At 62.1% G+C, this 56,394-nt stretch carries 53 protein-coding genes and 2 tRNA genes (1 of these 55 only partly in view); 32 read left to right on the top strand and 23 right to left on the bottom strand.

The genetic code is table 11. The features are described from left to right. Positions 1–149 carry the 3' portion of a DUF1499 domain-containing protein gene (locus ACP15O_RS16900; RefSeq protein ID WP_425097302.1) on the top strand. Its footprint begins 259 nt before the window's first position, so the window shows 149 of its 408 coding nt (coding positions 260–408); the start codon falls outside the window, past its left edge; it ends in the stop codon at positions 147–149. Here ACP15O_RS16900 and ACP15O_RS16895 read toward each other — a convergent pair. Beyond that, positions 87–371 carry a hypothetical protein gene (locus ACP15O_RS16895; RefSeq protein WP_425097301.1) on the bottom strand — a complete coding sequence of 95 codons (285 nt, stop codon included), beginning with the start codon at positions 369–371 and terminating at the stop codon, positions 87–89. The genes ACP15O_RS16900 and ACP15O_RS16895 overlap by 63 nt on opposite strands. A gap of 63 nt (positions 372–434) precedes the next feature. Here ACP15O_RS16895 and prfA point away from each other — a divergent pair, with 63 nt between their 5' ends. From prfA to ACP15O_RS16880, 3 genes are all read left to right on the top strand, one after another. Next, positions 435–1,484, top strand: coding sequence for a peptide chain release factor 1 (gene prfA / locus ACP15O_RS16890; protein ID WP_425097300.1), 1,050 nt, complete (start codon positions 435–437; stop codon positions 1,482–1,484). Then, a complete protein-coding gene (gene prmC, locus ACP15O_RS16885) occupies positions 1,485–2,315 on the top strand; it encodes a peptide chain release factor N(5)-glutamine methyltransferase (RefSeq protein WP_425097299.1) in 831 nt (276 codons plus the stop codon). 243 nt (positions 2,316–2,558) lie between these two features. Further along, complete coding sequence (locus tag ACP15O_RS16880) at positions 2,559–3,164, top strand: DUF4167 domain-containing protein (RefSeq protein WP_425097298.1); 606 nt, start codon at positions 2,559–2,561, stop codon at positions 3,162–3,164. A gap of 54 nt (positions 3,165–3,218) precedes the next feature. Here the strand turns inward: ACP15O_RS16880 and rsmA are convergent, their stop codons facing one another. The 6 genes from rsmA to lptF are packed head-to-tail and all read right to left on the bottom strand — an operon-like array spanning position 3,219 to position 10,666. Next, positions 3,219–4,058 (bottom strand): 16S rRNA (adenine(1518)-N(6)/adenine(1519)-N(6))-dimethyltransferase RsmA, encoded by an 840-nt coding sequence (rsmA, locus tag ACP15O_RS16875; protein WP_425097297.1) that lies wholly within the window; start codon positions 4,056–4,058, stop codon positions 3,219–3,221. Beyond that, positions 4,055–5,032 (bottom strand): 4-hydroxythreonine-4-phosphate dehydrogenase PdxA, encoded by a 978-nt coding sequence (gene pdxA, locus ACP15O_RS16870; RefSeq protein WP_425097296.1) that lies wholly within the window; start codon positions 5,030–5,032, stop codon positions 4,055–4,057. Before pdxA ends, rsmA begins: the two co-directional genes overlap by 4 nt. Then, positions 5,029–6,258 (bottom strand): peptidylprolyl isomerase, encoded by a 1,230-nt coding sequence (locus ACP15O_RS16865; protein ID WP_425097295.1) that lies wholly within the window; start codon positions 6,256–6,258, stop codon positions 5,029–5,031. The genes pdxA and ACP15O_RS16865 overlap by 4 nt, the downstream gene beginning before the upstream one ends. Before the next feature lie 3 nt (positions 6,259–6,261). Next, the gene (locus tag ACP15O_RS16860; protein WP_425097294.1) at positions 6,262–8,442 is read right to left on the bottom strand and encodes an LPS-assembly protein LptD; all 2,181 of its coding nucleotides are present in this window, start codon (positions 8,440–8,442) and stop codon (positions 6,262–6,264) included. Next, positions 8,439–9,536: an LPS export ABC transporter permease LptG gene (gene lptG / locus ACP15O_RS16855; protein WP_425097293.1), complete on the bottom strand. Its 1,098-nt coding sequence runs from the start codon at positions 9,534–9,536 to the stop codon at positions 8,439–8,441. The genes ACP15O_RS16860 and lptG overlap by 4 nt, the downstream gene beginning before the upstream one ends. After that, positions 9,533–10,666 carry an LPS export ABC transporter permease LptF gene (gene lptF / locus ACP15O_RS16850; RefSeq protein WP_425097292.1) on the bottom strand — a complete coding sequence of 378 codons (1,134 nt, stop codon included), beginning with the start codon at positions 10,664–10,666 and terminating at the stop codon, positions 9,533–9,535. Before lptF ends, lptG begins: the two co-directional genes overlap by 4 nt. A 127-nt stretch (positions 10,667–10,793) precedes the next feature. Between lptF and ACP15O_RS16845 the strand changes: the two genes are divergently transcribed. Then, on the top strand, positions 10,794–12,257 hold the full coding sequence (locus ACP15O_RS16845; protein WP_425097291.1) for a leucyl aminopeptidase: 1,464 nt from the start codon (positions 10,794–10,796) through the stop codon (positions 12,255–12,257). A gap of 3 nt (positions 12,258–12,260) precedes the next feature. After that, complete coding sequence (locus ACP15O_RS16840) at positions 12,261–12,716, top strand: DNA polymerase III subunit chi (protein WP_425097290.1); 456 nt, start codon at positions 12,261–12,263, stop codon at positions 12,714–12,716. A gap of 18 nt (positions 12,717–12,734) precedes the next feature. On the opposite strand, the gene ACP15O_RS16835 is transcribed toward ACP15O_RS16840, so the two are convergent. From ACP15O_RS16835 to ACP15O_RS16825, 3 genes are all read right to left on the bottom strand, one after another. Then, positions 12,735–13,313 (bottom strand): retropepsin-like aspartic protease family protein, encoded by a 579-nt coding sequence (locus ACP15O_RS16835; RefSeq protein ID WP_425097289.1) that lies wholly within the window; start codon positions 13,311–13,313, stop codon positions 12,735–12,737. A 63-nt stretch (positions 13,314–13,376) separates the two neighbouring features. Then, positions 13,377–13,997 (bottom strand): MarC family protein, encoded by a 621-nt coding sequence (locus ACP15O_RS16830; protein WP_425097288.1) that lies wholly within the window; start codon positions 13,995–13,997, stop codon positions 13,377–13,379. 113 nt (positions 13,998–14,110) lie between these two features. Then, positions 14,111–15,958 carry an ABC-F family ATP-binding cassette domain-containing protein gene (locus tag ACP15O_RS16825; protein ID WP_425097286.1) on the bottom strand — a complete coding sequence of 616 codons (1,848 nt, stop codon included), beginning with the start codon at positions 15,956–15,958 and terminating at the stop codon, positions 14,111–14,113. Between the two features lie 134 nt (positions 15,959–16,092). On the opposite strand from ACP15O_RS16825, the gene ndk reads away from it, so the two are divergent. Continuing rightward, positions 16,093–16,515 carry a nucleoside-diphosphate kinase gene (ndk, locus tag ACP15O_RS16820; protein ID WP_425097285.1) on the top strand — a complete coding sequence of 141 codons (423 nt, stop codon included), beginning with the start codon at positions 16,093–16,095 and terminating at the stop codon, positions 16,513–16,515. Here ndk and ACP15O_RS16815 read toward each other — a convergent pair. The 3 genes from ACP15O_RS16815 to ACP15O_RS16805 all read right to left on the bottom strand — a co-directional run bounded on the left by ACP15O_RS16815 (position 16,512) and on the right by ACP15O_RS16805 (position 19,937). After that, on the bottom strand, positions 16,512–16,853 hold the full coding sequence (locus tag ACP15O_RS16815) for a TfoX/Sxy family DNA transformation protein (protein WP_425097343.1): 342 nt from the start codon (positions 16,851–16,853) through the stop codon (positions 16,512–16,514). The genes ndk and ACP15O_RS16815 overlap by 4 nt on opposite strands. 515 nt (positions 16,854–17,368) lie before the next feature. Then, positions 17,369–18,991: a long-chain-fatty-acid--CoA ligase gene (locus ACP15O_RS16810; RefSeq protein WP_425097284.1), complete on the bottom strand. Its 1,623-nt coding sequence runs from the start codon at positions 18,989–18,991 to the stop codon at positions 17,369–17,371. A gap of 157 nt (positions 18,992–19,148) precedes the next feature. Further along, a complete protein-coding gene (locus ACP15O_RS16805; protein WP_425097283.1) occupies positions 19,149–19,937 on the bottom strand; it encodes a helix-turn-helix transcriptional regulator in 789 nt (262 codons plus the stop codon). 86 nt (positions 19,938–20,023) lie between these two features. On the opposite strand from ACP15O_RS16805, the gene ACP15O_RS16800 reads away from it, so the two are divergent. Genes ACP15O_RS16800 through ACP15O_RS16755 form a run of 10 tightly spaced genes read left to right on the top strand, consistent with a single transcriptional unit; the run spans position 20,024 to position 29,893 of the window. Beyond that, positions 20,024–21,097: an ABC transporter ATP-binding protein gene (locus tag ACP15O_RS16800; RefSeq protein ID WP_425097282.1), complete on the top strand. Its 1,074-nt coding sequence runs from the start codon at positions 20,024–20,026 to the stop codon at positions 21,095–21,097. Continuing rightward, on the top strand, positions 21,097–22,014 hold the full coding sequence (locus ACP15O_RS16795) for an ABC transporter permease (protein ID WP_425097281.1): 918 nt from the start codon (positions 21,097–21,099) through the stop codon (positions 22,012–22,014). Before ACP15O_RS16800 ends, ACP15O_RS16795 begins: the two co-directional genes overlap by 1 nt. Further along, positions 22,011–22,823: an ABC transporter permease gene (locus ACP15O_RS16790; protein WP_425097280.1), complete on the top strand. Its 813-nt coding sequence runs from the start codon at positions 22,011–22,013 to the stop codon at positions 22,821–22,823. The genes ACP15O_RS16795 and ACP15O_RS16790 overlap by 4 nt, the downstream gene beginning before the upstream one ends. A gap of 21 nt (positions 22,824–22,844) precedes the next feature. Next, complete coding sequence (locus tag ACP15O_RS16785; protein WP_425097279.1) at positions 22,845–23,870, top strand: extracellular solute-binding protein; 1,026 nt, start codon at positions 22,845–22,847, stop codon at positions 23,868–23,870. Next, positions 23,867–24,634 (top strand): carbon-nitrogen hydrolase family protein, encoded by a 768-nt coding sequence (locus ACP15O_RS16780; RefSeq protein WP_425097278.1) that lies wholly within the window; start codon positions 23,867–23,869, stop codon positions 24,632–24,634. Before ACP15O_RS16785 ends, ACP15O_RS16780 begins: the two co-directional genes overlap by 4 nt. A gap of 3 nt (positions 24,635–24,637) precedes the next feature. Then, entirely contained in the window at positions 24,638–26,002 is a 1,365-nt protein-coding gene (locus tag ACP15O_RS16775; protein ID WP_425097277.1) for an aminotransferase class III-fold pyridoxal phosphate-dependent enzyme, read from the top strand. A 21-nt stretch (positions 26,003–26,023) separates the two neighbouring features. Beyond that, positions 26,024–27,301, top strand: coding sequence for a flavin-containing monooxygenase (locus ACP15O_RS16770; RefSeq protein WP_425097276.1), 1,278 nt, complete (start codon positions 26,024–26,026; stop codon positions 27,299–27,301). Between the two features lie 2 nt (positions 27,302–27,303). Next, positions 27,304–27,717 (top strand): RidA family protein, encoded by a 414-nt coding sequence (locus ACP15O_RS16765; protein ID WP_425097275.1) that lies wholly within the window; start codon positions 27,304–27,306, stop codon positions 27,715–27,717. A gap of 10 nt (positions 27,718–27,727) precedes the next feature. Continuing rightward, a complete protein-coding gene (locus ACP15O_RS16760) occupies positions 27,728–28,402 on the top strand; it encodes a DUF1028 domain-containing protein (protein ID WP_425097274.1) in 675 nt (224 codons plus the stop codon). A gap of 9 nt (positions 28,403–28,411) precedes the next feature. After that, positions 28,412–29,893, top strand: coding sequence for an aldehyde dehydrogenase (locus ACP15O_RS16755; RefSeq protein WP_425097273.1), 1,482 nt, complete (start codon positions 28,412–28,414; stop codon positions 29,891–29,893). Positions 29,894–29,912: 19 nt separating this feature from the next. Here ACP15O_RS16755 and ACP15O_RS16750 read toward each other — a convergent pair. The 6 genes from ACP15O_RS16750 to ACP15O_RS16725 all read right to left on the bottom strand — a co-directional run bounded on the left by ACP15O_RS16750 (position 29,913) and on the right by ACP15O_RS16725 (position 34,378). Beyond that, positions 29,913–29,988, bottom strand: a tRNA-Ile gene (locus tag ACP15O_RS16750). A gap of 73 nt (positions 29,989–30,061) precedes the next feature. Then, positions 30,062–30,892, bottom strand: a complete 831-nt coding sequence (locus ACP15O_RS16745) for an energy transducer TonB (protein ID WP_425097272.1) — start codon at positions 30,890–30,892, stop codon at positions 30,062–30,064. Then, positions 30,889–31,281 (bottom strand): ExbD/TolR family protein, encoded by a 393-nt coding sequence (locus ACP15O_RS16740; RefSeq protein WP_425097271.1) that lies wholly within the window; start codon positions 31,279–31,281, stop codon positions 30,889–30,891. Before ACP15O_RS16740 ends, ACP15O_RS16745 begins: the two co-directional genes overlap by 4 nt. 3 nt (positions 31,282–31,284) lie before the next feature. After that, entirely contained in the window at positions 31,285–31,662 is a 378-nt protein-coding gene (locus tag ACP15O_RS16735) for an ExbD/TolR family protein (protein WP_425097270.1), read from the bottom strand. 3 nt (positions 31,663–31,665) lie between these two features. After that, positions 31,666–32,484 (bottom strand): MotA/TolQ/ExbB proton channel family protein, encoded by an 819-nt coding sequence (locus ACP15O_RS16730; protein WP_425097269.1) that lies wholly within the window; start codon positions 32,482–32,484, stop codon positions 31,666–31,668. 550 nt (positions 32,485–33,034) lie between these two features. Next, entirely contained in the window at positions 33,035–34,378 is a 1,344-nt protein-coding gene (locus ACP15O_RS16725) for an ATP-binding protein (RefSeq protein ID WP_425097268.1), read from the bottom strand. A gap of 42 nt (positions 34,379–34,420) precedes the next feature. Here ACP15O_RS16725 and ACP15O_RS16720 point away from each other — a divergent pair, with 42 nt between their 5' ends. The 4 genes from ACP15O_RS16720 to ACP15O_RS16705 all read left to right on the top strand — a co-directional run bounded on the left by ACP15O_RS16720 (position 34,421) and on the right by ACP15O_RS16705 (position 37,548). Continuing rightward, the gene (locus ACP15O_RS16720) at positions 34,421–35,332 is read left to right on the top strand and encodes an MBL fold metallo-hydrolase (protein ID WP_425097267.1); all 912 of its coding nucleotides are present in this window, start codon (positions 34,421–34,423) and stop codon (positions 35,330–35,332) included. Between the two features lie 80 nt (positions 35,333–35,412). Further along, positions 35,413–35,487 (top strand) — tRNA-Asn (locus ACP15O_RS16715). Positions 35,488–35,848: 361 nt separating this feature from the next. Then, complete coding sequence (locus ACP15O_RS16710; protein WP_425097266.1) at positions 35,849–36,721, top strand: TRM11 family SAM-dependent methyltransferase; 873 nt, start codon at positions 35,849–35,851, stop codon at positions 36,719–36,721. Next, positions 36,718–37,548 (top strand): DNA-methyltransferase, encoded by an 831-nt coding sequence (locus ACP15O_RS16705; protein ID WP_425097265.1) that lies wholly within the window; start codon positions 36,718–36,720, stop codon positions 37,546–37,548. Before ACP15O_RS16710 ends, ACP15O_RS16705 begins: the two co-directional genes overlap by 4 nt. Here ACP15O_RS16705 and ACP15O_RS16700 read toward each other — a convergent pair. The 3 genes from ACP15O_RS16700 to ACP15O_RS16690 all read right to left on the bottom strand — a co-directional run bounded on the left by ACP15O_RS16700 (position 37,495) and on the right by ACP15O_RS16690 (position 42,706). Continuing rightward, entirely contained in the window at positions 37,495–38,766 is a 1,272-nt protein-coding gene (locus tag ACP15O_RS16700) for a hypothetical protein (protein ID WP_425097264.1), read from the bottom strand. The two genes, ACP15O_RS16705 and ACP15O_RS16700, sit on opposite strands and share 54 nt — an antisense overlap. A gap of 156 nt (positions 38,767–38,922) precedes the next feature. Next, positions 38,923–41,292 (bottom strand): trimethylamine N-oxide demethylase, encoded by a 2,370-nt coding sequence (locus ACP15O_RS16695; RefSeq protein WP_425097342.1) that lies wholly within the window; start codon positions 41,290–41,292, stop codon positions 38,923–38,925. Between the two features lie 70 nt (positions 41,293–41,362). Continuing rightward, entirely contained in the window at positions 41,363–42,706 is a 1,344-nt protein-coding gene (locus ACP15O_RS16690) for an NAD(P)-binding domain-containing protein (protein ID WP_425097262.1), read from the bottom strand. A gap of 192 nt (positions 42,707–42,898) precedes the next feature. Here ACP15O_RS16690 and ACP15O_RS16685 point away from each other — a divergent pair, with 192 nt between their 5' ends. From ACP15O_RS16685 to glnT, 6 genes are all read left to right on the top strand, one after another. Beyond that, positions 42,899–44,200: an ABC transporter substrate-binding protein gene (locus ACP15O_RS16685; RefSeq protein WP_425097261.1), complete on the top strand. Its 1,302-nt coding sequence runs from the start codon at positions 42,899–42,901 to the stop codon at positions 44,198–44,200. Positions 44,201–44,234: 34 nt separating this feature from the next. Further along, the gene (locus tag ACP15O_RS16680; RefSeq protein ID WP_425097260.1) at positions 44,235–44,870 is read left to right on the top strand and encodes a helix-turn-helix domain-containing protein; all 636 of its coding nucleotides are present in this window, start codon (positions 44,235–44,237) and stop codon (positions 44,868–44,870) included. A gap of 198 nt (positions 44,871–45,068) precedes the next feature. Further along, positions 45,069–45,959, top strand: a complete 891-nt coding sequence (locus ACP15O_RS16675) for a class II glutamine amidotransferase (protein ID WP_425097259.1) — start codon at positions 45,069–45,071, stop codon at positions 45,957–45,959. Positions 45,960–45,962: 3 nt separating this feature from the next. Further along, complete coding sequence (locus ACP15O_RS16670) at positions 45,963–46,646, top strand: GltB/FmdC/FwdC-like GXGXG domain-containing protein (RefSeq protein ID WP_425097258.1); 684 nt, start codon at positions 45,963–45,965, stop codon at positions 46,644–46,646. 10 nt (positions 46,647–46,656) lie between these two features. After that, positions 46,657–47,982, top strand: coding sequence for an FMN-binding glutamate synthase family protein (locus ACP15O_RS16665; RefSeq protein ID WP_425097257.1), 1,326 nt, complete (start codon positions 46,657–46,659; stop codon positions 47,980–47,982). Between the two features lie 56 nt (positions 47,983–48,038). Continuing rightward, a complete protein-coding gene (gene glnT, locus ACP15O_RS16660) occupies positions 48,039–49,355 on the top strand; it encodes a type III glutamate--ammonia ligase (protein ID WP_425097256.1) in 1,317 nt (438 codons plus the stop codon). A gap of 31 nt (positions 49,356–49,386) precedes the next feature. Here glnT and ACP15O_RS16655 read toward each other — a convergent pair whose 3' ends face one another. Further along, a complete protein-coding gene (locus ACP15O_RS16655) occupies positions 49,387–50,355 on the bottom strand; it encodes a GlxA family transcriptional regulator (RefSeq protein WP_425097255.1) in 969 nt (322 codons plus the stop codon). 121 nt (positions 50,356–50,476) lie between these two features. On the opposite strand from ACP15O_RS16655, the gene ACP15O_RS16650 reads away from it, so the two are divergent. From ACP15O_RS16650 to folD, 5 genes are all read left to right on the top strand, one after another. Next, a complete protein-coding gene (locus tag ACP15O_RS16650) occupies positions 50,477–51,727 on the top strand; it encodes a sarcosine oxidase subunit beta family protein (protein WP_425097254.1) in 1,251 nt (416 codons plus the stop codon). A gap of 8 nt (positions 51,728–51,735) precedes the next feature. Then, complete coding sequence (locus ACP15O_RS16645; RefSeq protein WP_425097253.1) at positions 51,736–52,017, top strand: sarcosine oxidase subunit delta; 282 nt, start codon at positions 51,736–51,738, stop codon at positions 52,015–52,017. Next, positions 52,014–54,959: a sarcosine oxidase subunit alpha family protein gene (locus ACP15O_RS16640; RefSeq protein WP_425097252.1), complete on the top strand. Its 2,946-nt coding sequence runs from the start codon at positions 52,014–52,016 to the stop codon at positions 54,957–54,959. The genes ACP15O_RS16645 and ACP15O_RS16640 overlap by 4 nt, the downstream gene beginning before the upstream one ends. Further along, positions 54,952–55,494: a sarcosine oxidase subunit gamma gene (locus ACP15O_RS16635; RefSeq protein ID WP_425097251.1), complete on the top strand. Its 543-nt coding sequence runs from the start codon at positions 54,952–54,954 to the stop codon at positions 55,492–55,494. Before ACP15O_RS16640 ends, ACP15O_RS16635 begins: the two co-directional genes overlap by 8 nt. A gap of 2 nt (positions 55,495–55,496) precedes the next feature. Continuing rightward, positions 55,497–56,394, top strand: an 898-nt coding sequence (gene folD, locus ACP15O_RS16630; protein ID WP_425096959.1) for a bifunctional methylenetetrahydrofolate dehydrogenase/methenyltetrahydrofolate cyclohydrolase FolD, incomplete at its 3' end; no start/stop codon positions are given.

The raw sequence follows: 56,394 nt of genomic DNA, 5'->3' as shown, positions 1-56,394 counted from the left end.
CGGCGCTGTGGGGGTTTCCCGATTACACCACGCTGGAGCTGCGCAAAAACGGTGTCGCTATTCTGGGACGGCTGCGGTTTGGGCGCTCAGATCTGGGGGTCAACAAGGCCCGGATTCAGGGATGGCTGGACGCTCTGGCCCAAAAATGAGCTCAGACACCCTGAGGCCACCTCGCGCCACATCGGCACGTTCAGCGACATCTGACATTGCGCCATGAACATGCGCCCGTCCACTTGCAGGCAGATCGTCTGACCCAGTTCCACCCGCGCGCCGCCGGTATCGGTGCAATAGCACTCTACCGTTTTGCCACCGATCGTGGCATCGGCCAGTGCCGGGCTGGCCAGCATCAAAAGGGCAGGGATCAGGCGCATACAGATAGGATAGCACAGACCGGGGACTTGACCAAATCCCGGCGATCCGCCAAGGAACACAGCATGATTTCTATCGAGCGGCTTCACCAGATCACCCAACGGTTCCAATTCCTTGAGGCTAAAATGGCCGAGGGGAGCGGGGATATTGCCGCATTGGGCCGTGAATATGCCGAGCTACGGCCCGTGGTCGAACAGATCGAGCAATACCAACAGCTGACCTCGGACATTGCCGAGGCACAGGACATGCTGTCAGACCCCGAAATGAAGGCTCTGGCCGAAGAGGAACTGCCATCGCTGAAGGCCCGCCTGCCCGAGGCCGAGCAAGCCCTGCAACTGGCGCTGCTGCCCAAGGATGCCGCCGACGCCCGTCCCGCGATGATCGAGATCCGCCCCGGCACAGGCGGGGACGAGGCCGCGCTGTTCGCCGGCGATCTGCTGCGGATGTATCAGCGCTATGCGGAAACGCACGGCTGGAGCTTTGACATTCTGGACATGCAGGAAACCGAACTGGGCGGCATCAAGGAAGTCACCGCGCATATCAAAGGCGAGGGCGTCTTTGCCCGGCTGAAATTCGAAAGCGGCGTGCACCGGGTGCAGCGCGTCCCCGAAACCGAAAGCGGCGGGCGCATTCATACCTCGGCCGCCACCGTCGCCGTCCTGCCCGAGGCCGAGGACGTGGACATCCAGATCAACCCCGCCGATTTGCGGATCGACACGATGCGCAGCTCGGGCGCGGGGGGGCAGCACGTGAACACCACGGATTCGGCGGTGCGGATCACCCATATTCCCACCGGCGTTGTGGTCACCAGTTCCGAAAAATCCCAGCACCGCAACCGCGAGATCGCGATGAATGTGCTGAAGGCGCGGCTGTATGACATGGAGCGGCAGAAGGTGCATGACGAACGCTCGGCGGATCGGAAGGCGCAGGTGGGCTCGGGCGATCGCAGCGAACGGATTCGGACCTATAATTTCCCGCAAGGCCGCATGACGGATCACCGGATCAACCTGACGCTTTATAAGCTGGATCAGGTGATGCAGGGCGATCTGGACGAAATCATCGACGCTCTGACAGCGGAACATCAGGTCGCTCTGCTGGCCGAGATGGACGGATAAATGCGCATCCAAGAGGCGCTGCGCGCTTTGGCCGAAATCTTGGCAAACGCTCAGATCGACGCCCCCGCGCGTGAGGCCCGTCTGCTGCTGGCCCACGCGATGGACGTGCCGCATGAACGGCTGGTGCTGATGGCCCATGATGATCTGGATCTGGCCATTTTCGAACGCGCGGTCAGCTATTGCTTGCGCCGCGCCGCAGGCGAGCCGACCTCAATGATCCGTGGCTATCGCGATTTCTTTGGCCGCAGGTTCAGCGTGACCGCAGAGGTTCTGGACCCGCGCCCCGAAACCGAAATTCTGGTGGCCGAGGCCCTGACGCAGAAGTTTCAAACTGTGTTGGATTTGGGCACCGGCTCGGGGTGTATCCTGATCAGCCTGCTGGCCGAACGGCCCCAGGCCACCGGGATCGGCGGCGATCTGAGCGAGGCGGCTTTGAAAGTGGCCGAGGGAAACGCGCGCGATCTGGGTGTGGCGAACCGCGCCGAATTTTTGCACAGCGATTGGTTCAGCGGCATCGCGGGCACCTTTGATTTGATCGTGTCGAATCCGCCCTACATTTCTGCCGAAGAAATGACCGAGCTGTCCGCCGAAGTACTGAACCACGACCCGCACATGGCGCTGACTCCGGGGGGGGATGGGTTGCGCCCGTACCGCATTCTGGCCCAGCAGGCGCCGGGCTACCTAGCACCGGCGGGGCGCATCCTCTTGGAAATCGGCTGGCGACAAGGCTCTCAGGTTGCACAGATTTTCTTGGATCACGACTGGCGCGACGTTCGGGTTCTGCCCGACTTGGATGGCAAAGACCGGGTGGTCACGGCAACCCGTGGCTGAAATGCACCTTTGGGAAGGTTTTTTTTACCTGATTGGGCTGAAAATGCGGTGATTCTACTTGTCACCCGGTCGGTTTAGGCTTTACTCAGGGGGTGTTGATCCGGTGGATGCGCGGTGGAACCTGCGGCGCGGTCCCGGTCAACACCAAGCCAAAATCGTTGTGATCCGGTCTGATGTTGAGAGCGCAAGAGGCGCGAAACGGGCACAACAGTTCGAATATTTTGAAGGCTGGAAATCAGGAATATGAGATCTTCGAAAAGCCGCTCGCGGTCCAAATCGAACCGCAACAATAACCGATCCGTGGGCAATATCGTCAACCGCGTGTTTGACAGCAACGGCCCCGAGGGAAAGGTGCGCGGCACGCCGCAGCAGATCATCGACAAATACAATCAGCTGGCCCGCGATGCGCAGCTGGCCAATGACCGCGTGGCCACGGAAAACTTCCAGCAGCACGCCGAACATTACCTGCGTATGCTGGCCGAGGCGCAGCGCGAGCAGGACGCCCGCCGCGAGGAACAGGAACGCCAGAACCGCGAGCGTCAGGCCGAACGTGACCGCGAGCGCGCCGCCCGTCAGGAACGCGAGGCCGCCGAGGCCGGTAAGAAAGCCGCCGCCGATAAGGGCGCGGGCGAGCAGCCGGACGTGATGGATATGGGCGATACTGGCGAAAGCGGGCTGGTGGAAACCCCCGAAAGCCAACCGGCCGAGGACGCGCCCAAACCCAAACGCACCCGCGCGTCTTCGCCGCGCAAACCGCGCGCCAAAAAGGCGGACAAAGATGCGCCCAAGGCCGAGAATGGGGATGTCACGCCGCCTCAGCAGCCACCGGCGCCCGAAGCGGCCGAGTAAGACACCGGTATTTCATCGGATCAGCGCGGGGGCTTTGCCCTCGCGTTTTTCATTTCAGGTTTTCAGAATGCGGGCCAGCGCGCAGAATTGCTCAAGCGAGACAGTCTCGGCCCGGTCCGTCGGTTTGATGCCCGCAGCGATCAGGCGATCCTCCAGATCCGGGGCAATCCCCTTGAGGGCCGCGCGCAGCATCTTGCGCCGCTGATTGAACGCTTTGGCGACCACGCGTTCCAGCGTTTTGGCATCGGCGGGGAAACGCGGCTGGGGCAGGGCAGTCAGATGCACCACGGCGGAATGCACCTTGGGCGGCGGGCTGAAAGCCTCGGGGGGCAGGTGCAGCACGATCTGCGTATCCGTGCGCCATTGCGCCAGAATCGCCAGCCGGCCATAAGCCTTGGAGCCCGGCTGCGCGACGATCCGCTGCGCCACCTCTTTTTGGAACATCAGCGTCAGGGATGACCAGAAGGGCGGCCAGTCCTTGGGCGTCAGCCAGCGCACCAGCAGCTCGGTGCCGACATTATAGGGCAGGTTCGCCGCGATGCGGATGGGCGGCGTCAGATGCGCCAGCGGGTCCACCTCCAGCGCGTCGCCGTTGATCACCTGCAAGCGGCCGGGATAGGCCTGGGCGATTTCAGCCAGAGCGGGCATACAGCGGGGGTCTTTTTCGATGGCCAGCACACGGCGCGCGCCCTCGGCCAGCAGCCCGCGGGTCAGCCCGCCGGGGCCGGGGCCGATCTCCAGCACGTCGCTTTGGGCCAGATCCCCGGCCAGCCGCGCGATTTTCGCGGTCAGGTTCAGATCCAGAAGAAAGTTCTGCCCCAGCGATTTTTTGGCCGCGATCCCATGGGTTTCAATCACTTGTCGCAGCGGAGGAAGCGTGTCGATGCCGCTCATGCGGATGCCTTTCTGGCGCGGCCCATCTGGCGAGCCAGTTTCAGCGCCTCGATCAGGGAATTGGCATCCGCAATCCCGCGCCCGGCAATGTCGAAGGCCGTGCCGTGATCGGGCGAGGTGCGGATAAACGGCAGGCCCAGCGTCACATTCACCCCGCCCGCGAAATCCAGCGTCTTGATCGGGATCAGCGCCTGATCGTGATACATGCAGATCGCCGCGTCATAGCGGGCACGGGCCGCCGGGTGGAACATCGTGTCGGCGGACAGGGGCCCCGCGATGTCCATCCCTTCGGCGCGCAGCTGATCCAGAACGGGGGTGATCAGGGTGATTTCCTCGGTGCCCATCGCGCCGCCTTCGCCAGCATGGGGGTTCAGGCCGGCAACCGCCAGACGCGGGTTCGGCAGTGCGAAATCGCGCTTCAGGGCGGCATGGGTGATACGCAGGGTTTCGCTTAGCAGCGCGGGGGTCAGCAGCTTGGGCACATCGGCGATGGCTTCGTGGATGGTGGTGGGCACGACGCGCAATTGCGAGCAGGCCAGCATCATCACCACGCGCTGAACCCGGCCCAGAGCGGCCAGATATTCGGTGTGGCCCGGATAGGCAAACCCGGCGCCGTCTTTCAGCGCCTTTTTGTGGATCGGCGCCGTGGTCAGCGCGCTTGCCTGACCCGATTGCACCAGATCCACCCCGCGCGCGATCACGTCAATCACGCCTTGCGCGTTGGCCGGATCGGGCTGTCCGGGCGTGGCGGGGGCGGCGAAACGATGCGGCAGAACGGGCAGAGCATGGGGCGCGGCCTGCGCGGCCTCGGCGGGGGTGCGGATTTCCGTAACGGGGGTGCCAGCGGGCAGATGACGCGGATCGCCGATGTAGAAAAACGGCAGATCGGCGCGCAGGCTGGCCCAGGCCTTGGCCGCGATTTCAGGGCCGACGCCTGCCGGTTCCCCGCAGCTGAGCGCGATGGGAAGGCTCATTCCTCGATGATCCGGGCGTCGGCGCGCAGCTGTTCCAGATAGCCATTGGCCAGGGCCTCGGCGCGGCGGTTGCGCAGCTGGGCGGTCAGTTCCTCGCGCGAGGCATCCTCGGTCAGGGCCGGGGTGCGCCCGCACATCATCAGCAGCATCAGCGTCTGACCGTCGTTGCGCGTCAGGGCGGTTGAAAATTCGCCCTTGTCCATTTTCGCCAGTTCTAGGGCAATGTCGCGGGGGATCTCACCGGGTTTCAGGGTGACGCGGGTCAGGTTTTCCTCGGGCTGCCCCTGGACCAGACCATAAAGATCATCGCAGGTATCGGCCTGATCCATGATCTTTTGCGCGCTGGTCAGAGCCTCGGGGGTATGCCCGCCGGCAATCCGCAGCGCCGCATATTCAATCGCCGCAATCGCCGGGGCGCGATAGGCGCTTTCCCCGACCGAGCGCATCTGGAACAGCGCCAGCGCCCCCTGAACGGGCAGAGGCTGGGTGATCTCTGCGGGTTTGAGCGCCATGATGACGGGGCGCAGCTGCGGCGGCAAGTTCGTCAACGGCATCCAGTTGATCTTGCCGCCCTGTTCGCGGGTGCGCCCGCGCGAATAGCGTTTGGCATTGGCGGCAAACCCGGCAAAAGTCTGGTCTTTCTGGATCAGCAGCGCCAGTTCCATCGCTTCATCCTCGCGGCCCTGGGGGACGGGGATGAAAATCTCGGACAGCAGCACCTGGGTAGAGCTGTTATTGGCCAGCGCGCGCTGCGCCTTGTCGATGTCCTCGTCCGTGACGGCCAGCCGCGAGGCAAACTTGGCCCGCACCACCTCGCGCCAGGCCAGGCCCGAGAACAGGAAATCCTCGAAGGTTTGCCGCGCGACGCCCTTGCTGGCCAGATAGTCCATGAATTTTTCCGGCGTCATCTTGGCCCGGCCGGCGAAATCCTTGATGCCGGCGGTGATCATTTCCTCGGTGATATTCACCCCGATGGCAAAGGCCGCATCCAGTTTCAGGCGGTCCTCGATCAGCTGTTTGCGCGCTTCCTTGGGCAGATCGCCGGGCGCGCTGAGCGCCTCCATCAGCATGATGCGCTGGTCGATCTCATAATAGGTGATCGCGCGGTCATTGACCCGGATCGCGGGGGAAAACGGGCTTTGCGCCTGGGCGGCCCCAAAGCTGGTCACAGCCAGGGCACAGGCGAAAAGAGCAAGGAAAATCCGGCGCATGGTCAATTTTGTCATCCTTTAGTTCCTACAGGTGCGGGTATAGCTGCGATCATTGCTGCCAGCGCTAAACCCCCTTAGACCCACGGTAAAGCCGAAATTCGTTGACGGATCAACAATCGTCGAACTGGTAAAGCGCCGCGACAGGGACATGTTTACCTCGATACATTCGTTCATATAGCGCAAACCCAGGGCGGCCTCGGTGGCGCGGCGGTCGGCCACATCATAGCGCCAGTTGGCCGTCCCCGACCAGTGCCGGGAAAAACGGTGATACCCGTCCAGGGACCATTCGGACACCGTGTTGGCGCGGTCCTCGTCCGCATCGGCGCCCAGCCAGACATAGGACAGCCCGAACCCCGATTTCGAGGTCTGCCAGCTGGCGCGGGCCTCGGCCTTGTGCAGATCGGCGCCGCTGCCCATCAGAGCGCGGGCGGTCAGGTTCAGCCCCTTGTCATTGCGCAGCTGCGCCGCCACCAGCAGATCCGAGCGCGTGCCCGACAGCCCCGAGGTTTGCGAGAACGCGGCGTCCTCGTCCTCGCGCAGAACCTGGCCCAGGGTCAGGGTCGAGCCCCAGCCGCTGGCCGCCGTGCGCGTCCAGTTCAGCCCGATCGCGGCCGCCGCACCGCGCGCGCGCCGGTCAGGGGCGGGGAAATGCGACAGGGACAGCAGATTGCCCTCGTCAAATTCGACGCGGGTGCTTTCGTCATTGGGAATGTCCAGCCCGTCGCCGCCAACCCAGCCCATCATCAGCACGGGCTCCACCACATGAACCGTGCCCCCCCGTCCGGTTTTCAGCCAGGGCCAGCGCAGGGTCAGCGCGGTCTGCGGGGTCAGCAGCACCTCGTTATTGATTGCGGCCACCGCGTCTTGCCGCACCGTATAGGCATCCACCGAGGCCCCGGCCATGAATTCCGCCTGAATGCCGGGCCCAAAGCTCCAGCTGCGCAGCCATTGGGCGGACATCTCGGCCCGGCTGACATCGCGCCCGTCGCCCCAGATGTCGCTGTCCGGCCCGTCCGTGGCCAGATCCGAGTAACGGTAATGCGCGTGGCTGGCCAGGTTCAGGCGCAGCTCGCCGCCCAGACGGGCCGGGAACAGCCGGCGCTCGTATTCCAGATCTCCGATGATCGTCGGGATGGTCGAGTTATCCTCGCCCTCGCGCAGCGTCTGAAAGGACACCAGAGCCGCCCGCCGGTATTCATCGCGTTTGACGCGGGTGACGGCGATCTCGCTCTTCAGGCGGTCCTTTTCGGAATACAGGTAATCCAGCAGATAGGCGCGGTCGGTCACGGCTTCGATGCCGAAGGACAGTTTGTAATCCTGTGGCAGATCGAACAGCCCGTCGGCAAAAACATAGCCGCGCTGCTCGCCCGGCAGAAGGGTGTCATCCGTCAGCGCACCTTCGAATTCGATACGCCCGGTGCGAAAGGCCTGCCGATAGCGCCATTCCAGCGTGGTGGTTTCAGCCGACAGATAAGGGGTTAGCGTCAGGTCTTTGTGATCGCCGATCTTGATGAAATAGGGGATTCGAATCCCCAGCCCCAGTTCCGAGCTTTGTTTCAACGAGGGAATCAGAAACCCGCTGGCGCGTTCCAGCGTAGGGTCGGGCAGGCGCATCCGGGGCAGCCACATCACCGGCACATCCAGCAGCCGCAACTGCGCGTTTTCGAAATAGAGCTGGCGTTCCTGCTGATCGTGGATCGTCCGCTGGGCGCGGATTTGCCAGACGGGGGGCGTGTTGGAATTGCACACCTGACACGAGGTCGCCGCCACCTTGTAAAGCTGCGTATAGCGCCCGCCGATGCGGTTGATCTGATTGGCGGCCAGCTGCACCTGCTGTTCGAACACCATGCGCGCGCCGCGCAGGATGCCGTTTTCCAGCTTGCTGTCCAACTCGCCCGAGCCCGCAAGGATCACGGTATCCTCGCCCTCGGTCAGGGTGATCGGGCCGGTGATGATCAGTTGATCCTTGGTGCGGTCATATTCGATCCGCGCGGCTTTCAGGCGGGCGTTGCCGTGCATGACCTCCACATGGCCCTGCGCGATCAGCCGGGTGCGGCCGGACAGGGACAGGCTGTCGGCCACCAGCACCGCAGGGGGGCTGGTTTCAGTCTCAGCGCCTTGCGCAGCGGCAGAAACAGGCAAGAGGGCCAGCGCGCCGATCAGGGCCAGCGCGGCCGGGGGGGCGAATTTACGGCTCATCCGTCCTCCATATGCAGAAGCAGCCCAAGCGCCAAGAGCACCGAGGCCGCAGGCGGGGCCCAGGCGGCCAACATCACGGGAATCTGTCCGTTTTCCCCCAGGATCTGCGCAAAATTGCGGATGTAATACAGGCTGAAACCCAGCATGATCGCCGTCAGCACCGCAATCCCCGTGTGCCCAAACCGCGTGTGTCGCATGGTAAAGGCCGAGGCGATCAGCACCATGGCCATCAGGAACAGCGGCCGGGCCAGCTCCATTTGCAGCCAGACGGCGTGGCGGCGGGCCGAGAACCCGGCCTCTTGCAGCTGCTGGATATAGCGCGGCAGATCCCAGACGGAAATCACGCCCGGCGTGCCGAAACTATCGCGAATCCGGTCCTGAGTCAGGGTCGAGGGCAGGCTGAGCGTGTCATGCGTCTTGGCCCCGGCCTCGGGGTTCAGACCGGCGGTCAGCGGCCAGACCTTGGCGTTCGTCAACGCCCAGGCACCGTCCAGCAGGGTGGCGCTTTCGGCCTGAATGCGGCGGAACGGCCCGCCTTCGGGCGCATAGGCCAGAAAAGTCACGTCAAACAGCGTGGTCCCGTCGGGATTGGCGCTGGCGGCGCGGATCACCGTCTGCCCCTCGCGCCCGCCTTGGCGCAGCCACAGCCCCTCAGAGCTGATCGACAGAATATCCGCGCCCTCGTTGCGATAGGATTCATACAGTTCGGAATAGCGTTTCGAGGTCGCCGCGACGATCGGATTGAACATCGCCACAGCCAGAACGCCGATCAGCGCGGCCACGGAAATCGGGGCCAGAAGGCTGCGCAGCGCCGAGCGCCCGGCCGCCCGCGTCACCACCAATTCAGACGAGCGCGCCAGCCCCAGAAACAGCGCAATCGTCGCCAGAATCATCACCAGCGGCAGGATATTGTAGATCGCCTGCGGCGTGTTCAGCAGCGTCAGCTCGACAATCTGCGGCAAGGCCACGCCCAGGGCCGAAAACCGGCTGATCTGCTCGACCAGATCAATCATGGTCATCAGCAGGAAAAACACGCCCAGAATGCCCAGAAAGATCAGTGCGAATTTGCGCGCGAAATAGAAATAGAGCGTCATGCCGGGGCCTCCGGCAGGGGGTGGGGCTTGCGGGGGCGGCGGCTGCGTCCGGCCCAGGCCAGCAGCCCGGCGGCCATCGCGATACCCGCCACCGAGGGCGCATAGGCCAGCGGCCACATGGCCGGGGTGGCCTGCACCGCATCGGCCGAGACGCCCTCGACCAGTTTCACCAGCACCAGCAGCACCAGCGCCGCCACGATCTGCCGCCAGACGCCGAAGCGCGAGAAACTGCCCACCAAGAGCGTGGCGAACCCGATCAGGGCCGCCGCCAGGCACAAGAAGGCCTGGTTGATCCTTCCGTGCGCCTCTTCGATGACGCGGCCAACGGTTTCGCCGGTTTCGGCCGCGATCCGGCCGGGAAAGCGCAGCATCTCCAGCGTGCCGGTATGGCGCACGCCGCGGGTCTGGGCCTCGGTTTTGCGGATCAGGCCGGTGATGTCATAGGAAAAATCGGTGAAATGCGTGGTAAACAGCCGGTTGCCGTCGCGGGTAAAGCTTTGCGCCATCCCGTCCAGCATCACCAGTTTGACCGCGCCATCCTGATTGGCCAGATAGGCACGGGTGGCCGTGTATGTCTGGGCGCGGTCCTCGCGGCGGCGATCCGACAGGAACACATCCTCCAGCGCGCCATCGGGGGTGATTTCACGGATGAAGAACGTCACCCCGTCAGTAGGATGCAGGAACGTGCCCTCGGTCAGCAGTTTGGCGGTGACGTTTTCGGCGATCTCGGCCTCGCGCTGCTGCATTTGGTACAGGCTGGCAGGCACCAGAAGATGCGTCAGCGCCGACATCATCAGCCCCACGATCAGCCCATAGGTGACCACCGGACGCGCCAGACGCCAGGGGCTGTAGCCCGTGGCCTGCATCACCACCAGCTCGGATTCGCTGCTCAGCCGGTTGGTCACGTAAACCGAGGCCGCAAACGCCGCCATCGGCAGCACCAGCCGGATCACATTAGGCAGGGTCAGCGCGGTGAATTCCAGGAAAACAAAGGCCGACTGCCCATCGCCAATCAGCTTATCGAACAGGCGCACGGCCCGGTTAATCCAATAAACGGACACCAGCACCAGCGAAAAGAATCCAAACAGGACCATAAGCTGAGACAGCATATATCTGTCGAATCTGGCCAAGATACCCCCCCGGGAACCACATATTGCGGTCAGTGTTACCCCAAGCGCCGCCGGGGGAAAACTGCTATCTGGTCAAGGTGGCAAGGTCACGCTAGGACTCGTGTCAGAGCAGCCAAGGAGGCCCCAAATGACGACACCCGTTTCCATCCAGTTCACCGAGACCCAGATCGACCAGATCGCCAGCTTTGCCGGACGCGTTGCCGTTGTGGTGGGCGAGGACGGAAAACTGGGGCAGGGGGGCTCGCGCGCGAACCGGCTGTCCAAGGGCGCTGTGAAACGGTTCATCGAATCCGACGCCTTCGAAAAACTGAAAGACGGCGATGTCACCACCCTGGCCTGGCCCGTCGGCATGGAGGCCGAGGCGCTGGACCTGATCAAGCTGCCCCGCCGTGCCGATGTGGAAACCGTGCGCCGGGCCGGGGCGGCGCTGGCGCGCTGCAAAGGTAAGGCCGCGCTGTTGGTTCTGGCCGGAAATCTGCAACGATCCGAGGAGCTTGCCCTGGGGATCGCCTTGCGCGCCTACAGCTTTACCGACCGCAAAAGCGCCCCCGCAGAGGATGCCGCCGGCGTGACCGTCATGTGCTCGAAACCCGAAGAGATGACAGAAAAGGCCGCCCCGAAACTGGCCGTGGCCGAGGGCGTCTTTTTCACCCGCGATCTGGTCTCTGAGCCGGCCAACTATCTGACAACCACCGAATTTGCCAACCGTCTGGAGGCCCTGACCGAACTGGGCGTCGAGGTTGAAGTGCTGGACGAGGACAAGCTGGAGGAATTGGGCATGGGCAGCCTGCTGTCCGTGGGCCAGGGCTCGGCCAGCCCGTCCAAGGTGGTGGTCATGCAATGGAAGGGCGCCGAGGGCGCGCCGCTGGCTCTGGTCGGCAAGGGCGTGGTGTTCGATACAGGCGGGATTTCGCTGAAACCGGCTGCTGGCATGGAAGACATGACCATGGATATGGGCGGCGCGGGCGTCGTGGCGGGCGTGATGAAGACGCTGGCCCTGCGCAAGGCCCCCGCTCATGTCGTGGGCCTGGTGGGGCTGGTGGAAAACATGCCCTCGGGCACGGCGACGCGTCCGGGCGACGTGGTGACCTCGATGAAGGGCGACACGATCGAGGTGATCAACACCGATGCTGAGGGGCGCCTGGTGCTGGCCGACGTGCTGTGGTACGCGCAGGAACGGTTCAATCCGACGGGGATGATCAACCTGGCCACGCTGACCGGCGCGGTGATTATCGGGCTGGGGCATGAAAATGCCGGGGTCTTCTCGAATAACGATGACATCTGCGCCGATTTCCTGAAGGCCGCCGGCCAAGAGGGCGAGGGCGCCTGGCGTCTGCCCATGGGCCAGGCCTATGACGACATGATCAAATCGGCCATCGCGGATATTAAAAACTCTGGCGGGCGGCCTGCGGGCTCGATCACCGCGGCGCAATTCCTGCGCCGTTTCGTGAAAGAGGAAACCCCCTGGATCCACCTGGATATTGCCGGGGTCGCCAGTGTGAAAGCGGACACGAAATATGCCCCCAAAGGCGCGACGGGCTGGGGCGTTCTGGCGCTGAACCGGCTGATCGCCAACCGCTTTGAGGCCTGATCCTTGGGCGCGGCCTTCTTCTATCATCTGACGCGCCGCCCGTTAGAGGCGACCCTGCCCATGCTGTTGGACAAATCGCTTCAGGCTGGTTGGAAGGTGGCCGTGCGCGGCACGGATCAGGGGCGGCTGGACTGGCTGGATCAGAAGCTCTGGCTGGGCCCCGAAGAGCAGTTCTTGCCGCATGGGCTGGCGGGGGGGGCGCATGATGCGCTTCAGCCGGTGTTGCTGACAACCGGCCCCGCCGCCAATGATCCGCAATGTGTGATGTGCGTGGACGGGGCCCGGATTTCCGCCGAAGAGGTGAACAGCTTTGAGCGCATCTGCATCCTGTTCGATGGCACGGATGAGCAGGCCGTTCAGGAGGCGCGCGTGCAGTGGAAGCTGCTGACAGACGCCGGCTGCGCGGCGCAATACTGGTCAGAAGAATCCGGAAAATGGGAAAAAAAGGCCGAATCCTAAGGGGTTGCAGGCCAAAGCTTATCTGGTCAGCGTCAGCGATTTCGGCGTGATCTCGATCCCTGAATAGCGCCGCAAATAGGACATGCCCAACAAAGAGCTGTCCATTTCGCCCCCATTCACCCAGGCGCGCACATTCTGATCAAGGATCGGCCCAACAGACACCGATTGCAGCCGCACCGGAGCCGTCCTGACCACCCCATTCGCGGTCATGGCCTCGCCCAGGAAGGTTAGCTCTTCGGGGTCCAGCCCGGATTTCAGCGCATCCTGACGGCTAAGCACAATATCCGTCGCGCCGGTGTCCACAACGAAGCGCACAGGCGTGCCGTTGATTTGCGCCGTCAGGTAAAAATGCCCGTCCGGAGAGGCGGGGATCTCAATTTGTCCATTGGAATGAATGGCTTGCCTGGGAGAGCTAATGTTGCGCACGTCCTCCCACAGGCCGATGGCCGCGATCACGCCGATGAACAGAAACACCCAGATCAGGGCCTGTTGCAGCAGCTTTGACAGGCCATTGCGGTTCTGTATGAAAAACCAGCCGCCAACGACCACCAGCAGCAAAACCAAGTAGATGATGCGCCCAAATTCCCAGCTGGTCATGCAGATGGTCCTTCGCTGTTAACCCCTGCTTCATCATATAAGAGCTTTATCGCGGTTTTCATCCTATGCGGCGAAACCAAAGGCGCGCAGCCCGTCCAGAACGAACTGCACCGCCAGCGCCGAGAGCAACATGCCCAGCAATCGGGTGACCACGCTGATGCCGGTTTTCCCCAGGGCTTTCTCTAGCCAACCTGCTGTCATGAATAGCAAAAACACGATCACCAGGACCGAGACCATAATCCCCAGAACCAGCGCAATCCCTGCATATCCCGGCTGCTGCCCGGCCAGAAGGATCATGGTGGCGATTGCTCCGGGCCCGGCGATCAGCGGAATCCCAAGGGGAAAAACAGACGGGTCATCCTGATGATCCTCGTCGTCGGCCTGATCCTCGCGCCGTTTTTCACGCCGCTGAAACAGCATGTCCAGAGCCGTAAGAAACAGCAACAATCCCCCGGCGATCCGGAAGGCGGGCATTGATATTCCGACGAAACCCAGCACCGCCTCGCCGAACACGGTGAACAGGCTGAGCACGAAAAACGCCACAATAACAGCGCGGAACGCAATGGATCTGCGCCGCTTGGAGGCCATGCCCTGGGTCAGGGCCACGAACATCGGGGTCAGGCCGATTGGGTCGATGATCACGAACAACGTGACAAAGCCGGTGATAAGGAATGCGGTGTCCATGGGGCTATGCTATCCGGGGCGCGGGTTTGGTGCCAGTCTCTGTTCTGGAATGGCTGGTTTTGGGATTAATCTTTTAAAAGCAGTGTTTTGCTGTCCATTTTTGATGCAGGATTTTAGCTGGCTTCGGCCTGCTCCAGCTTCTCCAGAGCCTCCATCCACAGCGATTCCGCGCGGGCCATGGCCTCTTGCAACTCGGCGTATTTCTTTTGCAGGGGGACGGCCTGATCCTTCTTTGTGGTGAAAAGTTCAGGATCGTTCAGCAGGGTTTGCAGCTTGTCTTCCATCTGCGAGAGTTTTTCGACCCGGTCCTCGCATTTGCGCACTTCGGCGCGCAGGGTCAGAAGCTGATCGCGCCCGGCGCGTTTGGGCGCGGCCGGCTTGCTGGCCGGTTTGGGGGGCGCGTCCGATTGCAGCAGCATCCGGCGATATTCGGACAGGTCTTCGTCATAGGGTTTGACGGTGCCGCCGCTGACCAGCCACAGCCGGTCGGCGACCATCGACAAAAGGTGCATGTCGTGGCTGACCAGCACGACGGCGCCGGAATAGGCGTTCAGCGCCTCCATCAGGGCCTCGCGGGATTCGATGTCCAGGTGGTTGGTCGGCTCATCCAGGATCAGCAGATGCGGCGCGGGCAGGGTGGCCAGCAGCAGCGACAGGCGCGCCTTTTGACCGCCCGACAGGCGGCCGACCTCGGTTTCGGCTTGCTCGGCCATCAGGCCAAACCCGGCCAGACGGGCGCGCAGCTTGGCCGGGGTCTGGTCGGGCAACTCGCGCTGGATATGTTGCAGGGGCGTTTCATCGACGTGCAGCTCGTCCACCTGATGCTGGGCGAAAAACCCGATGCGCAGTTTGGAGGAACGCGAGATCCGCCCCTCCATCACCGGCAGGCGGTCGGACAGCAGCTTGGCCAGCGTGGATTTGCCCTGACCGTTCTTACCCAGCAGGGCGATGCGGTCGTCCTGATCAATGCGCAGGTTCAGACGCTTCAGAATGGGCGTGTCGCCATAGCCCACCACCGCGCCCTCGGCCGAGATGATGGGGGGCGACAGCTCTTCGGGTTCGGGAAAGGAAAAAACGGTGCGGGCGGCATCCTCGGGGGCGCGGATCACGTCCATTTTCTCCAGCATCTTCACGCGCGATTGCGCCTGTTTGGCCTTGGTCGCCTTGGCCTTGAACCGATCCACAAAGGATTGCAGATGGGCGCGGCGGGCCTCTTGTTTCTTGGCCTGGGCGGCCTGCACGGCGCGCTGCTCGGCGCGTTGGCGTACGAACTGGTCATAGGGGCCGGTGTAATAGGTGAGCTTGTGGTTCTCCAGATGCAGGATCGCGCCGACCGCGCGGTTCAGGAGTTCCCGGTCATGGCTGACGATGATCACGGTATGCGGATATTTGGCCAGATAGTTTTCCAGCCACAGCGCACCTTCGAGATCCAGATAGTTGGTGGGTTCGTCCAAGAGCAGGTAATCGGGCTGCGAAAACAGCACGGCGGCCAGGGCCACGCGCATCCGCCAGCCCCCGGAAAAGGCGCTGCACGGCATTTTCTGTTCGTCCGCGTCAAACCCCAGCCCCCGCAGGATCGAGGAGGCCCGCGCCTCGGCTGACCAGGCGTCGATGTCGGCCAGACGGGTCTGGATGTCCGCAATGCGGGTGGGGTCGGTGGCGGTCTCGGATTCGGCCATCAGGGCGGCGCGTTCGGTATCGGCGGCCAGAACCGTGTCCAGCAAGGAAACCTCGTTGCCCGGCACTTCCTGCGCGACGCCGCCGATACGGGCGCGGGCCGGGATTTGGATGGACCCGCTGTCCAGATGCAGATCGCCCCGGATCAGCTTGAACAAGGTGGTTTTGCCCGCGCCATTACGGCCGATCAGGCCCACCTTATGGCCGGTGGGAATGGTGGCGCTGGCCCCTTCGAAAATGGGGCGGCCCTCGATGGAATAGTGCAGGTCGTCGATCCGTAGCATGGCCCCGCAGTGGACCAGCGCCGGGGGGCTTGTCAATGTCGGAATGCAGGGGGGCAGGAAAGCTCTTTATCCCTTGGCAACTGCGTGCTAGAGGCGGGCCAGGATTAAACTCATTGAAAACAGGAGCGCGCCCGATGGCCATCCAACGCACCTTCTCGATCATCAAGCCCGATGCAACCGCCCGCAACCTGACCGGCGCAATCAACGCCAAGCTGGAAGCCGCTGGCCTGCGCATCGTCGCCCAGAAACGCATCCACCTGACCAAAGCGCAGGCCGGCGTGTTCTACGAAGTGCACAAAGAGCGCCCGTTCTACGACGAGCTGTGCGAATTCATGGCCTCGGCCCCGATCGTCGTTCAGGTTCTGGAAGGCGAAGACGCCATTTTGAAAAACCGCGAAGTCATGGGCGCCACCAACCCGGCCGAAGCCGCCGAAGGCACCATCCGCAAGGAATTCGCCCTGTCGCTGGGCGAAAATTCGATCCACGGGTCGGACGCACCGGAAACCGCCGCGGTTGAAATCGCGTATTTCTTCTCGGGTCTGGAGCTGGTGGGCTAAGCCTTCCGTTCGATCACACCGATCTCATCAAGGGCCGCTTCGAGTTTCGAGCGGCCCTTTTTGCTGTCTGGCTTATGGGCGGCTTTCAGCGCGTCGAATTTGGCGCGCAGGGCATCCTTTTCCGCGCCCTGGCAATCGTTCCACGGACGGCCCTGAAGCCCCATGACCAGCGCGTAATAGCCGATGAAATGCGGTTTGGTGCCGTGCGCCATCAGCCGGGCATAGGCCGCATCGGCCCCCATTTCACGCAGCTGTTCGGCGCAGTGAATCCCCGCCCGTGCAAAGGACGCATCCGAGGCGGGGCCCAGATTACGGATCGAAGAGACAGGGGTGCTCATGCCTCGCAGGCTATCGCGCGGGGGCGCGTCTGTCATCCCGAATAGCGCCTAGATGCTGGCGAAATCGGTAAAGATCGGTTTGGCCTGCTGCGTATCCTGCGCCGGCTGGGGGGCAGGTTTGGGGGCGGGCGGCCGAGAGGTTTGCTGCTGTGCCATTTGGAGGGCTCCTTTCGTCTGTTTTCACACACCGGGCTGCCGGAGAGGCTCCGGCAGCGGCACTGGTTACGGGATCAACCCTACCGCAGGATTTGGACATGCGCAGGGTCCGCCAGTGACGGGAAATGGGCTGAATTAAGGCTGTTTCATTGGGGCAGCCGGGATTCAGGCGGGCCAGACGGGGGCGGAAATAAAGTCATGGGAAAGTCCTTGGTCAAAGAATACCCAAGGACGATAGGGCGATCACAGCGGCGCGGTAAAGGGAAGGAATTCCAGACCCGCGCCGGATTGCCGACAGATGGGCAAAAAAGCGCCGGCAAAGGTGGGCTTTGCCGGCGCTGAAGCGCTGATCGCAGCGCTTAGGCCGAAATCAGCACGTCTCCGAATTCTTCGCGCAGTTTGTTTTTCAAAACCTTACCAGTGCCCCCAATGGGCAGCGCATCCACGAAGATCACCTTGTCCGGGGTCTGCCATTTGGCGATTTTGCCGTCGTAGAAAGCAATCAGCGCGTCCTCGGTGATGGTGGCGCCTTCGTGCCGCAGGGCAATCAGGACGGGGCGTTCATCCCATTTCTCGTGCCGGGCTGCAATAGCAGCGGCATTGGCAATGTCGGGATGGGCGATGGCGATGTTTTCCAGCTCGACCGTGGAAATCCATTCGCCGCCCGATTTGATGATGTCCTTCGAGCGGTCACGGATGATCATATACCCGTTGGGGTCGATCGTGGCCACATCGCCGGTGTCAAACCAGCCATCCATGGTCAGCGCCGATTTTTCCTGCATGAAATAGGTATCCACGATCCAGTGGCCGCGGATTTGCAGCTCGCCCTGGGTGGCACCGTCGTGCGGCAGCACATGGCCTTCGTCGTCGATGATGCGCAGCTCTACGCCAAAGGGAGGACGGCCCTGGCCTTCGCGGATTTTGTACTGTTCGTCCTCGGGCAGGGCATCGTGCTTTTTCAGCAGGGTGTTCACCGTGCCCAGCGGGCTGGTTTCGGTCATGCCCCAGGCGTGCATTACCTCGACCCCGTATTTTTCGCGGAAAGCGCGGATCATCGAGGGCGGGCAGGCCGAGCCGCCGATGACCGTGCGCTCCAGGCTTTCGGCTTGCGATCCCAGTTTCTCCAGTGCCTGCAACAGGCCCATCCAGATTGTCGGCACGCCCAGGGCCAGGGTCACGCCCTCGGCGTCGATCAGCTTGGCCAGGCTTTCGCCGTCCAGGTTCGGCCCCGGCAGCACCAGTTTGCACCCGGCCGCAGGCGCCATATAGGGCACGCCCCAGGCGTTGACGTGGAACATCGGCACCACGGGCATGACGCTATCGCGAGACGAGATATTCAGCGTGTCGGGCTGGTTGCCGCCCAAGGAATGCAGCACGGTCGAACGGTGCGAATACAGAACGCCTTTGGGATGGCCCGTCGTTCCCGAGGTATAGCACAGCGAAGAGGGGCTGTTTTCATCCACATGCGGCCATTCATAGGCATCGTTGCCCTCGGCGATCAGTTCTTCATAGAACATCAGACCGGGCAGCATCGCGGCGGCCTCGTCATCGCGCGGGCCCATCAGAACGATATGTTTGACGGTTTTCAGATGCGCGCCCAGCTTGGCCACGATCGGCAGGAAGGTGCGGTCCAGAAACAGCACCCGATCCGAGGCATCGTTGATGATATAGACCAGCTGTTCGGGGAAAAGACGCGGGTTGATCGTGTGGCAGACCATGCCGCCGCCTGCCGCGCCAAAGTAGATTTCCAAATGGCGTTGATTGTTCCAGGCGATGGTGGCGACGCGGTCGCCTTTCTCGATCCCGCGGTTTTCCAGGGCCGAGGCCAGCTTGCGCGCGCGCAGCTCGGTATCGGCCCAACTGGTGCGCTGAATGGTGCCGTCGGTTTCAACGGACACGACCTCGCCATCGGCGTGATAGCGGGCGGCATGAGAAATCAAAGAGCTGATCGTCAGCTCCTGGCGCATCATTTGACCAAGCATAAGGGTCCTCCTCTGAACGCGCGGGGCAGGGGCGCCCGCGCCGGTCTGCATTCCGCTGTGTACTGAAGCGGGCGGTGTGGATTGTCTAGTTGACGTTAGGGCTCTGACGGTGGAACGGTGCGTCATTCCCAATGGGACGCAGCGTAAAATTGCGGGCTCAGGTCAGGATCGGAGTGATCAGCGAAAACAGTTCGGCCTGGGATGAGATCTTGCACCGCCGGTACAGTTGTTTGCGGAACACTTTGACCGTCTGCGCGCTGATATTCAGGCGCAGGCTGATCGACATGGTGCTGTGTCCGCGCAGGATCAGCAGAGCGGTTTCGCATTGCCGGGGGCTGAGATGAATATCGTGCTGGCTGGCCAGGCGTGCGCGGACCCGCGTCACCAGCGAGTCGTCGGTATAATCCCCGCTGGCGCTCAGGTTCTGCCACTGTTTTCGGATCAGGCTACAGACGATTGCGCTTAAATTTTGGGCAGTGCGCATGTCTGCGGCAGAAAACATCCGGCGCGAACTGGCATCCCGCCCCAGGCACACATGCACCGAGACCCCCCGCGCGGGATAGGCGACATAGGCGATCTCATCTATCAGGGTCGTGCGGGCATAATACTTGGCGAAATACTCGTTTCGTTTGAACTGATCGGGGGCGAAATCACGCAGCCTGTACAGGCCCTCGGGCTCTTGCATCACGTGCAGTTCGTGGAAAGGGTCCAGAAGGTAAGCAAATGATAAATAATCACTTTCCAGTTTTTCATGGACATGGCTGACCTTCGCGTGGTGAAAAAATATCTCGGGCTGGCGGGTTTGGAAAAAGGCCAGGATGGTCACGTTATCGACCTCGAAACACTGGCCCAGCCATTGGTACAGATGCGCGGTGAAACCATCCTCGCCAAGCGCTGAGATTGCAGCGCCCAGATGAGCCTCGGCAGAGATTTGCGGATCGGTCATCATACCCCCTTGGGGGTATATACCCCCCGATTTGGATGAATTTAATCGATTCATAAAGCTCCAGGGGTATATCTCAAGAGGCAAATATGACCGCACCAACAATCGCCATCGACGTGGACCGCGTGGTGAAAAATTACGGCACCTTCACCGCGCTGCACGGGGTGTCGCTGGACATCAGGGATGGCGAGTTCTTTACCCTGCTGGGGCCGTCGGGATGCGGCAAGACCACGCTTTTGCGCTGCATCGCCGGGTTCGAGGACGTCACCGATGGCGCTATTCGTCTGCACGGCGAAGACATCGCCCCGCTGCCGCCGAACAAACGGCCGGTCAACACGGTTTTCCAGCATTACGCTCTGTTCCCGCATATGAGCGTGCTGGAAAATGTCAGCTTTGGCCTGTTGCGGCGGGGCTGGTCCAGAATGGATGCCGAAGGGCGCGCCAAAGAGGTGCTGGAACTGGTCCATCTGAAAGAGTTCATGCAGCGCAAGCCGGCGCAGATGTCCGGTGGGCAGCAGCAGCGCGTCGCGCTGGCGCGGGCGATCGCGCCCAATCCAAAGGTGCTGCTGCTGGACGAGCCTCTGTCGGCGCTGGATCTGAAATTGCGCCAGGCCGTGCGGATCGAGCTGAAGCAGATCCAGCGCGAAACCGGCATCGCCTTTGTCTTTGTCACCCATGATCAGGAAGAGGCGCTGACGATGTCCGACCGGATCGCCGTCATGTCTGCGGGCCATGTGCAACAGGTCGGCTCTCCGCGCGAGATATACGAGGCCCCCAAGAACCGCTTTGTCGCCGATTTCATTGGGGAAACGAACCTGATCGAGGTCGAGGTGCGGGCGCTCTCGGAGGGGCGGGCACAAGTGATTTTGCCGGGGGGCGCGCTGGCGGATTGTCCGGCGGTGGACGGGGCCGCGCTGGGGGTGGGGCATGTCTCGGTCCGGCCCGAGCGGCTGACCGTCGCGCCCGCAGACCAGGGCGCGCTGCGTGCCAGGGTAAGCAATCACATCTATCTGGGCACCGATGTGCAGCTGCATGTCGAATTGCCCGGCGGGCAGGCCTTGATGGTGCGGGTGCAGAACTCGGGCAGTGCCGGAATGCCCGGCATCGGCGACACGATCGGCCTGAATCTGGAGGCAGATGCCGCGCGTCTGTTGGCGGACTGATGGCCGGGGCCGCGCCCGCAGGCGCCTCGAAATCCGCGATTTACAAGGGGCAGGGGCCCCGCCTTTTGCTGCCGGCCTGGGTCTTCATCGGGATTTTCCTGGTGCTGCCGGTGCTGATGATGGCGGTCTATTCCTTCCTGACCAAGGAATTCCGCGGCGGTGTCATCTGGGAATTCAGCCTGGCCGCCTATGACCAGTTTTTCCTGGACCGGGGCCTTTTCGGAGACGAGCCGCCGGTCATCGAGTGGACCTATATCGGGATCTTCTGGCGCTCGATCTGGCAGGCGGGGCTGGCGACGGTTCTGTGCCTGATCATCGGCTTTCCCACCGCCTGGTTCATCGCCACGCGTCCCGAAAAATCCCGCGCGATCTGGCTGTTTTTGATCACCATTCCCTATTGGGTGAACCTGCTGATCCGAACCGTTTCCATGAAGTTCCTGATCCGCGACACCGGGCCGTTCAATGAATTCCTGCTGTGGACGGGCGCGATCTCCGAGCCCCTGTCGCTGATCAACACCAATTTCGCGGTGCAGCTGGGGCTGTTTTATTCCTACCTGCCGTTCATGGTGTTGCCGGTCTATGCGGCGGTCGAGCGGTATAACTTTGCCCTGTCCGAGGCTGCGGCCGATCTTTATGCCGACAACTGGACGACGCTGCGGCTGATCATTCTGCCGGTGGTGAAACCGGGGATCGTGGCGGGCTGCATTCTGGTTTTTGTGCCCTCGCTGGGGGCGTTTTTGGCACCGGATCTGCTGGGCGGGGCAAAGACCTTCATGATCGGCTCGCTGATCGAAGAGCAGTTCAAAGGCGCGGCGGGCAACTGGCCCTTTGGGGCAGCGGCGGCGATGATCTTGCTGTCTATCGTCATGGTGGTGCTGCTGATCCATGCGCGCGCCCAATCCAAGGGGGACGCATGATGGCCAGACCCATTGATCTGCGCCGGTTCGCCGGCTTTCGTTTCCTGACCCTTCTGTGCCTGTTCCTGCTTTATGCGCCCCTGGTGATCGTGGCGGTCTACAGCTTCAATGACAGTACCTCGATCACGCGCTGGGGCGGGTTTTCGCTGCGCTGGTACGCCGAGGTCTTTACCGGCCCCGAGGCCCCAAAGTTCCGCAACGCGGCGATCAATTCCTTTGTGATTGCCATTGCCGCCGCCAGCTGCGCGATGATGATCGCCACCGCAGCCGCCGTTGCGATGAACCGCGCGGGCCGGTTCCGGGGCAAAACCGCCAGCCTGGCGCTGATCAACCTGCCGCTGATGGTGCCCGAGATCGTCACCGCCGTGGCGTCCCTGGTGTTTTTCATCACCATTGGGTTCAAATCCGGGCTGCTGACGATTTTCGTCGCGCATCTGGTGTTCTGTATCCCCTTTGCCTATCTGCCGATCGCCGCGCGGATGCAATCGGTGCCGGACATGTACGAGCAGGCGGCGATGGATCTTTATGCCTCGAAATGGGAGGCCTTCCGCCTGATCCTGCTGCCGTTGATGATGCCGGGGATCCTGTCGGGGTTCTTGTTGGCCTTCATCATTTCGCTGGACGATTTTCTGATCACGAATTTTGTCAAAGGGGCCGGGGTGGAAACCTTGCCCACGGCGATTTTCGGATCAGTCAAACAGGGCATCAAGCCCAACATCATGGCCATATCCACTCTCCTCCTTGGGGTGTCGGCCGTCTTTGTCACGCTTTCCTGGTTCATCGGGCGAGCGGGCCAATCCAAAAACTAACCACAACAGCGGAGACCTGACATGAAACATCTGATGACTGCATCCATCCTGGCCCTGGGCGTTGCCACCGGCGCGCAGGCCGAGGGCAAACTGTCGCTTTACCACTGGTTCGAATACATCCCCCAAGAGCTGCTGGATAAATTCGCCGCCGAATATGATGTCGAGGTGACGATGGACACCTTTGACAGCAACGAGGCGCTGCTGGCCTCGCTGAAGGCGGGGAAACTGGGCAGCTATGACGTGGCCGTGCCCGGCGACTATATGGTCAAGATCATGGCCGATCAGGGTATGCTGGACACGTTCGAGCCCAGCGAGCTGGCCAATTTCGCCAATATCGAGGACAAATGGGTGGATGTGGATTTCGATCCGGGCCGCAAATCCTCGATCCCGTATCAGTGGGGCTCGACCTCGTTTTCCGTCAATACCGAAACCTATGGCGGCCCGCTGGACAGCCTGTCTTTGATCTTTGAACCCCCGGCCGAGCTGAAGGGCAAGATCAACGTGCTGGACACCGCTGGCGAGACCCTGACCCTGGCCTCGCTCTATCTGGGGATCCCGCAATGTTCGGGGGATCGCGAGCAACTGAAGGCGCTGAACGCGCTGGTGCAATCGTCCAAGGAGGACTGGGCCTCGTTCGGCTCGGACGTGGCCAAGGACGTGTTGGTGTCGGGCGATGCGGCGGCCGGCATGATCTGGTCGGGCTTTTCGGCCAAGGCCCGCTCCGAGGGGGCGCCCATCGAATATGTCTTTCCCAAAGAGGGCATGATCGTCTGGATGGACAATGTGGTGCTGCTAAAGGACGCGCCGAACCGCGAAAACGCGTTGAAATTCATGGACTTCCTGCTAGAGCCTGAAAACGCGGCGGCGGTGACGAACTATGCGCAATACACCGCTGGCGTGAAGGGTGTGGGCCCGCTGCTGGATCCGGCTGTGGCCAACTCGCCTGAATCCAACCCGCCCGCAGATGCCAAGGGTGTCTTTGTCGAGGCCTGCCCCGAAGAGGTGCAGGTGCTCTATGATGCCATCTGGACCAATCTGAAAAAGTGAGCCTGACACTGGCCATATACCAGGGGCCGCCCAGCCAGGGCGACCCCAAGGCGGCGCTGCTGCGGCTGGGCACGAAACTGCGCGCGGCGGCGGCGGGCGGGGCCGATATGCTGGTGGTGCCCGAACTGTACCTGCCCGGCTATAATCAGCCCGATCTGCATGGAACGCTGGCGCAGCCGATGGGCGGGCCCTGGTTTCAGTCCCTGTCCCAGCTGGCGCAGGCGGCAAAATGCGGGCTGACCGTGGGCTGGGCCGAACGGGACGGGCAGGCCGTCTATAACGCGGCCACGGCCTTTGATGCGGGCGGGCAGATGCTGGGGCATTACCGCAAGATCCAGCTGTTCGGCCCGATGGAGGCCGCCAGTTTCCGGCCCGGCGCGGCCTATTGCCTGTTCGATCTGAACGGGCTGAAGACGGCGCTGCTGATCTGCTATGACGTTGAATTTGCACATCATGTGCGGGCGCTGGCGCAGCGGGGCGCGCAGGTGATCCTGGTGCCGACGGCCAATCCGGCCGGGTTCGAGCATGTCTCGCGCCTGCTGGTGCCTGCGCGGGCGGCCGAAATGGGGCTGACCATCGCCTATGCCAATTACTGCAACGCCGAGGACGGGCTGCGCTTTGCCGGGCAGTCGGTGATCGCGGGGCCGGACGGGCAGGCCCTGGCGCAGGCAGGCACGGCCGAGGCTCTGCTGATCTCTTCTTTGCGGGCGCCGCTGGCCCCGCAGCTTATTCCAACCCAACTTTCTGACTATCGAAAGGTCTGACCTATGTCTCTTGATCTCGATCTGACCACCGATGCGGTGCTGACGGCTGACACGCATCTGGTGCAATCCTTTGCCGACCTGAACGCGCTGAAACAGAATGGCGCGCGGACTGTCATCGTCGGGGCCCAGGGCGCCCATGTGACCGACAGCGACGGCAATCAGCTGATCGACGGGATCGGCGGGCTGTGGTGCGTGAACGTGGGCCATGGCCGCTCCGAAATCATCGACGCCATCACCGAGCAGCTGAACACGCTGGATTATTACTCGACCTTCTACAATTTCACCCATCCCACCGCCGCCGCTTTGGCCGCCAAGCTGGCCGAGCTGGCACCGGGGCATCTGAATGCGGTGCATTTCGGCAATTCGGGCTCGGTGGCCAATGACAGCGCGATCCGGATTTTGCATCATTACTATAACCGTCTGGGCCAGCCGCAGAAGAAACTGATCCTCAGCCGCGAGGGGGCCTATCATGGCTCGACCCATCTGGCGATCGCGATGACCACGCCGGCCTATTCCGATGGCTGGGACAAGGCCGAGGGGCTGGTGCACCATCTGAAATGCCCGCATTACTGGCGCAATGGCGACGGGATGACCGAGGCCGAGTTCCTGACGTCCCTGCTGGAGGATGCCAAGACGCGGATCGAAGCCCTGGGGGCGGAAAATATCGCCTGTTTCATCGCCGAGCCGGTCATGGGCGCGGGCGGTGTCATTGTTCCGCCCGAGGGGTATCACGCGCAGATGGCCGCGCTGTGCCGCAGCTATGACATCAAATATATCGCCGATGAGGTGGTGACCGCCTTTGGCCGGCTGGGGCATTTCTTTGCCTCTCAGGATGTGTTCGGGATGCAGCCCGATATCATCACCACGGCCAAGGGGCTGACCTCGGGGTATCAGCCGCTGTCGGCGACGATCCTGAGCGATGAGATTCACGAGGTGATCTCGGATCCGGGGGGGACGTTCCTGCATGGGATGACCTATTCGGGGCATCCGGCGGGCTCGGCTGCGGCGCTGGCCAATATCGCGCTGATGGAGCGCGACGCCCTCCCTGAACGCGTGCGCAGCACCGGCAAGCGGTTTGAGAATAACCTCAAGGCCCTGGCCGATCTGGAACTGGTGGGCGAGGTGCGCGGCAGCCACTTCATGATCGGGATCGAGTTCGTGCGCAACAAAGACACCAAAGAGCCCTTCGACCCCGAAGAACAGGTGGGTCTGAAAGTGGCGCAGGCCGCGCAGGCACGGGGGCTGATCGCCCGGCCCCTGGGCAATATCCTGATCCTGTCGCCCACGCTGATCATGACCGAACAGATGATCGACGACACCGCCGCCATTCTGCGCGAGAGTATCACCGAAGTTCAGAGCAGCCTCTGACAGCAGACGAAAGACACAGCAATGACGACTGAAAAAACCGATGTTCTGGTGATCGGCGCCGGGCAGGCCGGAATCGCCATGAGCGAGCATCTGGGCAAGGCCGGACTGTCCCATCTGGTGCTGGAAAAGGATCGGATCGCAGAGCGCTGGCGCTCGCAGCGCTGGGATTCGCTGGTGGCCAACGGGCCGGCCTGGCATGATCGCTTTCCGGGGATGGCGTTCGACGCCCACGAGGATGCCTTTGTCCCCAAAGAGGGGGTGGCCGACTACATGGTGGCCTATGCGCAGATGCTGAATGCGCCGATCCGCACCGGGGTTGCGGTGACGCGGCTGCGCGGCAATCCGGATGGGCCGGGCTTTGTGGCCACCACCTCGGAGGGAACGATCGAGGCGCGCTATGTGGTGTCGGCGACGGGCCCGTTTCAAAAGCCCCTGATGCCGCCAATCGTCCCGCAGGGGGCGGGGGTGATGCAGATGCACTCGGTCCAGTATCGCAATCCCGATCAGCTGCCGCAGGGCGCTGTGCTGGTGGTGGGGGCTGGCTCTTCGGGGGTGCAGATCGCCGCGGAATTGAACGAGTCCGGGCGCAAAACCTATCTGTCTGTCGGCCCGCATGACCGCCCGCCGCGCCGCTACCGGGGACGCGATTTCGTGTGGTGGCTGGGGGTGCTGAACCTGTGGGATGCAGAGTTCACTCCGGGCACGGAACATACCACCATCGCCGTGACCGGGGCTGACGGGGGGTACACCATTGATTTCAGGCAATTGGCGGAAAAAGGCGTCACCCTTCTGGGCCGGACCGAGGCCTGCGAAAACGGTGTTCTGCGCCTTGCCGATGATCTGGGCACGAATGTGCGCGCGGGGGATGCGAACTATCTGGCGACGCTGCGGATGGCCGATGACTATGCGGCGCGCAACGGGCTGGACCTGCCCCCCGAACCCGCAGCCCACGAACTGGGCGAAGATCCGGCCTGTATGCGCGATCCGATCCTGGCGCTGGATCTGCAAGAGGCCGGGATTTCCACGATCATCTGGGCCACGGGCTTTGGCTTTGATTATGACTGGTTGCAGGTGGATGCGCTGGATGCGGCGGGCAAGCCGATGCACAAACGCGGGGTGTCCAGCGCGCCGGGGCTCTATTTTCTGGGGCTGCCCTGGCAATCGCGGCGCGGATCCTCGTTTATCTGGGGGGTGTGGCACGATGCCAAATTCATCGCCGATCACATCGCCAAACAAGAGGGCTATCTGGCTTATCGGGGCGCGGCCCTGCGGCTGACGGACAGCAAAGGAAAGACCTGACCATGACCCACACAAGATTGCGGAAATTCAACACCAAGGACACCTATCCCGAACAGAACCTGGATAATGATCTGGCTCAGGCGGTGATTGCGCGCGGGGCGACGGTGTTTTTGCGCGGGCAGTGCCCTCAGGATCTGGATACGGCGCAGAATATCACCAGCGCCGATCCGATCGAGCAGACCCACAAGGTGATGCAGAACATCCGCCAGCTGATCACCGAAGCGGGCGGCGAGATGGCGCATCTGTGCAAGGTGGTGGTCTACATCACCGACGTGCGGAACCGCGAGGCCGTCTATCGGACAATGGGCGAATATATCAAGGGGATTCACCCGGTTTCCACGGGGCTGTGCGTGACGGCTCTGGCCCGGCCCGAATGGCTGGTGGAAATCGACGCAACCTTTGTGATCCCCGACTAAGGAGGCGATCATGACCTTTTCAATCGTGGCGCGCTGCGCCCAAAGCGGGCAGTTCGGGGTGGCGATTGCCTCGTCCTCGCCGGCGGTGGCGGCGCGCTGTGCCTTTGCGCAGGCGGGCGTGGGCGCGGTGGCCAGCCAGAACGTGACGAACCCGGCCCTGGGCCCGCTGATGCTAAAGGCTCTGGCCGCGGGGAAGGGGGCGCAGGCGGCGGTTGACGCGGCCGTGGCGCAGGATGTTGCCCCCGATTATCGCCAGCTGTTGGCGGTGGATGGTGCGGGGCAAACAGCGATCCATTCGGGCGCGCAGGCCTTGGGGATTTGGACCTCGGCGCGCGGGACGGACTGTGCCTCGGGGGGGAATTTGCTGGCCAATGACGGGGTGCCGGCAGCCATCGTTTCGGGGTTCGAGGCCGCAACGGGCGCTTTGGGCGATCGGTTGATTGCCGCGATGCTGGCCGGGCTGGCCGCAGGGGGCGAGGCAGGCCCGGTTCATTCGGCGGGTCTGTTGATCGCGGACCGTCAGGCCTGGCCCTATGCCGAGCTGCGCTGCGACTGGACCGAAGAGTGCCCGATCTCTGCCATCGCCACCGCCTGGCAGGTCTACAAGCCCCAGGCAGCGGATTACGTGACCCGCGCCCTGCGCCCCGATGCGGCGCCCTCTTATGGTGTTCCGGGGGATGAATAGGACTGTAACATGCTGACACATAAAGAATATATTGTGCGCGCTCAGGCGCTGGAGTTCCGCTCGGGCATCTGGATCGACGGGGATTTCGGCCCCGCTGCCAATGGTGCGACATTTGACACGGTGAATCCGGCCACAGGGCAGGTGCTGACGCAGGTCGCGCGTGGCGGGGCGGCGGATATTGACCGGGCCGTGGCCTCGGGGCGGGCCGCGTTCGAGGATGGGCGCTGGTCTGGCAAAACCCCCGGCGAGCGCAAAGACGTGCTGCTGAAACTGGCCGGGCTGATCCGCGAAAACCTGACCGAGCTGGCCTTGCTGGACACGCTGGACATGGGCAAGCCGATCTCAGAAACGGTGACTGTGGATGTGCCCGGTGCGGCCCATTTCTTTCAATGGCACGCCGAGGCGATTGACAAACTCTATGACGAGCTTGCCCCGACGGGCGGGCGCGATATTGCGATGATCCGGCGCGTGCCTTTGGGGGTGGTCGGGGCCGTGGTGCCCTGGAATTTTCCTTTGGATATGGCCACCTGGAAACTGGCCCCGGCGCTGGCTGCGGGCAATTCGGTGGTGCTCAAACCGGCCGAACAATCGCCCCTTTCGGCGCTGCGCCTGGCCCAGCTGGCCCAAGAGGCCGGCCTGCCCGACGGGGTGCTGAACGTGGTTCCCGGCTATGGCGAGGACGCGGGCCAGGCACTGGGGCGCCATATGGATGTGGATTGCCTGGTCTTCACCGGCTCGACCGCGGTGGGCAAGCTGTTCCAGCGCTATGCGGGCGAAAGCAACATGAAACAGGTCTGGCTGGAGACCGGCGGCAAAAGCCCCAATCTGATCTTCCCCGATGCCGATCTGGAAAAGGCGGCGGATATGGCGGCCTTTGGGATCTTCTTTAACCAAGGCGAGGTCTGCTCGGCCAACTCGCGCCTGCTGGTGCATCGCGATGTTGCAGAGCAGTTCGTGCAGATGCTGGTGACGCGGGCCCAGGCCATCGTGCAGGGCGATCCTCTGGATCCGGCAACGACGATGGGCGCGATGGTGGATGCCGATCACGCCGCGCGGGTCGAGCGCTTCTTGACCGCTGGCAAAGCCGAGGCCAGGCTGGCCACGGGCGGCGCACGGCTGACCCTGGGCGGCAGCGATGCCTTCATTCAGCCGACGATTTTCACCGATGTGCCCGCAGATGCCCTGATCGCGCGGGACGAGATTTTCGGCCCCGTTCTGGCAGTCCAGAGCTTTGCCGATACCGATCAGGCGGTGGCCATGGCCAATGACAGTATCTACGGGCTGGCGGCCTCGGTCTGGACCTCGGATCTAAGCCGCGCGATGGATGTGGCGGACCGGCTGCACGCCGGGACGGTTTCGGTGAACACGGTGGATGCGCTGTCGGCGATGACGCCCTTTGGCGGGATGAAACAGTCCGGATTTGGCCGTGACCTGTCGCTGCATTCCTTTGACAAATACACCGCGCTGAAAACGATCTGGGTGAAATACTAGGGGTGTTTTGGCGGAAAGGTGGTAGGCCCGGCAGGATTTGAACCCGCAACCAAAGCGTTATGAGCGCTCTGCTCTAACCGTTGAGCTACAGGCCCGCCTGACCGTTGAATAGGACGCGGCGGGGCACCCGTCAAGCAGGCTTGCGGCGCGGGGTTCTGAATGCCGCCATCACCTTTGAAATGTGATGCTGAACCGGAAACTATAGCTGGGTTTTGTCAGGCCCTGTGGCGCTTTGGCAAAGCGGCCGCTGCGTTGCACGGCGTTTAATGCGGCCTGGTCATAGGCCGCCACGCCCGAGGATTTGGTGATCCGGACCGATTGCAATTGCCCCGAGGGCGCCAGTTTGATCCGCAGATGAACCCGGCCTCCGCCTGCGGCTGTCCGGGGGGCGCGTTTCTTGCGTTCGATACGCGCGCGGATTTTTCCGCCCCATTGCGCGATCAGCTTGCTTTCCTGTCCCTTGCCCAGGGATTTGCTGGGCCCGCCGGTGCCGGACTGGCCGGACGCCCCCGTGCCCGCCGCGCGTTGCCCGGAAACGGCGGGTTTTTGGGTGTTTTGCCTGGGTTTGGGGGGGGCGGCGGTTCGGGGTGCCTTGGGGGCGGGTTTGGCCTTGGGGGCGATGGCTTTGGGCGTTGGGGCTGCTGGTCTGGGGGCCGCTGGGCGCGTGTCCATTTGCGGCGCGCTATCATCAGAGGCGCGAAACGCAGGAGCGGCCCGATCGCGCAGGCGCGGCTGGGGGGCGATCTGCGCACGCGGCCGCGGGGTATCGGGGATGATGATGGGCTGGTGCAGGCTCTGCCGGGGTTCGGAATGTTCCGGCGGTTTGGTCCAGGCGGCGACGATGTCGTCAATCTCTGCCGGGGCGCCCCGCAGGGTGACAAATGCCGCCCCCGCGTCCCCGCCGGCATCCCCACCTGCGGGCGGGCTGAGCATTCCCGCCGCCAGATGCAGCCCAAGCGCCACCCCCACAAAGGCCAGAAACTCAAGCAGCCGGATCATTCTTTGGCCACGACGATTTCAACGCTGTTGACCCCCAGTTGCGTCAGTTGCCGCATCACCTGGGCCAGCCGGTCTCCGTCCAGCCGGGCGTCAATGCGGATTTTCAGGGGGGCAGGCACGTCCGGCAGCGCGGCCAGAGCCTGCATGGCGGCCGGGCCGGTGTGCTCCAGAAATTGCATGGTGCCGTCTTGGCCCAGATACAGCACGGCGGGCGCGTCCTGCGGGGTGGGCTTGGCCGCGCTGCTGGCAACGGGGGTGTCGATTTCAAACGGATCGGGCTGCGAGATTTGGGCGGTCATCAGGAAAAACACCAGCAACAGGAACACAACATTGATCATCGGAACGATGGATTCAGCACGAGGCTTTCGGTGGGCGGGGCGGAAATCCATCTGTCACTCCACCAAGATCAAAGAGCTAAACCCGGCGTCGCGCAGCATCTGGGCGGTGGTGACAATCTGCTGCACCGTCGCGCCCCCTGTGCTGCGCAGGATAACAGTTTCCTCAGGCGATTGCACCAGCGCGTTCAGATCGGCCAGCAACTGCGGCGCGCTGCGGTCAATTCCGTTCAGTCGCAGGCCGACGGGCAGAATATCCACCAGACGCGGTTTGCCGGAGACATCGGCCCCGCCGTTGGCCAGCGGCAGGGGCAGGACGGTTTCGACCCCGAACCGCGAGGCCAGCATGAAGAACACCAGCAGCAAGAACACCACGTCGATCATCGGGGTCAGGCTGGGTTTGCGCCTGTATGCACGGGGCGAGGTGAACTGCATGGGCTACTCTGCGGCCAGGGGCTCCTGAGGGGGGGCGGTGTCGGGCTGGCTGACAAAGATCCGCACAGCGGCGTCTTCGACATCGCGGCGCATCCGGTCGATCACGGCCTCGAACCAGGTCAGCGCGGCCGAGGCGGGAATGGCCACGGCCATGCCTGCGGCGGTGGTCAGCAGCGCCTCCCATATGCCGCCGGCCAGCATCGCCGGGTCGGCGCGGGCTCCGCTTTGCTGAAGCGCCTGAAAGGCCGCGATCATGCCCAGCACGGTTCCCAGCAGCCCCAGAAGCGGCGCGATTGTGGCGATCAGTTCAAGCGCGCGCAGGCCGGTGGCGGCCTCGGCCAGTTCATGCTTGGCCACGCGGGTGGTCTCTTCTCGGGCGGCGGCCTCGGGGCGGGTCTGACGGGCGGTGATGGCGGCTGCCACCACGCGCGAGCGCAGGCCCCGGCGGCCCTGCACGATGGCCAGCGCGGCCCCGGCGTCGCCGGATTCCCAGGCGGCCACCGCCCTGAAGGCCTTGCCCCGCGCCCAGGCACCGATCAGCGCCAGCCGCCAGGTTTTCCACAAGATCAGAGCCACCGTCAAAACCGACAGAACGGCGATGGCCCAGATCGAGGGCCCACCATCGCGCAAAAAGGCCGCGGCCCGGTTTGTATCGCTCGCACCTTCCGTCCACGCCGTCGTTGCGGCCTGCGTCATATGGGGCGGCTCGGTTGCGGGGGGCAGAAGCGGCGCAGGAGCGGCGCTCTGAGCCGAGGGACCGGGGGCGTTCTGCGCCTGCACGCCCGCTGCCAGCCCCGTCATCAGGGCCAGCCCAAGGATCATGCAGACAATCCTGACCGTCTGTCGCGCGCTTTTGCCCAGAGCCTTCACACCCGTTCTCCAATCTCCGTAGGTTTCAGGACGCCCGGTTTCGGCGCGCGGCGGGGTCAGCATCCGCAGGGATGCGATAGGATTTCGGGCGTTGGGCCCAATGCAGCTGGCCGGTTTGCTAAACCTGAGCACCAATCTTGTCAAGATTTCCACGGTTTTGACCATGGTTGAGGGCAGGGGGCAAACTGGTGCCGATACGCGCGGCCGGGCCCGGAAATTTCGCTTACTCTGTGGGCAGGGCGGCGCCTTTTGAGCGGCTATTTAATGTGCATTGCAAGTACAGGTATTTTTACGCTCAATTTAAGGATATGCTGAAATGGCACTTACAACTTAGACATTAGCACACACGAGACGCATATGGGGAAAGAGGAGGAGCTTCCCTGCGTCGGACGAAGGGGGCTGCCGCGTGAGCGGCGCAAACGCCCAGGCGCAGGCCTTGGGCTGGCGGTGATTCTTGCTGCGCTTTTCTGGGGGTTTTTACTTGTATTAATTGTTTGATTTCCTATCGGCCCAGGACCAGATCGGCCCGAAGGCCGCCCAGTGCCTCACTTTCTCCGAGACGCAGGATCCCGCCATGAGCGCGGGCAATATCGGTGACGATGGCAAGGCCCAGGCCGACCCCACCGCCGCGGTTCTGATTGCGCGCGCTGTCCAGCCGGGCGAAGGGTTTGACCGCCTGATCGCGGGATTCCGGGGGAATGCCGGGGCCGTCATCCTCGACCCGGATTCGCAGGGATTTCTCGGTCAGGGTGACCGACACCTGAACGCGGCCGCCATAGCGCGCCCCGTTTTCGATCAGATTCGACACCGCCCGCCGGATGGCCGAGGGCCGCAAAGTGACCAGGTTCGCACCGGCCGTGCCCGTTTGCCCCATTGGCGACGTCTGCGTCAGCGACACATCCTGGCCGCTGCGCTGCGCGTCCTCGACCAGCACCCGCACCAGCGCGATGGGATCGGTGGGTTCGGGCACGCCCTCGCTGCTGCCGCGGGAAAAGGACAGGAATTCGTCCAGCATCCGCTGCATATCGTCCACGTCCTTGACCATATCCTCGACCTCGGGATCGTCCAGCAAGGACAGGCTAAGCCGCAGGCGGGTCAGCGGGGTGCGCAGGTCATGGCTGACGCCCGACAGCATCAGCGTGCGTTGTTCAATCTGCCGTTCAATCCGCGCGCGCATGTCCAGAAACGCATTGCCGGCGGCCCGGACCTCAAGCGCGCCCGAGGGTTTGTAGGGCACATTGCGCCCTTTGCCGAACGCCTCGGCCGCCGAGGCCAGCCGGGTGATGGGCCGCAGCTGATTGCGCAGGTAAATGAACGCGATCAGCGTCATCAATCCGCCAAAAAACACCATGTTTACAAACAGTTGGTGCGGATTCGAGGCCGACACCCTGCGCCGGTCCATCTGCAAGACCAACTGACCCTGGGGGACGGTCAGGAACAGCAGAACCGTATCGTCATCGGGCAGCGAAACCGAGCGCAGCTCGGGCAGCATCGCGCGGAAAAAATGCTGCACCAGAAGGCCCGACACATCAAACCAGCGCCGCATGTCGGGGGCGGCGGGGGCTGGGGTGCCGGGGGCGTAGATCGGGATTTCCAGCGGGCCGGCCAGCGGTGCCAGTCGCGCCGGAATCGCCGGCCCCGGCAGATCGGGGGGAATCGCATCCAGCAGCAGGCGCACCTCTCGTGTGGCCGATTGGGTCATCTGCCGGGTGACGCCTTCGAAATGGCGCTGGATGAACACGACCGAGATCACCAGTTGCAGCGTCACCACCGGCAGGATCAGGATCAGCGCCGCTCGGGAATAGAGCCCACGGGGCAAATAGCGTTTGAGCCACTGAAAGAACATGCGCTAAACCTAGCGGGCCAGTGACGCGAGAGGAATAGCTAGATGCTGCCACCAGATGATTTCAACCCGCCCGTTGGTATCGCCGAGGAACTGGAGCCGGGGCTGCGGCGTCTGCTAGCGCCCAATCCTTCGCCGATGACCTACCGGGGGACGAATACCTATCTGCTGGGCGAGCGCGACATCGCGGTGATTGATCCGGGCCCCGACGATCCGGTGCATTTGCAGGCGATTCTGTCGGCGTTGCATCCGGGGCAGCGGATTTCGCATATCATCGTCACCCATGCACATCTGGATCACTCGCCCCTGGCGCGGGCATTGTCGGCGCGCACCGATGCGCCGGTCTATGCCTATGGCGATTTCCTGGCCGGGCGCAGCGCCGTGATGCAGGATCTGGCCGCCGCCGGGCTGGCCGGGGGCGGCGAGGGCACGGACACCGCCTTTGCCCCCGACATCACCATCGCCGACAAAGAGCAGATCCAGGGCGATGGCTGGGCGCTGCGGGCGCTGTGGACACCGGGCCATTTCGGCAATCACCTGAGCTTTGAATGGGAGGAGGCGGTGTTCACGGGCGATCTGGTGATGGGCTGGGCCAGCTCTCTGGTGTCGCCTCCGGATGGCGATCTGACCGATTTCATGCGCTCGTGCGAGATGCTGCAAGACATCAGGGCAGATCGCTACCATGCGGGCCATGGCGCTCCGGTCCGGGCACCTTTGGAGCGCGTTTCCTGGCTGCTCGAGCACCGCCGGAGCCGCGAAACCGCGATCCTCCAGGCGCTAGAGGGCCATCGGGCTACCGCCCAGGCGCTGGCCCGCAAGATCTATACCGACACCCCAGAGGCCCTGATCCCCGCCGCAACCAGAAATGTATTCGCGCATCTGGTTGATCTGGCAGGAAAAAACATGGTGACCGCCGCCCAAGGCCTGTCCGCCAGCGCGCAGTTCCAGCTGAAATAACAAGGCGGACATTTTTTTTGCAGAAATGTCGAAAAAGGCTCTGGACGTCGGAAATTCAGCTGTCTATATACGCTCCACATTCCGGCGTAGCTCAGCGGTAGAGCAGTTGACTGTTAATCAATTGGTCGTAGGTTCGATCCCTACCGCCGGAGCCAAAATCTCTCAAAGATACCAAGAGAGTAACAAGGCCGCCCTCCGGGGCGGTTTTTGTTTTTTGCAACGATTTTGCAACATATCCGTTGTGTGACCCGACGACCTAGGGCAAAGTGGGAAGGCCGTGTATCACCCGTCAAGACGAACCCGGCACGGCAGTTAATCCTAACTGGATGTTTAGCCTTGTCGCCGTAGTGTGCCAGCAATCAGCAAGCTGGAGGTGGCTTCAGACCTACCTCGCGCCAAGCCGAACGGGCAACTAGGTATAGCGTTCCGCGCGTCCGTAGCAACAAGATACGTTGCATATTGGGCCGCGTTTATGTAGCAATTGAAGTCAAAACGTTCAGGTGAGGGACAAGAGCAATGAATGTGGAATCAGGCGACATCGAACCCGAAAAGCTCGAAAGGGTCGTCGATCCACGCAACAAGCTCAACGACCTCACCGCCAGCGAGTGGATCGCCCGCACCGTCTCCGTGATGGTACAAAAGGGGCTGGGCAAGGGCTCTAAAGATGCCCAGATCGAGAGGCAACATCCCGCGCCCTTTTCCTACCAAGATGTCGCTCGTTTCATTGAGTTTTTCACAAAGAAGGGGGAGACCGTACTCGACCCCTTTAGCGGTGTCGCTTCCACTTCGAAGGCCTGCGCTTCTATTGAGAGAAACTCGATTGGATTTGAACTCAATCCAAAATTCCATGAACTCTCTGAGCTTCGACTCGAGAGCGAAGTTCCGAAAAAACTCCTATCGAAAACTCAGCATGACATCCGACTGGGTGACGCACGCACTTTGGCGGCCGATCTTCCCGATGAATCAGTGGATTTCATCATTACGAGCCCGCCCTATTGGGGCATCCTGAACAAGATTGACCACAAGGCGAAGCAGGAGCGGCTGGCAAACGGCCTCGATCACAACTACGGCGACACGACAGCTGATCTTGCCAACGTCGAAGAATATGACGACTTCCTTGGCGAACTAGGGGCTCTTTTCGGCTCCCTGGCCCGCGTGCTGAAGCCGAAAAAGTATGCCGTAGTCATCGTTGGAGACTTCAGAAATAAAGACCAGTACTATCTTTTTCATTCTGACCTGTCGCGTGCGATAGAAGAGCACGGCCCCTACAAGCTGAAGGGCGTCACAATCATCTACCAAAAGTTCAAAAGGGTTTTCCCATACGGCTATCCTTTTGCATTCGTGCCGAACATTCATCACCAATATGCAATGATCCTCCAGAAGAAATGACACAGGCGAATCCAAAAAATGTCATCTTAAATGGCGACGTCCTCGACCAGCTTAAGAACCTGAATGACGCATCGGTAGATCTCGTGATCGCTGATCCGCCTTACGGCATCGAGAAAGACTTCGGCAAACCGGATAGCTGGCAAAGCCTTGACGATTGGAAGGACTGGTGCTGGTCTTGGTTGACTGAGTGCGAACGGATCTTAAAGTCAAATGGGAGCATTTTGCTCTATGGGATTAGCCACTACATTTGCTTCAACCAAGTCCAGCTCTACGAGCTTGGAATGCGTTACCGAAGGCAAATAATTTGGCACTATGAAAACGGCTTTTGTGGCAACCGGAATATCCGGGCGACATACGAGCCCCTTTTATGGTTCTCAAAATCTGACGACTTTTTCTTCCGTGAGATTCGTGAGCCGTACAAGAGCGCGGACCGGTTGAAATACAGCGTCAAGAAAAACGGAAAAACTTGGACTCCGAATCCAGAGGGACGTTTGGCTGGGGATGTGTGGAATATCCCAACGCTGGCTGGGCGTCGCTTTAGGGATGAGAAAGTCGGCCACCCCACGCAAAAGCCGTTGGCAATCTCCGAACGACTAGTCGATCATTTTTGCCCAAAAGATGGGCTAATCTTGATACCGTTTGCGGGTTCGGGTTCAGAGTGCGTTGCAGCCTTTGAAAAAGGCCGAGATTTCATAGGCGTCGAACTCAATGAAGAGTATTGCGCCATCGCAGAGCGGCGCCTAACAGATCGAGGTTGGTCGACAAGGAGAACTTCAGCCGAAGAATTCCGGGCCGAACTCGAGAACGGCGCCGTCGCTGTCAAATAGCTGGAAATTCCCTTCTGAATTCCGCCACATCGGCACGGTTTCATTAGCTACCAGAAAGGCTAAAGTCGCTTCCCTCGGTTTTTGGGAAAACAGAACAATCTGAACGGCATCCGAAGGGTTCACTTCGGCGGGTAGGTCAAAGTGCGCATAGCCCTTGATTTGCCCCAACGCCTTCTCAGATTGGCGGCGCTCGTCCGAAGGGCTCCCATCAAGGGTCTTAACTTCCACCAGCAATGATGTGCTTCCTTTGATCGCAAGGCAATCGAACGGGTCTTCGAAAAGCGTGTAGTTCTCCCCTTCTAATTTTTCAGCGAATTGCTTCACCACTTCATGGTGCAGCTTCGTTCTGCGTTTTCTGAGTTCAATTGCACCGGATAAATCTACCATGGACTCATCAGAATCACCCTCTTTGAATTCTGGGGTCGCCGCGATAGTTCCGCTGTCCACTTCTTTGGTGATCCGTTTCCCAGATGCCGGCGCAGATTTTTTTCGCTTTGCTTTACGCGAAACTGGCTCGATGCTGTCCTCAGCGATTTCGACGCTAGCGCTAGGATAGCTCATCCCCGACTCCCGATGGAGATCGCCAACTTGATCCGCAATGCTAGGCAAAATCTTGACTGCGTTCTTGGCCTTCGACTCGCCGACGCCAATTGCATCAATCAAAGCCTCGAAATCGAGGTCTAGCAATTCGGATATTCGCTCATATTCGGATTCAGAATCGTCGCTACTCTCAAACGCCAGCATCAGCTTGAAATTGTCGATGCCGGGATTGTCGCTAACGAGGCGAAGCAAAATCCGGTACGGATGACTTCGGTTTCCATCGGCGTCCTCTAACTCGAGCGAAAGCATCGCCTCCCGCCAAAGAGCGTTCGTCACCGTCTCGCTGTCTGCGGCAAGCAGTTCGGCACCTTTTGGTGTAACGCCAAAGGTGCCCGCTATCGGATCGTGGTCAATGAAGCCCGCCAAAACCAGAAACCTTCGCATTTCGCGGGCTGCGGTCTCAGTGCCCCTGCTAGCGCGTGGTTTCAGGGCTTCCGCCGCCAAATTTGCATCTAGGTCACCACCACCGCGAAAAGTGTAGACACCGCTCTTAGCGAGGTCAGGCCCGAAAACATCATCGCGTCCAAAATCTCGTCCGGCTCCGATGGTTTCCGAAGCAGTCCGAAGTGCCTCCGTCAGTCGATTTACGTTTGCGAACTGGTGGGGAAAATTCTTCATCAAAATAGTCTCGGCTGCTTCTCATACATGAGATTGCTACCGCGCCATCAATCCTCTAGCAACGCGTTCCTGCCGGTTTGGTTCGACAAGGGTCGGTAATGCTCTGGGCCTAGGAGAGACTGTCATGCCTCATTCACGCAGAATGCCGCCTGAGCTTTACGATCTGGGGCGGGTTTTTTGTGGGTCGTAATGGGGGAAGGGGGTGACGCGGGCGGCATAGCGTTTCAGGTGGCCGTCCATCTGGCCGACTTCGACCTGCGTGCCCTCGGCGGCATGGGCCACATCCAGACGGGCCAGCGCGATCCAGAGTCCCGTACGCGGGGATCGCATGGCCGAGCAGATCTCGCCGACCTGGGCGCGGCCCACACGGACGCAATCGCCATGGGCCACCGGGTTCTGGCCCTCGATCTCCAGCCCGACGAATTTACGCGCGGGAGTGTCCTTGCGCCGCTGTAGCGCCGCGCGCCCGACGAAATCGGCGGTTTTGGATTTCAGCGGAACGGTAAAGCCGATGCCGGCCTCGAACGGGTCGGTCTGATCGCTGAAATCATAGCCGGCGAAAACCAGCCCGGCCTCGATGCGGACCAGATCCAGCGCCTCCAGCCCCATGGGTTTCAGGCCCAGCGGCTGGCCGGCGTCCCAGATGGCGCGGAAAATGGCGTCGCCGTCCCTGGGGTGGCAGAACACCTCGTAGCCCAGCTCGCCGGTATAGCCGGTGCGCGAGATCACCACCGGAATGCCCTGAGGGCCGCCCAGACGGGCCGGGGTGAAGCGGAACCAGCCCATTTCGGACAGATCGGTGTGGTGCGGCGCGGTCCAGAACAGGCCGGTGATCAGCGCGCGCGATTTGGGGCCCTGCACGGCCAGATTGTGCATCTGATCGGTCGAGCCGCGGATCATCACGTTCAGGCCCAGGCGCGCGGCCTCTTCGCGCATCCAGGCGCCGCCCTCGTCCGAGCCGCCGATCCAGCGGAAATTCTGCGCGCCCAGCCGGAACAATGTGCCATCGTCGATCATGCCGCCATGCGGGTAACACATCGCCGAATAGACCACCTGACCGACCGCCAGCTTTTCCACGTTGCGCGTGAGGATCCAGTTCAGCAGGGCCTCGGCATCGGGGCCGGTGATCTCGAATTTGCGCAGGGCGGACAAGTCCATCATCACCACATCGTTGCGGCAGGCCCAATAGGCCTCGGTTGTGTCGCATTGCGGGAAGCTGTTGGGCAGCCAGAAACCGTTATAATCGGCGAAATACTGGGTCATCTGGGCGAAATTCTGGTGAAAGGCGCTCTCGCGGGTCATGATCGGGTCCTCATCTGGGGTCGGGCGCCAGGCCGTGGCACGCGAGAATCGTTCGGTTTCGGCATAGGTGCGCACGTGAATATCGGTCAGGTGCCAGCCATTCGCGGCCGAAGTGTCATCGGGGCAGGCCGAGCTGACGCAGACCAGATCGGTCAGCGCGCGCAGCAGCACATAATCGCCGGGGCGGGACCAGGGCTCATCCGCGATCAGCGCGCCATGTTCATCCACCGCCGTGTTGAAAAAGAAGTTCGCCGCCATCCATCCGGGCCGCGCGGGCACGCCATACTCGGCCAGCGCGCCGTTGAAATTGTCCGAACAGTTCACATGGCCCGGATAGCCGATGTCATCATAATATTTGGCATTGCAGGCCAGGGCAAAGGCATCATGCCGCCCGCAGGTGTCCTGCACCACCTCGATCAGCGGGGTCAGGTCGTGGTCAAAGTATTTCCCGTGCAGGCCGGGCATCGGATAGCTGTGGCCCTGGATGGTGCGGGTGGTGGTCACGTCCAGCGGATGGGCGATGCCCTTGTCCAGCTTGCGGGCGTCGAAACATTGAAAATCGGTGCATTGGCGGCCGTCCACATCCATGATCTGGATGAACTCGCCCGCCTTCACGCGATAGGCGCGGGCGGTGGCCGAGCCAACGCGGATGTCTTGCAGCGGGTCGGCCAGGGGCTCGGGCAGGGCAAAGCTGCCGGCCTGCCGCGCCTGCGCGCGAGTGATCAGAACGCGCAGGGGGCTGGTGGTGGTTTGCGCTTCAAAATCAGAGAGAGGGGCCGGGGCGGTGACCAGCACCCAGCCGGGCGATTGCGCGGTAAAGCTGACGCCTTCGCCGGGGCGGCTGTCAGGGGCGAACAGCCCGATCGTGCGCGCCGCGCCCACATCTATCCCGCGCCGGGCCAGCCCGCGCAGCACACGGCCTATGCCAGGCAGGCCACTGGCCAGAACCGCGCGCAGCCCGGTGCCTTGCCCATCGGCCGACCAGCCCAGAACGCCCGCATCCACGCGGCCATCGGTGTGGGCGGCCAGCATTTCGCATCGCTGGCCGCCTTCCAGATTTGTGATGGTGATCCGGTCGCCCTGTTTCAGTTCCAGCAGAGCCGCGCCGCCGCCCTGCACGGTGTGGCGTTCCTGGGTCGGAGACAGGCGAAACGCCTGAGGCCGCCGGGCAAAGGACGCGGTGGGCGCTCCGGGGCGGAACGGCAGGCCGGTGGGGTCAAGGATCAATTGGATCTCCATCGTCGTAGATAAAAAAATCCGGGGGCACATACGTCCCCCGGACCAGGGGGAGGTGTCAGTTTTTCAGATAGGCTTCCATCGAATCGTCCAGCGCGTCTTTCCACGGGGTGTGGTGCACGGGGGCCATGGTGCCGGTGATGACCGATTTGTAGGAATTGTTGCGGAAGGCCATGATGTCCTGCGCCTTGTGCCCTTTCCATTCAAAGAACGCCTCGCAGGCACCATCAATGTCAAAGCTGGGATAGTCGGTTTCGGCGACCAGTTCCTTCACGTATTCGGCCTGATATTTGATGGCGTATTTCACGTCATCGCTGGCCTCTTCGCGGGTTTCGCGTTCGGTGACATCGGCCAGCAGAGTGGCCTGATCGGAGGGCACGGTGATCCGGTCCATGATGATGTCACGCACGTACCAGGCCTGCGCGTCGAACATGTTGAAGGTGAACCACTGGTCCTGCATGCCCAGATAGAACAGTTTCGGGTTCTTGGCATAGACGACGCCCTTGTACAGGTCGGCGGTGGCCAGACGGTTGGCGGTTTTCAGGCGCAGATCGTCGGGCAGGAAGGGGAAGTAGTGCTTGTAGCCGGTGCACAGGATGATCGCGTCCACGTCCTTGGTAGAGCCGTCCTTGAAAAAGGCGGTTTTGCCCTCGACCTTCTCCAGCGCGGGTTTTTCTTCCCAGTTGTCCGGCCATTTGAACCCCATGGGGGCCGAGCGATACGAGGTGGTGATCGTCTTGGCGCCGTATTTCCAGCATTGCGAGCCGATATCCTCGGCTGAGTAGGACGCGCCCACCAGCAGCACGTCCTTGCCCTCGAATTCGCGCGCGTCGCGGAAATCATGGGCGTGGACGATGCGACCGTTGAATTGTTCGAATCCGGGGTATTCGGGCACGTTGGGCGAGGAAAAATGCCCCGAGGCCACGATCACATGATCGAATTTTTCTTTGTAAACACGGTCCTCGGTCATGTCGTGGACGGTGACTTCGAATTCTTCGGTCTCGGGCAGGTATTCCACCCAGCGAATGACCGAGGAAAACCGGATCCATTTGCGCACATCGGCCTTGATTACGCGGCCCTCGATATAATCGAACAGCACGGCGCGCGGCGGGTAGGATGCGATCTGCTTGCCGAAGTGTTCCTCGAAGGAATAGTCAGCGAATTCAAGCCCTTCCTTGGGGCCGTTCGACCACAAATAGCGGTACATCGAGCAGTGCACGGGCTCACCGTTTTCATCGACGCCGGTGCGCCAGGTGTAGTTCCACAGCCCGCCCCAGTTGGATTGTTTTTCAAAGCAGACGATCTCGGGGATGTCCGCGCCTTTCTGGGCGGCCGATTGAAAAGCGCGCAGCTGTGCCAGCCCCGAAGGGCCCGCGCCGATGACGGCGACTCGTTTTGTCATGGGTTTTCTCCGTATTGGTTTCAGTTTTTTGCGTCTTACTTTGGTATGGACCAAATTAATAAATTGGTTCCATTTGTTTGAATTTGGTTTGGTCCAAAAATTTTCTGGTGGTCAACGAATTTTCTTTAGGGGAATATCTGTTTTGCGAGTCTTTCTGGATTTTTGATCTATTCTTGGGCGAGAGGTGAAAAAATGAGCAGCATTTCCCTGGCGCAGAGATTGGCGGTGGGCGGCAGTTTGCCCCGGCTCAGTGTGCAGGAACGTGCCCCGATCCGGATCGGGGCGCTGGTGCCGATGACTGGCCCGGAAGAGCGCTGGGGGCGGCCCGGCGTGGATGGGTGTCAGCTGTGGGTGGACTGGATCAACGCACATGGCGGGATGATGCTGGATGGGCGCCGCCATCTGGTCGAACTGGTGGTGCAGGACAGCGCGCTGGGGAATGTGCAGACGCTGAGGGCCGCGCGGCAGATGGTCGAGTCGCAGCGCGTGCGTCTGATGCTGACGCTGGGCGGTGACGATATGGATCTGGCGCTGGCCTATCTGATGGACCGGCGCGTTCTGACGGCGACGCTTCTGCCAAGCGATCTGTCCCCCGATCACCCCTGTCTGATCGCTCCGGCCGAGGTGCATCCGTTCTTTGTTGTGACCGGGGTCGAGTGGCTGGCGCGGCACCGTCCGCAGGCGCGGCGGGTGGCTTTGTGCTCGCAGACCGATCGGATGGGGCTGCCCTCGCTGGCGGTTTACCGGGCGGCGTTCGGAGTGGCCGGGCAAGAGATTGTTAAGGAAGTTCTTTACGATTCCGAGGCACCGGACGCGCGCGCGATCGTGGCGCAGATGATGGCGTCCGGGGCGGATGTTCTGTGCTGGTGTTCTTCTGCGCCGCCGATGATCAAGGAGTTGACACAGGCCGCTTTTGACGCCGGATTCGCTGGCGAAATCCTGTCCTGCACCTGTGATAACTACCCAGAGCTGATCGCGCGGACCTCGGCCGATTTCATGGAGCGCGTGACCTTTCAGTTCCCCGATTTCGACGATCCGAAACTGGCCGAGGCGGATTTCTTTTTCAGCCGCCCGCGTGCTTTTTTTGACAGTTATGCCGCGCGTTTTCCCAACGACTGGACCGCCGTGAGCTGGGAATATGCAGCGATTCTAGACCTTTGGCACGATGCGGTGGAAACATCCGAAAGCCTGCAAACCGGGCCCGTCCTGGCCGCGCTTAAGCGGGGGCGGCGGATGCCGCATGTCTTTGGCCTGGCCAATTGGTGGGGCACCGAGGTGTTCGGAATCGACAACGCGCTGGTCGGGGACTGGCCGGTTGTGGCGATCCGCCAGGGGCGGGCGCGGATACAGGAATTCGGCTCGGTTCTGAACTGGCTGGAGGCCCATGCAGAGCGCCTGCAAGCAGAGCTGAGCCGCGTGGATCAGCTGTGGCATCAGCGGGTGAAACCGGATTTGGCGCAGGCTCTGGCCAAGCAGACCTCAGTTGCGCCATAGTGAATCGTTAACAGCGGGATGTAAGGAAAGCAGTGTGAAAAGCTCTGAGAATGCGTTGCGTCAGAACCCCCATGCGGTGCGGGAACAGCGGGAAAAAAACCTGGAGGTCGCCATTGGCCGTCAGGTGCGTGAGCTGCGCAAGCGTCAGCGGCTGACCGGCGCGGATCTGGCGGCGCAGACGGGGCTGTCGGTGGGGATGCTGTCAAAGATCGAGAACGGGGTGATCTCGCCCTCATTGAACACGATTTCGGTGTTGGCGCACGCGTTGAAAGTGCCCCTGGTGCAGCTGTTTTCCGGCTATGAAGAAGAGCGCGGCTGTATGCACGTCAAGGCCGGAGAGGGTGTGGAGATCGAGCGCGCGGGCACCCGTGCGGGGCATCAGTACAGCCTGCTGGGGCACATCGGATCGAACAATTCGGGTGTCGTGGTCGAGCCCTATCTGATCTCTCTGGACGATGCCTCGGACAGGTTTCCGGCGTTTCAGCACGAGGGGATCGAGCTGCTCTATATGCTGGAGGGGCGGGTCAGTTACCGGCACGGGGACAAGAGTTTCCTGCTGGAGCCGGGGGATTCCCTGCTGTTTGACGCCGACGCGCCGCACGGGCCCGAAGAGCTGATCGAACTGCCGGCCAAGTATCTGTCGGTGATCACCTATCCGCAGGCGCGCTGATCGGTTTTCATTTTGCCTGGTATTTGAACATGTCGCCCAACTGGGCGGCATTTTTGCATTCAAATTGGTTCTTTTTCCTGTGGGTAAGGAAATCTTCCAAAGAGGACAAAAACTTTCTTGATGAGAAAATAGATTTCCTTTTAGTGAGGTCTCAACGGCGCGCTGCCGCCGATTCTGACACCACGAACGGAGAACCCCATGTGTGGCATTGTAGGCCTCTTCCTGAAGAAGGATGAACTGCGCCCCCAGCTGGGCGATATGCTGACCGATATGCTGATCACCATGACGGATCGCGGCCCCGATAGCGCGGGCATCGCCATCTACGGTGACGAGGCAGACGGTTTCGTCAAAATCACCGTCCAATCGGACAGTCCCGAACAGGCCTTTGCCGAGCTGGATGGGGCGCTGACCTCGGTCATCCATGCGCCGGTGACGATGCGGGTGGTGGACACCCATGCCGTGCTGATCGTCCCCGCTGAGGTCGAAGACAAGGCTATCACCGCGCTTGAGGAAAAAGGCCTGCGGATCATGGGCTCGGGCACCTCGATGGAGATCTACAAAGAGGTCGGCCTGCCCAAGGACGTCGCCGCGCGGTTCGGCCTGCGCGATATGGGCGGCAGCCACGGCATTGGCCACACCCGCATGGCCACCGAAAGCGCCGTAACGACCATGGGCGCGCATCCGTTTTCCACCGCCGATGACCAGTGCCTGGTGCATAATGGCTCGCTCTCGAACCACAACCAGATGCGCCGCAAGCTGGCCAAAAAGGGCGTGCTCACCCGCAGCGAAAACGACACCGAGGTCGGCGCGGCCTATATCTCCAGCCGGATCGCGGATGGTGCCAGCTTGGGCGAGGCGCTGGAAGGCACGATCGAGGATCTGGACGGGTTTTTCACCTTCGTGACCGGCACAAAGAACGGCTTTGGCGTGGTGCGCGATCCCATCGCCTGCAAGCCCGCCGTCATGGCCGAAACCGAGGATTATGTCGCTTTTGCCAGCGAATACCGGGCATTTGCCGATCTTCCGGGGATTGAGGACGCGAAAGTCTGGGAACCCGAACCTGCCACCGTCTATTTCTGGGAGCGCTAAGACATGGAAACGATTGATATGGCCCAAACCCCGCTGCGCGAGCTGAATGCGGCTTTGCAGGCGCAGGCGAAATCGGGCGCCAATGCGGAATATGTGATCGAGAACCCGCGCGGCGCGCACGCGGTGGCCTGCGGGCTGGATGGGCCCTTGTCTGTCACCGTGAAGGGCTCGACCGGGTATTACTGCGCTGGCATGAACAAAGAGGCCTCCGTGACCGTCGAGGGCTCGGCTGGGCCGGGCGTTGCGGAAAACATGATGTCGGGCATCGTCACCATCGAGGGCGACGCCAGCCAATATGCCGGGGCCACGGGCCATGGCGGGCTGCTGAACATCAAGGGCAATGCGTCGTCGCGCTGCGGGATTTCCATGAAGGGGATCGACATCGTGGTGCATGGCAACATCGGGCATATGTCTGCGTTTATGGCGCAAAAGGGCAATCTGGTGGTGCTGGGCGATGCTGGCGATGCGCTGGGAGACAGCCTTTATGAGGCGCGGCTTTTTGTGCGCGGCTCGGTCAAATCCCTGGGTGCGGACTGTATCGAAAAGGACATGCGCCCCGAACATATCGCGATCCTGACCGATCTGCTGGCACGCGCCGGCGCGGATGCCAAACCCGAAGAGTTCAAGCGCTACGGCTCGGCCCGCAAGCTCTATAACTTCAACATCGACCACGCTGGCGAATACTGAGGAAAGCCCCATGGACAAGACACCCAACACGATGCCGCGGCAATCCTGGACCTTCTCGAACGAGGTGAACTCGGAAATCCGCCGGGCGGCGGCCACCGGGATTTATGACATTCGCGGCGGCGGGGCCAAACGCAAGGTGCCGCATTTCGATGACCTGCTGTTCCTGGGCGCCTCGATGAGCCGCTACCCGCTGGAAGGCTACCGTGAAAAATGCGAAACCAAGGTGACCCTGGGCACGCGTTTTGCGAAAAAGCCGATCGAGCTGGACATCCCGATCACCATTGCGGGCATGTCATTCGGTTCCTTGTCCGGCCCCGCGAAAGAGGCGCTGGGGCGGGGGGCCTCGATGGCTGGCACCTCGACCACCACGGGCGATGGCGGCATGACCGAGGAAGAGCGCGGCCACAGCGAAAAGCTGGTCTATCAATACCTGCCCAGCCGCTATGGCATGAATCCCGATGACCTGCGCCGCGCCGATGCAATCGAGGTGGTCGTGGGCCAGGGCGCGAAACCGGGCGGCGGCGGGATGCTGCTGGGCCAGAAAATCACCGAGCGTGTCGCCGGAATGCGCTGTCTGCCCGAAGGGATTGATCAGCGCTCGGCCTGTCGTCACCCCGACTGGACCGGCCCCGATGATCTGGAAATCAAGATTCTGGAACTGCGCGAGATCACCAACTGGGAAAAACCGATCTACATCAAGGTCGGCGGCGCGCGCCCCTATTACGACACCGCGCTGGCGGTCAAGGCGGGCGCGGATGTGGTTGTGCTGGATGGGATGCAGGGCGGCACGGCGGCCACGCAGGATGTGTTTATCGAACATGTCGGTCAGCCCACGCTGGCGTGTATCCGCCCGGCCGTTCAGGCGCTTCAGGATCTGGGAATGCACCGGCAGGTGCAGCTGGTTGTCTCGGGCGGGATTCGCACGGGGGCCGATGTGGCCAAGGCGCTGGCCCTGGGCGCGGATGCGGTGTCTATCGGTACGGCGGCGCTGGTTGCCCTGGGTGACAATGACCCCAAATGGGAGACCGAGTATCAGAAACTGGGCAGCACCACCGGCGCCTATGATGACTGGCACGAGGGGCGCGATCCGGCGGGTATCACCACGCAGGATCCCGATCTGATGGCCCGTCTGGACCCGGTCGAGGCCGGCCGCCGTCTGCGCAACTATCTGAATGTGCTGACGCTGGAATGCCAGACTCTGGCGCGGGCCTGCGGCCACAATCACGTCCACAACCTGGAGCCCGAGGACCTGTGCGCCCTGACCATGGAGGCCGCCGCGATGGCTCAGGTTCCGCTGGCGGGCACCAACTGGTACCCCGGAAAATCCGGTTTCTAAACGCCAATCCGGGGGGCCACAGGCCCCCCGCAACCCACAGGGAATAGGGTAGACAAATGAGCAAACTTGCCAAATTCGCCGAGGACAATGGCGTTAAATATTTCATGATTTCCTACACCGATCTGTTCGGCGGACAGCGGGCCAAACTGGTGCCCGCCACCGCCATTGCAGATATGGAAGAAGACGGTGCGGGCTTTGCCGGTTTCGCCACCTGGTTTGATATGACCCCCGCGCATCCGGATATGCTGGCCGTGCCGGACCCGGACGCGGTGATTCAGCTGCCGTGGAAACCCGATGTCGCCTGGGTGCCCGCCGATTGCGTGATGGAGGGCGCGCCGGTTGAACAAGCTCCGCGTAACGTATTGAAAAAGCTGATCAAAGAGGCAGCCGAGGCCGGTCTGCGCGTCAAAACCGGGATCGAGGCCGAGTTCTTCTTGCTGACCCCCGAGGGCGATAAAATCTCGGATCCCTTCGATACGGCGGAAAAACCCTGCTACGATCAGCAGGCCGTCATGCGCCGCTATGATGTGGTTGCGGAAATCTGCGATTACATGCTGGATCTGGGCTGGGGCCCCTATCAGAATGACCACGAGGACGCGAACGGCCAGTTCGAAATGAACTGGGAATTCGATGACGCGCTGGTCACCGCAGATCGGCACTCGTTCTTCAAGTTCATGGTCAAATCGGTGGCCGAAAAACACGGGTTGCGCGCCACCTTCATGCCCAAACCCGTCGAGGGGCTGACGGGCAATGGCTGCCACGCGCATATCTCGGTCTGGGATCTGGACGGTAAGGTCAACGCCTTTGCCGGAGACGCGGGCGGCCAGATCGGCGAGGTCGGCCTGTCCGATCAGGGCGGTTATTTCCTGGGCGGCATCATGAAACACGCCGAGGCCCTGGCCGCGATCACCAACCCCACCGTCAACAGCTACAAGCGGATCAACGCGCCGCGCACCATGTCGGGCGCGACATGGGCGCCCAACACCGTCACCTGGACCGGCAATAACCGCACCCACATGGTGCGCGTGCCCGGCCCCGGCCGGTTCGAGCTGCGCCTGCCCGATGGTGCCGTGAACCCTTATCTGTTGCAGGCCGTGATCATCGCGGCGGGCTTGTCTGGGATTGGGTCCAAAGCCGATCCCGGCCCGCGCTATGACATCGACATGTATGCCGAAGGCCACACCATCAAGGACGCGCCGAAACTGCCGCTGAACATGCTGGACGCAATCCGCGCCTATGATGCGGATGCCGAGCTGAAGGCCAAATTGGGCGACAGTTTTTCGGCCTCATTCGTGAAGATGAAACACCAGGAATGGAACGCGTTCGTGTCGCATTTTTCCCGGTGGGAAAAGGAAAACACGCTGGACATCTGATCGGCTGCCCGATGGCGAAATGATCCCCCCCCTAGGGTCCGGTTTTTCCGGGCCCTTTTTTGCGCAAACGGGATGGCGGCTGGCCATAGGTCTTGCGGAAACTGTCGGAAAAATGCGCCTGGCTGGCAAAGCCCGTCATCTCAGCGATTTCGGTCAGGGGCAGGTGGGTTGAGGTGACCATATTTTTCCCTGTTTCCAACCGGATACGCCGATATTCCTCCATGATAGAGCCGCCCAGGCTGGTGCGAAACTGCCGCTGCAATTGCCGCACGGACAGGCCCGAAAGATGGGCGATCTGATCCTGATCCAGCGGGTCGGCGATATGGCTTTCCATCAATTCCAGCGCCGAGGCGACGGCGCGCGGCAAACTGCCATAGCGCGCCTGAATCGAGCTTTGCTGCGGGGCGTCCGGGCTGCGGATCTCGGTTTGAATGAACCAGTCTGAAATGCGCTGCGCAAAGCTGGTGCCATGATCGCGCGCAATGATCGCATACATCATGTCCAGCGGCGCCGAGCCCCCCGCGCAGGTATAGCGATCCCGGTCAATCACGAATAATCGGCGCTCCAGAAGCCAGTCTCCGGGTAGGTTGCCAAAGTCGTCATAATGGTGCCAGTGGACGGTGAAACGGTGGTGTTGCAACAGCCCGGCGCGGGCTAGAATGACCGCTCCGCCCGAAATTCCGCCTAAGGCCGCCCCAACCCGATCCGCCTGTCTGAGCCAGGTAAACAACGCTTCATCGCGCACTTGGGCCGGTTTCCCCCCCGCGACCAGGAAAATCAGGTCAAAACCCGGTTGAATCTCATGGAATGGCCGGGTGTCGAACAGCCCTCCGACTGATGAACGCGCCTGCGGGTCAGACATCGACAAAAGCGTGATCTCATATAGGTTTTCTTGTTTGTTTTCAGATGAAAACAGGTTCGCAGCCCGCAAAGGCTCCAGCGCTGCGGCAGTCGAAAGCAGCGCGAATCCGTCCACCAGAAGAAAGGCGATTCTTTTCACTTTTCCGGGGCCCGTTTGCTGATTAGAATTTGTCCTGAATATATAATTATATGACCCAAAAAGAAAGGAAATTGCCGCAAGATCTGCGTAGAAAAGTCATGTACGCACAGGAGCGACGCGCATGAAATTTTCTGGGTTCAAAGTCGTCAAAGAGGCGCTGACCGGCCATAAGGGGTGGCAGCCGCTGTGGCGCGATCCGGCGCCCAAACCGGCCTATGACATCATCGTTATTGGCGGCGGCGGGCACGGGCTGGCGACGGCCTATTACCTGGCCAAGGAATTCGGCGCGCGCAATGTGGCCCTGCTGGAAAAGGGCTGGATCGGCTCGGGGAATGTGGGGCGGAACACGACGATCATCCGCTCGAACTATCTGCTGCCGGGCAATCAGCCCTTCTATGAATTCTCGATGAAACTGTGGGAAAATCTGGAGCAGGACACCAATTTCAACTCGATGGTCAGCCAGCGGGGGATCGTGAACCTGATCCACTCGGACGCGCAGCGCGATGCTTATCGGCGGCGCGGCAATGCGATGATGCTATCGGGCGCGGGGGCGCGGATGCTGTCGGTGCCCGAACTGCGCGACATGATGCCTTTCGTGAACTTTGATAACGCGCGCTTTCCGATCAAGGGAGGGTTGATGCAGGCGCGGGCCGGGACGGCGCGCCATGACGGGGTGGCCTGGGGCTATGCGCGCGGCGCGGACATGCGCGGCGTGGACATCATCCAAAATTGCGAGGTCACCGGATTTCGCGTTGAAAACGGCAAGGTTCTGGGCGTTGACACCTCGCGCGGGTTCATTGGCGCGGCCAAGGTCGGCGTGTCTGTCGCGGGCAATTCGGGCCGGGTGATGCAGATGGCCGGGATGCGCCTGCCAATCGAAAGCCACGCGTTGCAAGCCTTTGTTTCCGAAGGGCTTAAACTGACAATTCCGGGTGTGATCACATTCGGCGCGGGGCATTTCTATGTCAGCCAATCGGATAAGGGCGGGCTGGTATTCGGCGGCGATATCGAGGGCTACAATTCCTACGCGCAACGCGGAAATCTGCCCGTGGTCGAAGACGTGCTGGAGGGCGGAATGGCCCTGATGCCGATGATCGGGCGGGCGCGTTTGCTGCGGTCCTGGGGCGGTCTGGTGGACATGTCCATGGATGGCTCGCCGATCATTGATCGCACCGGAATCGAGGGGCTCTATTTCAACGGAGCCTGGAATTATGGCGGGTTCAAAGCGACCCCGGCGGCGGGTTTTGCCTTTGCGCATCTGCTGGCGACGGACCGGCCGCATGACACCGCGACGGGCTTTGGTTTTGACCGTTTCAATCGCGGCTATGTCATTGACGAAAAGGGCGTTGGCGCCCAACCCAACCTGCACTAGGTGACCTGATGCTGATCCCTCATCCCCTGCTTGGCCCGCGCGATGCGCAAGAGTTTACCTATCTGGGCGACGCCGCGTTGATGCTGCGCCCCGATCCCGCAGCCGAGGACGCCGAGGCGGCCTTTTGCGACTATGTGTTCCTGCGCGATAACCCGGCGGGCGTGCTGCGCGAGCTGTGGTTCCACGAACAGGGGGATCGGTCCTGGCTGGTGGTGACGCGTGACACGATTACGCATGAGATTCTGGGCGCTGAACTGGCGCGGGATATGAAACGGGAGGGCAGCCAATGACTCGTCTGGCCGCAGGTCTGATCGACCGATCCTTGCCCCTGAAATTCACCTTTAACGGTAAGCAATATCAAGGGTTTGCTGGGGATACGCTGGCCTCGGCCCTGTTGGCGAACGGGGTGCAGATGGTGGGGCGTAGTTTCAAATACCACCGTCCGCGCGGCGTGTTTTCCGCCGGCTCAGAAGAGCCAAACGCCCTGGTCGAGCTGCGCGACGGGACCCGGCAAGAGCCCAACACCCGCGCCACCGTGACCGAGCTGTTCGATGGTCTGGTGGCCCGTTCGCAAAACCACATGGGCTCGCTTGAGCGCGATCTGCTGGCGGTGAATGACCTGTTTGCGCCGTTTTTCGCGGCTGGGTTCTATTACAAGACTTTCATGTGGCCCAAGGCGTTCTGGGAGAAACTATATGAGCCCGCAATCCGGCGCGCGGCAGGGCTGGGCAGCCTGTCGATGTTGCCCGATCCGGATGAGTATGACAAAGGTTTCCTGCATTGCGATCTGCTGGTGATTGGCGGCGGGGCTGCGGGTCTGGTGGCTGCTCTGACGGCGGCGCGCGCGGGGGCTGAGGTGATCCTGGCCGATGAGGATTCCCGCTTTGGCGGGCGGCTGCTGGCCGAAAGCGATTTGCTGGATGGATTGCCCGCAACCGATTGGATTGAAACCGTTCTTCAAGAGCTGCGCAGCCTGCCAAATGTCCGTCTGATGCCCAGAACCACCGTGTTTGGCGTCTATGATCACGGGGTGTTTGGCGCGGTTGAGCGGGTCTCGGATCATCTGCCCGAGCCGGGCAATCGGGTGCGTCAGACGCTGTGGCGGATTACCTCGAAACGGGCGGTGCTGGCCGCCGGCGCGACCGAGCGCCACATTCCCTTTGCCGACAATGACCGCCCCGGCATCATGCTGTCGGGGGCGATGCGCGCCTATGCCAATCGCTGGGCGGTGGCACCTGTGCGTCAGGGGGGCGATCCGATTGCGATTTTCACCAATGGCGACGACGGCCACCGCACTGCGCTGGACCTGATGGCCAAGGGCGTGGGCGTGCTGGGCGTGATTGACGCGCGCCCCGATGCGCCGTGTTTTGGCGATTACCGGCTGTTTTCGGGCGCGATGGTGACGGGCAGCAAGGGCCGTCACGGGCTGCGCGCGATCCAGATCACTCAGGACGGCCGGTCCGAGTGGCATTCCGCCGGTGCTTTGGGTGTTGCGGGGGGGTGGAACCCGAATGTGCATCTGGCCTCGCATCACCGCGGGCGGCCGGTCTGGGATGAGCGGCTGCTTGCCTTTGTGCCCGGTCCGAACGGGCCTGCCGGGCTGATCCCGGCGGGGGCGGCTGCGGGGCAGGGCGGGGTGGCGGATGCGCTGGCCTCTGGCAGTCGGGCGGCGCTGGTTGCGTTGGCTGATCTGGACCTGAGCGCCGCGCAAATCCCGCTGCCCGAGGCGGAGAATGCGCCGCACTCTCAGGCGCCGATCTGGCACGTGCCGGGGGAAAAACGCGCTTGGGTGGATTTCCAGAACGATGTGACGGTCAAGGACATCGCCTTGGCGCACAAGGAAAATATGACCCCGGTCGAGCATCTGAAACGCTGGACCACGCTGGGGATGGCGACCGATCAGGGCAAGACCTCGAATATTTCGGCGCTGGCGGTGATGGCCGAGCTGACGGGCAAAACCATCCCCGAAACCGGCACCACGATTTTCCGCCCGCCTTATACCGGGGTCTCATTGGGGGTGCTGGGCGGCGGCGATACCGGCCCGCATTTCCGGCCCAGGCGGCTGACGCCCAGCCATCATTGGGCGCAGGCGCGGGGCGCTGAATTCGTCGAAGTCGGTCAGTGGATGCGCGCGCAATATTTCCCGCAACAGGGCGAGACCCACTGGCGTCAGTCCGTCGATCGCGAGGTTCTGGCCGTCCGCTCGGGTGTGGGGCTGTGCGATGTGACGACCCTGGGCAAAATCGACGTGCAGGGCGCGGATGCGGGGGAATTCCTGAACCGGATTTACGCCAACATGATGGGCACGCTGAAGGTGGGCAAGGTCCGCTATGGCTTGATGCTGCGCGAGGACGGGCATCTTTATGACGATGGCACCTGCGCGCGTTTGGGCGATCGGCATTATGTTGTGACCACGACCACCGCGAATGCCGGGCTGGTCTATCGCAACATGGAATTCGCGCATCAATGTCTCTGGCCCGATCTGGATGTGCAGATGATCTCGACCACGGATGCCTGGGCGCAGATCGCCGTGGCGGGGCCGAAATCGCGCGAATTGCTGACCCGGATCGTGGATGATCTGGACCTCTCGAACGCGGCGTTTCCCTTCATGTCCTGCACCGAGCTGACGATTTGCGGCGGGCTGCGGGCGCGGCTGTTCCGGATCTCGTTCTCGGGCGAGCTGGCCTATGAAATCGCCGTGCCTGCGCGCTATGGTCAGGCCCTGATGGAGCGTCTGATGCAGGCCGGAGACGATCTGGGCGTCACCCCCTACGGGACCGAGGCCCTGGCCGTTCTGCGCATCGAGAAGGGCCACGCAGCAGGGGCCGAGCTGAACGGTCAGACCACGGCCGGGATGCTGGGTCTGGGCAAGATGGTCTCGGCCAAGAAGGACAGTATCGGCGCGGTGATGTCCCGCCGCGAGGGGCTGGCGCTGGATACGCGCCGTCTGGTGGGGCTGAAGCCGGTGCAACCGGACCGCCAGATCATGGCCGGCGCGCATCTGTTCACCAAGGGCGCGGCGCAGACCATGCAGACCGATCAGGGCTGGGTGACCTCGTCCTGCTATTCCCCGCACGAGTCCAGCTATATCGCGCTTGGCTATCTGGAAAATGGCGTGGCGCGGCAGGGCGAGGTGATCGTCGCCGCCAACCCGCTGGAGGGCGAAGAGATGCAGGTGCAGGTTGTCTCGGCCCATTTCATTGACCCGGAAGGAGACCGTCTGCGTGACTGATTTGACTCCGATCACGGCCCTGGGTGGGCCTGCTGCGCGCGTCGCCAGCTTTGGCTCGGTGAGCCTGACAGAAAACACGGGGCTTGCGCTGGCCTCTTTGGCGGGGGCGGCTGACGTGGCCCCCATGGGTCTGGATTTGCCCCCGGTGGGCGGCGCGGTTTCGGCCGGGGGCTATGGTGCCTTCTGGACCGGCCCCTCGCAATGGATGATCGAGGCCGCAGGCCGGGCCGAAACCGATTTTGCCGCGGCTTTGCAGGCTCAGGCCCCGGACTGCGTGGTGACCGAACAAACCGACGGGTTCGTCTGTTTCGAGATCACAGCGCCGGGTGCAGGGTTGACCGGATTGCTGCAAAAACTGGTGAATCTGGATCCCAAAACACTTGGTCCGGGGCGCGCGGTGCGCACTGGGCTGGAACATATGACCGTCTTTCTGATCCGCCGCAGCGACACGCAGCTGGCCGTGATCGGAATGCGCAGCCTGGCGGAAACCCTGTGGCACGCCCTGTCCGTGGCCGCCCGCCGATTGGAGGATTGAAAATGACCGCAACTATCATCGACGGTAAGGCGTTTGCCTTGGATGTTCGTGGGCGCGTTGCGCAGCATGTTGCGCGGCTGAAAGAGGAAAACGCGATCACGCCGGGCCTGGCCGTGGTGCTGGTGGGCGAGGATCCTGCCAGCCAGGTTTATGTGCGCTCGAAGGGGAAAATGACCGTCGAAGTGGGCATGAATTCCTATGAGCACAAACTGCCCGCCGACACGTCCGAGGCGGATCTTCTGGCGCTGATTAACCAATTGAACACCGATTCTGAGGTACACGGGATTCTGGTGCAGCTGCCCTTGCCGGCGCATCTGAACGAGGATCTGGTGATCAACGCCATCGACCCGGCCAAGGATGTGGACGGGTTTCATATCTCGAATGTGGGGCTGCTGGGCACCGGGCAAAAGGCGATGGTGCCCTGCACGCCGCTGGGTTGCCTGATGATGCTGCGCGCGCATCATGGCAGCCTGTCGGGGCTGAACGCGGTGGTGATCGGGCGCAGCAATATCGTCGGCAAACCGATGGCGCAGCTGCTGCTGGGCGACAGCTGCACGGTGACGATCGCCCATAGCCGCACGCGCGATCTGCCCGGTGTGGTGCGGGGCGCGGACATCGTGGTGGCGGCGGTGGGCCGTCCCGAAATGGTGCCGGGCGACTGGATCAAACCGGGCGCCACGGTGATTGACGTGGGCATCAATCGGATCCCGGCTCCGGAAAAGGGCGCGGGCAAAACCCGGCTGGTGGGCGACGTGGATTTCGCCAGCTGCGCGGCGGTGGCCGGGGCGATCACCCCGGTACCCGGAGGCGTCGGCCCAATGACCATCGCCTGCCTTCTGGCCAACACCCTGACCGCCTGCTGCCGCGCCAATGGCCTGACAGAGCCAGAGGGGCTGACCG

Source organism: Youngimonas ophiurae (nom. illeg.) (assembly GCF_049803795.1).
GTDB lineage: Bacteria > Pseudomonadota > Alphaproteobacteria > Rhodobacterales > Rhodobacteraceae > Thalassobius.
The sequence above is the reverse complement of the archived record's forward strand: the minus strand, read 5'-3'. Positions and strand labels throughout refer to the sequence as shown.

What these genes read in the sequence shown, in the direction of transcription:
- ACP15O_RS16895 (WP_425097301.1), bottom strand. Translation starts at nt 371, where the DNA reads ATGCGCCTGATCCCTGCCCTTTTGATGCTGGCCAGCCCGGCACTGGCC.
- prfA (WP_425097300.1), top strand. Translation starts at nt 435, where the DNA reads ATGATTTCTATCGAGCGGCTTCACCAGATCACCCAACGGTTCCAATTC.
- prmC (WP_425097299.1), top strand. Translation starts at nt 1,485, where the DNA reads ATGCGCATCCAAGAGGCGCTGCGCGCTTTGGCCGAAATCTTGGCAAAC.
- ACP15O_RS16880 (WP_425097298.1), top strand. Translation starts at nt 2,559, where the DNA reads ATGAGATCTTCGAAAAGCCGCTCGCGGTCCAAATCGAACCGCAACAAT.
- rsmA (WP_425097297.1), bottom strand. Translation starts at nt 4,058, where the DNA reads ATGAGCGGCATCGACACGCTTCCTCCGCTGCGACAAGTGATTGAAACC.
- pdxA (WP_425097296.1), bottom strand. Translation starts at nt 5,032, where the DNA reads ATGAGCCTTCCCATCGCGCTCAGCTGCGGGGAACCGGCAGGCGTCGGC.
- ACP15O_RS16865 (WP_425097295.1), bottom strand. Translation starts at nt 6,258, where the DNA reads ATGACAAAATTGACCATGCGCCGGATTTTCCTTGCTCTTTTCGCCTGT.
- ACP15O_RS16860 (WP_425097294.1), bottom strand. Translation starts at nt 8,442, where the DNA reads ATGAGCCGTAAATTCGCCCCCCCGGCCGCGCTGGCCCTGATCGGCGCG.
- lptG (WP_425097293.1), bottom strand. Translation starts at nt 9,536, where the DNA reads ATGACGCTCTATTTCTATTTCGCGCGCAAATTCGCACTGATCTTTCTG.
- ACP15O_RS16845 (WP_425097291.1), top strand. Translation starts at nt 10,794, where the DNA reads ATGACGACACCCGTTTCCATCCAGTTCACCGAGACCCAGATCGACCAG.
- ACP15O_RS16835 (WP_425097289.1), bottom strand. Translation starts at nt 13,313, where the DNA reads ATGACCAGCTGGGAATTTGGGCGCATCATCTACTTGGTTTTGCTGCTG.
- ACP15O_RS16830 (WP_425097288.1), bottom strand. Translation starts at nt 13,997, where the DNA reads ATGGACACCGCATTCCTTATCACCGGCTTTGTCACGTTGTTCGTGATC.
- ACP15O_RS16825 (WP_425097286.1), bottom strand. Translation starts at nt 15,958, where the DNA reads ATGCTACGGATCGACGACCTGCACTATTCCATCGAGGGCCGCCCCATT.
- ndk (WP_425097285.1), top strand. Translation starts at nt 16,093, where the DNA reads ATGGCCATCCAACGCACCTTCTCGATCATCAAGCCCGATGCAACCGCC.
- ACP15O_RS16815 (WP_425097343.1), bottom strand. Translation starts at nt 16,853, where the DNA reads ATGAGCACCCCTGTCTCTTCGATCCGTAATCTGGGCCCCGCCTCGGAT.
- ACP15O_RS16810 (WP_425097284.1), bottom strand. Translation starts at nt 18,991, where the DNA reads ATGCTTGGTCAAATGATGCGCCAGGAGCTGACGATCAGCTCTTTGATT.
- ACP15O_RS16805 (WP_425097283.1), bottom strand. Translation starts at nt 19,937, where the DNA reads ATGACCGATCCGCAAATCTCTGCCGAGGCTCATCTGGGCGCTGCAATC.
- ACP15O_RS16800 (WP_425097282.1), top strand. Translation starts at nt 20,024, where the DNA reads ATGACCGCACCAACAATCGCCATCGACGTGGACCGCGTGGTGAAAAAT.
- ACP15O_RS16795 (WP_425097281.1), top strand. Translation starts at nt 21,097, where the DNA reads ATGGCCGGGGCCGCGCCCGCAGGCGCCTCGAAATCCGCGATTTACAAG.
- ACP15O_RS16790 (WP_425097280.1), top strand. Translation starts at nt 22,011, where the DNA reads ATGATGGCCAGACCCATTGATCTGCGCCGGTTCGCCGGCTTTCGTTTC.
- ACP15O_RS16785 (WP_425097279.1), top strand. Translation starts at nt 22,845, where the DNA reads ATGAAACATCTGATGACTGCATCCATCCTGGCCCTGGGCGTTGCCACC.
- ACP15O_RS16775 (WP_425097277.1), top strand. Translation starts at nt 24,638, where the DNA reads ATGTCTCTTGATCTCGATCTGACCACCGATGCGGTGCTGACGGCTGAC.
- ACP15O_RS16770 (WP_425097276.1), top strand. Translation starts at nt 26,024, where the DNA reads ATGACGACTGAAAAAACCGATGTTCTGGTGATCGGCGCCGGGCAGGCC.
- ACP15O_RS16765 (WP_425097275.1), top strand. Translation starts at nt 27,304, where the DNA reads ATGACCCACACAAGATTGCGGAAATTCAACACCAAGGACACCTATCCC.
- ACP15O_RS16760 (WP_425097274.1), top strand. Translation starts at nt 27,728, where the DNA reads ATGACCTTTTCAATCGTGGCGCGCTGCGCCCAAAGCGGGCAGTTCGGG.
- ACP15O_RS16755 (WP_425097273.1), top strand. Translation starts at nt 28,412, where the DNA reads ATGCTGACACATAAAGAATATATTGTGCGCGCTCAGGCGCTGGAGTTC.
- ACP15O_RS16745 (WP_425097272.1), bottom strand. Translation starts at nt 30,892, where the DNA reads ATGATCCGGCTGCTTGAGTTTCTGGCCTTTGTGGGGGTGGCGCTTGGG.
- ACP15O_RS16740 (WP_425097271.1), bottom strand. Translation starts at nt 31,281, where the DNA reads ATGGATTTCCGCCCCGCCCACCGAAAGCCTCGTGCTGAATCCATCGTT.
- ACP15O_RS16735 (WP_425097270.1), bottom strand. Translation starts at nt 31,662, where the DNA reads ATGCAGTTCACCTCGCCCCGTGCATACAGGCGCAAACCCAGCCTGACC.
- ACP15O_RS16730 (WP_425097269.1), bottom strand. Translation starts at nt 32,484, where the DNA reads ATGATCCTTGGGCTGGCCCTGATGACGGGGCTGGCAGCGGGCGTGCAG.
- ACP15O_RS16725 (WP_425097268.1), bottom strand. Translation starts at nt 34,378, where the DNA reads ATGTTCTTTCAGTGGCTCAAACGCTATTTGCCCCGTGGGCTCTATTCC.
- ACP15O_RS16720 (WP_425097267.1), top strand. Translation starts at nt 34,421, where the DNA reads ATGCTGCCACCAGATGATTTCAACCCGCCCGTTGGTATCGCCGAGGAA.
- ACP15O_RS16710 (WP_425097266.1), top strand. Translation starts at nt 35,849, where the DNA reads ATGAATGTGGAATCAGGCGACATCGAACCCGAAAAGCTCGAAAGGGTC.
- ACP15O_RS16705 (WP_425097265.1), top strand. Translation starts at nt 36,718, where the DNA reads ATGACACAGGCGAATCCAAAAAATGTCATCTTAAATGGCGACGTCCTC.
- ACP15O_RS16700 (WP_425097264.1), bottom strand. Translation starts at nt 38,766, where the DNA reads ATGAAGAATTTTCCCCACCAGTTCGCAAACGTAAATCGACTGACGGAG.
- ACP15O_RS16690 (WP_425097262.1), bottom strand. Translation starts at nt 42,706, where the DNA reads ATGACAAAACGAGTCGCCGTCATCGGCGCGGGCCCTTCGGGGCTGGCA.
- ACP15O_RS16685 (WP_425097261.1), top strand. Translation starts at nt 42,899, where the DNA reads ATGAGCAGCATTTCCCTGGCGCAGAGATTGGCGGTGGGCGGCAGTTTG.
- ACP15O_RS16675 (WP_425097259.1), top strand. Translation starts at nt 45,069, where the DNA reads ATGTGTGGCATTGTAGGCCTCTTCCTGAAGAAGGATGAACTGCGCCCC.
- ACP15O_RS16670 (WP_425097258.1), top strand. Translation starts at nt 45,963, where the DNA reads ATGGAAACGATTGATATGGCCCAAACCCCGCTGCGCGAGCTGAATGCG.
- ACP15O_RS16665 (WP_425097257.1), top strand. Translation starts at nt 46,657, where the DNA reads ATGGACAAGACACCCAACACGATGCCGCGGCAATCCTGGACCTTCTCG.
- glnT (WP_425097256.1), top strand. Translation starts at nt 48,039, where the DNA reads ATGAGCAAACTTGCCAAATTCGCCGAGGACAATGGCGTTAAATATTTC.
- ACP15O_RS16650 (WP_425097254.1), top strand. Translation starts at nt 50,477, where the DNA reads ATGAAATTTTCTGGGTTCAAAGTCGTCAAAGAGGCGCTGACCGGCCAT.
- ACP15O_RS16645 (WP_425097253.1), top strand. Translation starts at nt 51,736, where the DNA reads ATGCTGATCCCTCATCCCCTGCTTGGCCCGCGCGATGCGCAAGAGTTT.
- ACP15O_RS16640 (WP_425097252.1), top strand. Translation starts at nt 52,014, where the DNA reads ATGACTCGTCTGGCCGCAGGTCTGATCGACCGATCCTTGCCCCTGAAA.